The organism is Polyangium sorediatum (genome assembly GCF_029946465.1).
GTDB lineage: Bacteria > Myxococcota_A > Polyangia > Polyangiales > Polyangiaceae > Polyangium > Polyangium fumosum.
Window position 1 is genome coordinate 1 of sequence record NZ_JARZHI010000075.1, and the last position, 51,146, is coordinate 51,146.

The 51,146-nt window shown below is 69.6% G+C and carries 35 protein-coding genes, 1 tRNA gene and 1 pseudogene; 15 read left to right on the forward strand and 22 right to left on the reverse strand.

Features of this window, described 5'->3' with window-relative positions; translation table 11 throughout:
- Positions 1-212 (reverse strand): annotated as a pseudogene (locus tag QHF89_RS42165) (hypothetical protein); the annotation flags it as partial.
- Positions 213-319: 107 nt separating this feature from the next.
- Positions 320-1,285: a hypothetical protein gene (locus tag QHF89_RS42170; protein WP_136972502.1), complete on the reverse strand. Its 966-nt coding sequence runs from the start codon at positions 1,283-1,285 to the stop codon at positions 320-322.
- A gap of 263 nt (positions 1,286-1,548) precedes the next feature.
- On the opposite strand from QHF89_RS42170, the gene QHF89_RS42175 reads away from it, so the two are divergent.
- Together QHF89_RS42175 and QHF89_RS42180 are read left to right on the forward strand one after the other, a co-directional pair.
- On the forward strand, positions 1,549-2,136 hold the full coding sequence (locus tag QHF89_RS42175) for a plastocyanin/azurin family copper-binding protein (protein ID WP_284721644.1): 588 nt from the start codon (positions 1,549-1,551) through the stop codon (positions 2,134-2,136).
- Between the two features lie 4 nt (positions 2,137-2,140).
- Positions 2,141-2,464, forward strand: a complete 324-nt coding sequence (locus tag QHF89_RS42180) for a hypothetical protein (RefSeq protein WP_136972503.1) — start codon at positions 2,141-2,143, stop codon at positions 2,462-2,464.
- Positions 2,465-2,526: 62 nt separating this feature from the next.
- Here QHF89_RS42180 and QHF89_RS42185 read toward each other — a convergent pair whose 3' ends face one another.
- The 4 genes from QHF89_RS42185 to QHF89_RS42200 form a co-directional block, all read right to left on the reverse strand.
- A complete protein-coding gene (locus QHF89_RS42185; RefSeq protein ID WP_284721645.1) occupies positions 2,527-3,678 on the reverse strand; it encodes a Gfo/Idh/MocA family protein in 1,152 nt (383 codons plus the stop codon).
- A gap of 167 nt (positions 3,679-3,845) precedes the next feature.
- Positions 3,846-4,184: a DUF6209 family protein gene (locus QHF89_RS42190; RefSeq protein ID WP_136972505.1), complete on the reverse strand. Its 339-nt coding sequence runs from the start codon at positions 4,182-4,184 to the stop codon at positions 3,846-3,848.
- A 33-nt stretch (positions 4,185-4,217) separates the two neighbouring features.
- Positions 4,218-6,194, reverse strand: coding sequence for a vWA domain-containing protein (locus tag QHF89_RS42195; protein ID WP_136972506.1), 1,977 nt, complete (start codon positions 6,192-6,194; stop codon positions 4,218-4,220).
- Between the two features lie 464 nt (positions 6,195-6,658).
- Positions 6,659-8,092, reverse strand: a complete 1,434-nt coding sequence (locus QHF89_RS42200; protein ID WP_136972507.1) for an MXAN_5187 C-terminal domain-containing protein — start codon at positions 8,090-8,092, stop codon at positions 6,659-6,661.
- 137 nt (positions 8,093-8,229) lie between these two features.
- Between QHF89_RS42200 and QHF89_RS42205 the strand changes: the two genes are divergently transcribed.
- Together QHF89_RS42205 and QHF89_RS42210 are read left to right on the forward strand one after the other, a co-directional pair.
- On the forward strand, positions 8,230-9,312 hold the full coding sequence (locus QHF89_RS42205; protein ID WP_136928653.1) for a histone deacetylase family protein: 1,083 nt from the start codon (positions 8,230-8,232) through the stop codon (positions 9,310-9,312).
- 74 nt (positions 9,313-9,386) lie between these two features.
- Positions 9,387-9,462: transfer RNA gene (locus QHF89_RS42210), tRNA-His, on the forward strand.
- Here the strand turns inward: QHF89_RS42210 and QHF89_RS42215 are convergent.
- The 3 genes from QHF89_RS42215 to QHF89_RS42225 all read right to left on the reverse strand — a co-directional run bounded on the left by QHF89_RS42215 (position 9,455) and on the right by QHF89_RS42225 (position 15,591).
- Positions 9,455-9,964 carry an acyl-CoA thioesterase gene (locus QHF89_RS42215; protein ID WP_136972508.1) on the reverse strand — a complete coding sequence of 170 codons (510 nt, stop codon included), beginning with the start codon at positions 9,962-9,964 and terminating at the stop codon, positions 9,455-9,457. The genes QHF89_RS42210 and QHF89_RS42215 overlap by 8 nt on opposite strands.
- Positions 9,965-9,996: 32 nt before the next feature.
- Positions 9,997-12,666: an ATP-binding protein gene (locus QHF89_RS42220; RefSeq protein ID WP_136972509.1), complete on the reverse strand. Its 2,670-nt coding sequence runs from the start codon at positions 12,664-12,666 to the stop codon at positions 9,997-9,999.
- A 111-nt stretch (positions 12,667-12,777) separates the two neighbouring features.
- Entirely contained in the window at positions 12,778-15,591 is a 2,814-nt protein-coding gene (locus tag QHF89_RS42225) for a cation-translocating P-type ATPase (RefSeq protein ID WP_136972510.1), read from the reverse strand.
- 162 nt (positions 15,592-15,753) lie between these two features.
- Here QHF89_RS42225 and QHF89_RS42230 point away from each other — a divergent pair, with 162 nt between their 5' ends.
- Positions 15,754-16,959 carry a hypothetical protein gene (locus QHF89_RS42230; protein WP_136972511.1) on the forward strand — a complete coding sequence of 402 codons (1,206 nt, stop codon included), beginning with the start codon at positions 15,754-15,756 and terminating at the stop codon, positions 16,957-16,959.
- Positions 16,960-16,962: 3 nt separating this feature from the next.
- Here the strand turns inward: QHF89_RS42230 and QHF89_RS42235 are convergent, their stop codons facing one another.
- Both QHF89_RS42235 and QHF89_RS42240 read right to left on the reverse strand, forming a co-directional pair.
- Positions 16,963-17,358 (reverse strand): VOC family protein, encoded by a 396-nt coding sequence (locus QHF89_RS42235; RefSeq protein WP_136972512.1) that lies wholly within the window; start codon positions 17,356-17,358, stop codon positions 16,963-16,965.
- Between the two features lie 76 nt (positions 17,359-17,434).
- Positions 17,435-18,904, reverse strand: a complete 1,470-nt coding sequence (locus QHF89_RS42240; protein ID WP_136972513.1) for a tetratricopeptide repeat protein — start codon at positions 18,902-18,904, stop codon at positions 17,435-17,437.
- A 170-nt stretch (positions 18,905-19,074) separates the two neighbouring features.
- On the opposite strand from QHF89_RS42240, the gene QHF89_RS42245 reads away from it, so the two are divergent.
- Positions 19,075-20,013 (forward strand): formate/nitrite transporter family protein, encoded by a 939-nt coding sequence (locus QHF89_RS42245; RefSeq protein WP_136972514.1) that lies wholly within the window; start codon positions 19,075-19,077, stop codon positions 20,011-20,013.
- On the opposite strand, the gene QHF89_RS42250 is transcribed toward QHF89_RS42245, so the two are convergent.
- Positions 19,997-20,554: a superoxide dismutase family protein gene (locus QHF89_RS42250; RefSeq protein ID WP_284721646.1), complete on the reverse strand. Its 558-nt coding sequence runs from the start codon at positions 20,552-20,554 to the stop codon at positions 19,997-19,999. The genes QHF89_RS42245 and QHF89_RS42250 overlap by 17 nt on opposite strands.
- A 199-nt stretch (positions 20,555-20,753) precedes the next feature.
- On the opposite strand from QHF89_RS42250, the gene QHF89_RS42255 reads away from it, so the two are divergent.
- Both QHF89_RS42255 and QHF89_RS42260 read left to right on the forward strand, forming a co-directional pair.
- On the forward strand, positions 20,754-22,166 hold the full coding sequence (locus tag QHF89_RS42255; RefSeq protein WP_284721647.1) for a serine/threonine-protein kinase: 1,413 nt from the start codon (positions 20,754-20,756) through the stop codon (positions 22,164-22,166).
- Positions 22,163-23,191, forward strand: coding sequence for a tetratricopeptide repeat protein (locus tag QHF89_RS42260; RefSeq protein ID WP_284721648.1), 1,029 nt, complete (start codon positions 22,163-22,165; stop codon positions 23,189-23,191). The genes QHF89_RS42255 and QHF89_RS42260 overlap by 4 nt, the downstream gene beginning before the upstream one ends.
- 3 nt (positions 23,192-23,194) lie before the next feature.
- On the opposite strand, the gene QHF89_RS42265 is transcribed toward QHF89_RS42260, so the two are convergent.
- Positions 23,195-23,893 carry a hypothetical protein gene (locus tag QHF89_RS42265; RefSeq protein ID WP_136972519.1) on the reverse strand — a complete coding sequence of 233 codons (699 nt, stop codon included), beginning with the start codon at positions 23,891-23,893 and terminating at the stop codon, positions 23,195-23,197.
- A 71-nt stretch (positions 23,894-23,964) separates the two neighbouring features.
- Between QHF89_RS42265 and QHF89_RS42270 the strand changes: the two genes are divergently transcribed.
- Positions 23,965-25,302, forward strand: a complete 1,338-nt coding sequence (locus tag QHF89_RS42270) for a sigma 54-interacting transcriptional regulator (RefSeq protein ID WP_136972520.1) — start codon at positions 23,965-23,967, stop codon at positions 25,300-25,302.
- Positions 25,303-25,715: 413 nt separating this feature from the next.
- Here the strand turns inward: QHF89_RS42270 and QHF89_RS42275 are convergent, their stop codons facing one another.
- Genes QHF89_RS42275 through mscL form a run of 3 tightly spaced genes read right to left on the reverse strand, consistent with a single transcriptional unit; the run spans position 25,716 to position 28,030 of the window.
- Positions 25,716-26,102 carry an NFACT RNA binding domain-containing protein gene (locus QHF89_RS42275; protein ID WP_136928666.1) on the reverse strand — a complete coding sequence of 129 codons (387 nt, stop codon included), beginning with the start codon at positions 26,100-26,102 and terminating at the stop codon, positions 25,716-25,718.
- A 31-nt stretch (positions 26,103-26,133) separates the two neighbouring features.
- Positions 26,134-27,585: a ferritin-like domain-containing protein gene (locus QHF89_RS42280; protein WP_136972521.1), complete on the reverse strand. Its 1,452-nt coding sequence runs from the start codon at positions 27,583-27,585 to the stop codon at positions 26,134-26,136.
- A 46-nt stretch (positions 27,586-27,631) separates the two neighbouring features.
- Positions 27,632-28,030 (reverse strand): large conductance mechanosensitive channel protein MscL, encoded by a 399-nt coding sequence (gene mscL / locus QHF89_RS42285; RefSeq protein WP_284721649.1) that lies wholly within the window; start codon positions 28,028-28,030, stop codon positions 27,632-27,634.
- Positions 28,031-28,198: 168 nt separating this feature from the next.
- Here mscL and QHF89_RS42290 point away from each other — a divergent pair, with 168 nt between their 5' ends.
- From QHF89_RS42290 to QHF89_RS42305, 4 genes are all read left to right on the forward strand, one after another.
- Positions 28,199-29,401, forward strand: coding sequence for a monooxygenase (locus QHF89_RS42290; protein WP_284721650.1), 1,203 nt, complete (start codon positions 28,199-28,201; stop codon positions 29,399-29,401).
- A 78-nt stretch (positions 29,402-29,479) separates the two neighbouring features.
- Positions 29,480-30,034 (forward strand): YtfJ family protein, encoded by a 555-nt coding sequence (locus tag QHF89_RS42295; protein ID WP_136972523.1) that lies wholly within the window; start codon positions 29,480-29,482, stop codon positions 30,032-30,034.
- Between the two features lie 55 nt (positions 30,035-30,089).
- Positions 30,090-31,739, forward strand: coding sequence for a hypothetical protein (locus tag QHF89_RS42300; protein WP_136972524.1), 1,650 nt, complete (start codon positions 30,090-30,092; stop codon positions 31,737-31,739).
- A gap of 34 nt (positions 31,740-31,773) precedes the next feature.
- Entirely contained in the window at positions 31,774-32,997 is a 1,224-nt protein-coding gene (locus QHF89_RS42305) for an ATP-grasp domain-containing protein (protein WP_284721651.1), read from the forward strand.
- Here QHF89_RS42305 and QHF89_RS42310 read toward each other — a convergent pair.
- The 5 genes from QHF89_RS42310 to QHF89_RS42330 form a co-directional block, all read right to left on the reverse strand.
- The gene (locus tag QHF89_RS42310; protein ID WP_136972526.1) at positions 32,956-34,296 is read right to left on the reverse strand and encodes a ferritin family protein; all 1,341 of its coding nucleotides are present in this window, start codon (positions 34,294-34,296) and stop codon (positions 32,956-32,958) included. The genes QHF89_RS42305 and QHF89_RS42310 overlap by 42 nt on opposite strands.
- A 117-nt stretch (positions 34,297-34,413) precedes the next feature.
- Positions 34,414-34,917 (reverse strand): MGMT family protein, encoded by a 504-nt coding sequence (locus tag QHF89_RS42315; protein ID WP_284721652.1) that lies wholly within the window; start codon positions 34,915-34,917, stop codon positions 34,414-34,416.
- Complete coding sequence (locus tag QHF89_RS42320) at positions 34,914-37,400, reverse strand: DUF3536 domain-containing protein (RefSeq protein ID WP_136972527.1); 2,487 nt, start codon at positions 37,398-37,400, stop codon at positions 34,914-34,916. Before QHF89_RS42320 ends, QHF89_RS42315 begins: the two co-directional genes overlap by 4 nt.
- A complete protein-coding gene (gene glgB / locus QHF89_RS50280) occupies positions 37,397-41,152 on the reverse strand; it encodes a 1,4-alpha-glucan branching protein GlgB (RefSeq protein WP_136972528.1) in 3,756 nt (1,251 codons plus the stop codon). The genes QHF89_RS42320 and glgB overlap by 4 nt, the downstream gene beginning before the upstream one ends.
- Positions 41,153-41,202: 50 nt before the next feature.
- Positions 41,203-43,029: a DUF4215 domain-containing protein gene (locus QHF89_RS42330; protein WP_136936228.1), complete on the reverse strand. Its 1,827-nt coding sequence runs from the start codon at positions 43,027-43,029 to the stop codon at positions 41,203-41,205.
- Positions 43,030-43,276: 247 nt separating this feature from the next.
- On the opposite strand from QHF89_RS42330, the gene QHF89_RS42335 reads away from it, so the two are divergent.
- Entirely contained in the window at positions 43,277-44,884 is a 1,608-nt protein-coding gene (locus tag QHF89_RS42335; protein ID WP_136972529.1) for a serine/threonine protein kinase, read from the forward strand.
- 202 nt (positions 44,885-45,086) lie between these two features.
- Positions 45,087-45,944: a heme NO-binding domain-containing protein gene (locus QHF89_RS42340; RefSeq protein ID WP_136972530.1), complete on the forward strand. Its 858-nt coding sequence runs from the start codon at positions 45,087-45,089 to the stop codon at positions 45,942-45,944.
- A 9-nt stretch (positions 45,945-45,953) separates the two neighbouring features.
- Here QHF89_RS42340 and QHF89_RS42345 read toward each other — a convergent pair whose 3' ends face one another.
- Positions 45,954-50,972 (reverse strand): tetratricopeptide repeat protein, encoded by a 5,019-nt coding sequence (locus tag QHF89_RS42345; protein WP_136972533.1) that lies wholly within the window; start codon positions 50,970-50,972, stop codon positions 45,954-45,956.
- Positions 50,973-51,146: the final 174 nt, after the last annotated feature.

Consider the following 51,146-nt stretch of genomic DNA (forward strand, 5'->3'; position numbering starts at 1 on the left):
GGCGCGGCGGCCGGCGCGGTCGTGCCGGCCGCGAGGGCCGTGGCCACGGGCGCCGCGGCGGAGGCGGACGGGGCGGCGGACGCGGACGCGGACGGCCCGCCCTCGGCGCTCGACGTGGTCTCCCCGGGCATCGGCATCGAGCGAGCGCAAGCGCCGAGCCCAAGCGCCCCGAGCCCGAAAAGCCCCATCACGATCCGCCGCCTCTGCACCACCGTTTCTCCTCCAAGAGAGCTAGCAGGGGAACAAGGGGGCCCGCAAGAAAGTCCCGTCTGTTTTTCCTTTCGATACCAATATGTGGTCAAAGGATCCGACGCGCCGTTCAATCGATTCCCGCGGCGATCCGGGCGATGATCGCGCGGTCTTCCTCGAACAAAAATTCGTCCACCTCCTCGATCGACCCCACCTTCGCGGGGGCGACCCCGAGCCGCAGCGCCGCTGCGCGCGCCACGGCGGCGACGATCGGATGCGGCGAGCTCGACAGGCGCAGGAGCTTCGGCGTCACGGCCTGGGCGCCGAGCAAGGCCGCGCAGAGCGCCGCGATCGGCCGCGGATCCGCTGCTCCCGGCACGTCGCCTGCGAGCGCGCGTCCGAGCACGGCCACGGTCTCGGGGCCCGGCGCCCGCAGCAACGCCCGGCGATAATCGCCCGCCGGCAAGTGCAGCCGCGCCGCCCCCCGGCTCGTCGAGCAGAGCTCCTGCGCGTGCCGCAGGAGAAGGCCCACCACGGGCCCGAGCCCGTCCTCGTCGAGCGCGTCCATTCCTTCGAGGTCCGTGGCGAGCGGGCGCGACGCCTCGTCCGTGTAGGCGTCGAGGTTCACCGTCAGCGACTCCAGCCCCACGGCCCCGGGCGCGTGTCCGGCGAGCACGTCGTGCTCGGTCTGCACCGTCACCACGCTCGACACGATCGCGGGCGTACCGCCGCGGAGCGTGTGCTTCACCTCGACCTCGACCTTCCGAACGGCCGACCAGCGCAGGATCCGCGCCTCCGCGCCCGGATCGACGAGCACGCCCCAGGGCACGATGGCCATGTTCACCTCGCGCGCCCCGGAGGGCGCCCGTGGCCTCTGGATCTGCCGCACGAGGCCCACGGCGAACGCCGCACCGCCGGCCACGGCGAGCCCGATCGGGAGCGAGCCCGACGTGAGCGACCAGGCCGCCGTCTCCGGCCCGAGCGCGAGCCCGAGGCTCGAGAGCCCCACCGTGCCGGCGGCCAGCGTGAGCGCCCGGAAGCTCGGACCCGGGACCAGCCACACGTACCGAAAATCCGGGGGAGGTGCGCAGCGCATCACGACACCTGGAAAGGTAAGCCGATCCTCGCCTGGGCGGAAGGGCCGAGCGGATGAACGATGGCATCCGAGGAGGATGGTGCTCCAGGATTCCAGATCCGCCGGGATCTGTATGCACGAAGGATGGTAATCGGAGATTCCAGCCCCGTCGAGGTCGTGCATCGTGAAGACGCGGATACGGAAAGGGTGATAGGGTTGCCGTCCTATGTGGATCCGGCATCCGGGGGGAGCCGGACCACGCGAGAAAGGTCGGTAGCTTGAACATGCGAACAATTGGTATGCTTCTGGTCGTGGGCGCGATGCTGGCTGCGGGCGCGGGTTGTGGTGACGATACCGGCGGCAGCGGCGGCACGGGCGGGACGGCCGGCAGCGGCGGCACCGGCGGTATGGGCGGCACCGGTGGGATGGGCGGCGCCGGTGGAATGGGTGGCATGGGCGGTGCCGGTGGAATGGGTGGCATGGGCGGCGCCGGGGGTATGGGCGGCGCGGGAGGCGGCGGCGGCGCGGGCGGCGGCGGGATGATGGCCGTCAATGGCTGTACGGTGGATATGGCCGAGGATCACACGGCCGATGCGTCCGCGACCGTGAAGAGCATGGGCCTCGCGTACGCGCCGAAGTGCATTCGCGTGAAGGCGGGGGCGGACGTGATCTTCGAGTCGAATTTCACGATCCACCCGCTCGTGGGCGGTACGGTCGAGGGGCTCATGAAGAACGAGGACGCCGCCTCGCCGATCAAGAAGACGACCACCGGAATGGGGGCGAGCTTCAACCTCCCGGACAAGGGCACGTTCGGGTATTACTGTGACACGCACGCCCTCGGAGGGATGACGGGGGCGATCTTCGTCGAGTGATCCCATGCGAACCTTTGCCATGGCCCTCCCGTGCGCCGTGCTTTGCGGCGCTGCGTTCGTGGCCTGCGGGGACGTGGAGGAGGAGAACATTCCCGTCGGGAACAACGCCACGACCTCGTCGAGCAGCAGCACGACGGGGGCCGGTGGTGCCGGCGGAATGGGCGGCGCCGGCACCGGCGGAATGGGCGGCACCGGCGGAATGGGCGGCGCTGGGGGAATGGGCGGCGCCGGCGGAATGGGCGGCGCCGGCGGCGCCGGTGGGATGGGCGGCACCGGCGGCGCCGGTGGGATGGGCGGCGCCGGCGGCGGCGGCTCGATGATGCCCTGATTTCGCCCGCTCGGGTGGGGGCCTCGCGAGGTGGTTTTCGCGAGGCCCACGCCTTTTTCGAGTCAGCCGAGGTCCGCTCCCGGCGTGAGGTCGACCCAAGCCTTGCGCCGGTGCGACGCGTAGAGCGCCTCGACGATCCTTTGCACTTCGACCGCACGCGCGAAGCTCGCCGGCGGCTCGCCCCCGTCACGGACGGCCCGCGTGAATCCCTCGAAAAGCCTCCCGAGCGACACGCGCTGCCCGCCGCTCCCGTCCGTCGGGTCGGCCGCGACGACGTGGCCGTCGATTCTGCACAGGCGCTCCGGAACCGGCACTTCCTGGCCCGTGGGCTGCATGGCGAAATTGCTCTCGGCCGCAACCAGCTTGGCGGAAGCGATGCTCGGGTAGTGCAGAGCGTCGAGCCGCAGACGACCCTTGCTGCCGAACGCGTCGATATGAAAACCTGGGCTGTCGGCCGCAGTCCACGAGGTCGTCAGGGTCCCCATCCCGCCGTTCGCGAACCGGAGCAGGGCATGCGAGGTGTCATCGGTCTCCACCTGCATGGTCTCCCCGCTCGGCAGCTCCCAGGTCTTCAACTGCGTCTGCATCTGCCCGACGACGGATGCAATGGGACCGAACACGTGCCGGAGGGCGTGCAGCATGTGCGACCCCTGGTTGCGCGTGACGCTGACGCCCAGGCCCGCCTTGCCGAACCAGGTATAGGGAAAGCCGGGGAGGATCTTGAGGAAGAACGACATCTGCCAAGCACAATGCACCTGGAAGACCTCACCGATGGTTCCCTCGTCGATCATCTCCTTCATCAGCGAAAGGTGCGGCAGGCCCACGACGCTGCAGGCCGCGGCGCCCACGACGCCCTTCTCGTGTTGCAGCGCGAAGAGCCTCTCGGCCGCCTCCAGCGAGGAGGTGAAGGGGAGCTGGTTGACCACGTGCTTGCCGGCGTGGAGGGCCGCCGTGACGATTTTCTCGCGAAGGATTGGATTCGTGCCCGCGTCGATGACATCGATGTCCGGATCGGCGCACATGCGCTCGAAGTCCCAAAAGGGCCGGGCCACCGCGAGCTGCTTCGCGGCGGCTTCCGCGGTCTCCTGCCGCGACGTGCAGATCGCGGTGACTTCCACGTCACCGAGCAGCCGCCACGCCGGAAGGTGGGCGATCGCGCCCCAATTTGCACTCACGATCCCGACCCGAAGTTTGCCCGGCTTTGTTCCCACCATGCGCGCTGTTCCTCCTGGTTGAATGCTTCGAGGGATGCGAATCGATCCCATCCCCGACGCGGCCGGGAGATACTCGGCCTGCGGGAGGCGGGCCAGAAAACGCGCTGATTTGCAGGAGCGCTCCTCCGCGGATGCGGAGGCGGAGGCGGGGGCGGAAGCGGGACGGTTCAGCCGGCGGCCTTCACGTCGAATCCGTAGTTCTGGCCGTAGCGACTATCCCAGGCCGAGCAGCCCGTGTGATCGGTATTGTGAAACCAGATCTCGATCCGGCTGGTGTTCGCGGGCACGTTCACCTGGCACGCGCCCGAGGACACATCGGCGGCTTGCTCCTGCCCGCTCGGGTGAAATCGGACGTTGGCGCTGATGCTCCACGCCTTCTGCCCATAACGCGTCGCCCTGCAATGACACACCCGCTCCGTCGCGTAGTCGATCTGCAAGGCTTCCCCGGATCGAATGTCGCCGCTCTGCTGATGGGTCCAATCCGCTGAGAATTTCACGGTCGCCATGGTCGCCCTCCTTTCATGCCTACGGCCGCCCGCTCAGGGCTTTGCCTCGGGCTGCTCCACGTATTCCTGGCAGCAGCAGAACTCGGTCGTGGTGGTCGTGCTCGTCTTGCTCCCGCAGATCACCTTCTCCAGGAGGGCCTGGAAGCCGTTCAGCGCGTCCTTCGACGTGAACGCCTTGCCGCCGGTCTCGCTGGCCACACGCGCGAACTCCTCTTCCAGCGCCTTGCGCTGCTTCTCCTTCGCGCCGCTCGTCCCGAGGTACGTGTGGACGCGGACGTCGCCCTTCTTGGCGGCGTCGACGGCACGATTGGCGGCGGCGATATCCTCCTTGTCGATGTCCGCGCCGCCGCCCTCGAAGGCCTCGTCGCCCAGGAAAAAGACCGCGCGCTTGGCGCTGGGCCGCCAGTCGTAATGCGCGACCACGTCCTCGATGGCGCGCGCCCCGTCCTCCTGCGCGCCGCCGCCCTCCACCGTACCCTTCTTTCGACCCCGCAGCGCGGCCTCGTCCGCCTTTGCCGTGGTGGTCAGGTACGTCTTGACCGTGGTGTCGAAGCGGGTGTTCTTGAACGTCCCTTCGATGCCCAGGTACGTGACGCGCAGGTCCGAGGGGCATTTCGTCTTGGCCACCTCGATGGCCGCGGTGACCGCCTCGCTCAGCGCGTTCGCCTCGTCCTTCATCGAGACGCTGGAGTCGATGACCACCACGAGATCGACCGCCGGAATGGACGTACTCTCGTCCGTGGTCGTGGTCCCCGTGGCGAGCTTCGGGAACTCGATCGTCTTGCCGAGGTAGCTCTGCGGGCCTTCGCCGCCGATTCCCGTGAGCTGCGCCGGCAGGGTGGTGTCCGCGGTCAGGCTGCAAATGCCCTTGGCCGGGGTCCCGGTGACGAACGTGAAGCGCTTGTCGTCACCTTCCGGATCGAAATAAAACGTCTGGACGTTGCTCTGGTTGATCGTGCCCACGACGTTGTCGTGGTAATAGAATGCGACGAGCTTGGGCGGGCCGCCGTCGGCCGGGGTCTCGTAGGTGAAGCAGCCCTTGCCCGCGATCGAGCCGTCCGGGTTCTTCACGGTGTAGGTATAGCTGGTCGTCGTCCCAGGCTTCCCGGGGTCCTTGATCACGACCGTGGGAGGGACCGGCTTCGCGGGCGTGGAAGGCTCGGCGGCCTTGGGCGGCTCGACGGCCTTCGGCGGCTCGGCGGCCTTCGGCGGCTCGACCGGCTTGCGCGGGAAGGCGGAGGCGACGTACAGCCCCGAATTGTCGATACGCGGCCCAAAGCTTCCCGGCATCGGATAGAGGTCGTAGCTCAAGCGCAGGGTCTTGCAGCCGGCCGCGTCGAGCCGCACCAGGCCCATCACGGTGTCGATCGAATTGGCCTGGCCGCCGGGGGCGGGCCTGTTGGTTCCCTGAAGAACGCCGTTCGCGAGGCTCAATTGCGCGCTCGGCTGGTTGCCGCCGGCCGTATTCGGCGCGACGCCGCCGTTGTACAGCTTCCAGCCTGCCGGGCTGACGGCGCTGCCGTTTTCGAGCGTGCCGGTGATGGTGACCGTCGTCCTCGCGTAGGTCAGGCCCGCGTAGATGTCGCTCACGCCGATGAGCGTGTTTGCCCCCGCGACGCCGTCCTTGCCCCCGACCTTCGAGCCCTTGTAGCGGGTGAAGTCGAACTCGACCGTGAAATTGTTCCTGGCGCCGGTGAATTGCTTGTTGGCCTGCATGCGGATGGCATTGACGCTGGCCGATGCCATGTTCGCCTGCTCGTTCTTCCCGAACGAGGAGGTGCCGGTGCCGTCCTTGACCGAGCCGTGCGGGGCCACGCCCCCGAGGTTCCAATCGAAGGTGCCGAAGCCGGCGCTGACGCCGAAGCGGACGCCGATCTCGCCGCCCAACCCGTCGGGGATGTAACGCCACTGGTTCCAGTCGCCGGGGCCATTCCACCGGTACCCCGACGGGTCCCAAAACACGAGGTCGAGCGCTTCGGCGGACGTGGCTTGCGTAGGGGATGCTGACATGACGATCCTTTCTCCCATCAGGAATGCGCTCCCTGATGTCTTCGCTTCCGCCTTTACGACGACCCCGGAGCGCCGGATATGGGACCTTGGTCCCATGGCGCCCTGGGCGGTTCACGAGCGCCTTCAGGAGGTTCCCGACAGCCTCCAGGAGGTTCACGACCGGGTCGAGACCATCCACCGACCCTCTCCAGCAGGTCCGCGACCGGTTCGAGGAGGTCCGCGACCGGTTCGAGGAGGTCCGCGACCGGTTCGAGGAGGTCACTCGACCTCCTCCGGGAGGTCCACGACCGCCTCCAGGAGGTCACTCGACCGGGTCGAGACCATCCACCGACCTTCTCCAACCGATCGGCAACCAGGTTGAGGCAGTCCACGACCGCCTCCAGGAGGTCACTCGACCTCCTCCAGAAGGTCCTCCACCCGCTCCAAGAGGTCCCTCGACCGGGTCGAGACCGCCGAACGACCTCTCAGGCCAGCGGCACCGCGAGCAAGACAACCTCCTTGCCCCGCACCTCGACCTTGTACCGCACGGGTTTTCCGTGCTTCTGCGCCATCTGCTTCTCGCTCGCCACGATACGCGCGACGAACGCATCCCGCGTGATGTGATCGACCGGATCCCCGACGCTCTTCTTTGCGCGCATGTAATCGTCGAAGATCCGCTGGTGATAGGCGGCCTCGTCTTCCGCCCCGAGCGCCGTCGCCTCGCCGGAGGCCCGATTCTGCGCGAGCGACTCGTCGACCGCGAGCGCCTCCTCGGGCTCCTTGCCCCGCACCACCATCGCCGCCGGCGGCGCGCCGGTCTCGTCCTCCGGCATGCCGAGGAGCTGGCTCAAAAGGCTGTTCAGCCGCGAGACGAGCCCGCCGAACTCCGGGTGCTCGATCTGGAAGCGCAGGTCCGTCCGCCCGTTCATGATGGCGAGCAGCCCCTCCTCGACCTCCTCGATCGGACGCATGATCGATTGCCCGAGGATATGCCCCGCAATGGCCACGAGCACGATGCCGAGCGCAATGGCCCCGAGGAACGGAAACAAAAGCGTCGTCGCGGCCGGCGCGTTCGCCCGCGCCACCGCCACGAGCAGCGCGCGCTTCCCGTCGCCATACCCGCCGAGCGGGCCCACCTTCACGCCGAAATCGGGCGGCAATGCCGTCACGTCGACGGCCTGCCCGGACGAGAGCGCCGACGCCGCGCCCGCTTCGAGCTGCTTCGTATCGATCGCCGCGGCGAGGTCCGGCGTGCCGCCCTTCGATTGCGCGACGATACGATAGCCGTCCTTGTCCTTGACCTCGAACCAGAGCGTGGCCCCGCTCGTCTGGTTCGCCACGTCCGTCAAGCGCCCGTCGCTCAGCGACGTCCCGAGGACGAGCCCGCCGAGCACCTGCCCGTTTTCGCCCCGGATGGGCGCCCAGGACACGAGCAATTGCTCGTTCCGGGCGGGCGTCACCCATACGTCGGAGCCCGTCCGCCCCTCGGCGAGCCCGGCCCGGAGCGCCGGGTAAATCCCACCCAGGTCATCGCCGCGCAAGAACGGCGAGCCATCCCGGCCGAGCGCCGTGCCCTTCGCATCCACGAGCACGACGAGCGAGGGCCCGAGCCCAGCGATCACGGGCGCCTTGCCGGTGGCGCTCTTGATACCGTTCGCCACGCTCGTGGCGCCGTCGCTCCTGGCCTGGCCCGTGCCTGCGCTGAACGGCTCACGGACCAGCGGATCCGCGGCCTGGGATGCGAGCCACCGCTCGGCCTCCCCCGCCTGGACCCGAAGGACCGCCTCGGCAGCGACGAGCGCTCGGGCCGCGTCAGCCCTGGGCGACCCCGGATTCAAGGAGGCCCGGGTCAAGGCAAACGCGAGGACCCCTACCACCAGCACGACGACCGTAAAAACGGCAATGATTTTTGCGCGCATGAAAGGCCGCCCTCCTTTGGGGGCGACGGGCGGGGGTGCGGGGGCGTAGCTCGGCTTGTCCGAGCGTAGCCCCCGATCGTAGAAAAGGACGTTACCATCCGCCCGGGCGAGTCCTCAACCGTCCCCGCCGGAGTGCCATGATCGCAACGAACCCCGCCTCGCAGATCCTCGTCGTCGGTGACGCGCTCTTCGACGACCACCGCTCGCGCGGCTACCACCCCGAGCGCCCCGAGCGCCTGCACGCGGCGCGCGCGGCGCTCGATCGTTGCGCGGCGGAAGGCCTCGGCGTCGTCTCCGTCGAGACACGGGACGCGACGGAAGAGGAGCTCGCGCGCGTGCACGACGAGGCCTACCTCGCGAGCCTCGCGAACCTCGCCGGCCATCACGCGTCGCTCGATCCGGACACGTACCTCGCGCCCTCGTCCGTCGCGGCGGCGCGGCGCGCGGCGGGCGCCGGCATCACGCTCGTCGACGCGCTGCTCGACCCGTCGAGCCAGAAGCCCGGCGAGGCGCGCGCGCCCGGCCTCGCGCTCCTGCGCCCGCCCGGCCACCACGCGACGCGCAGCCGCGGCATGGGCTTCTGCCTCTTGAACAACGTCGCGGTCGCGGCCGCGAGCGCGCTCGCCAAGGGCCTCGAACGCGTGGCGATCCTCGACTGGGACGTCCATCACGGCAACGGCACGCAGGACATCTTCTGGACCGATCCACGCGTGCTCTACATCTCGCTCCACCAGTACCCGTACTACCCGGGCACGGGCGGGCTGCGCGAGAAGGGCGCGGGCGACGCGGAGGGCTACACGGTGAACGTGCCGCTCTCGCAGGGCGCGGGGGATCGGGTGTACGCGGAGGCGTTCCGGCAGATCGTCGATCCCGTGCTGGAGGCGTTCGCGCCGGAGCTGATCCTCGTGTCGGCGGGGTTCGACGCGCACCAGCGGGATCCGCTGGCGGACATGTGCGTGTCCGATCAGGGCTACGCGACGATGGCGGCGCTGGTCGCGCGCGCGGCGCAGCGCAGCGCCGAGGGCCGGCTCGCGTTTTTCCTGGAGGGGGGCTACGACCTCGCGGCGCTCTCGAGCTCGCTCGCGGAGACGCTGCTCGGCGCCACGCGCGCGGTGACGGCCGAGTCCACGTCGAGCAGCGCGCCGCCCGCCTCCTTCCGGCACACGGGCGAGGTCACGCAAGCCCGGACGACGGCCGCCGAGCGCTGGCGAGGGATCTAAAACGAAGTCGTTGCGCGCTACAGTGAACCGTGTATAGTGCGCGCCTGGTGTTGCCCCTCAGGGGTCGTACCGTGGTGGGTATAGCTCAGTTGGTAGAGCGCTGGTTTGTGGTACCAGTTGTCGCGGGTTCGATCCCCGTTACTCACCCCACGCTTCGTTGTGCATCGCGACGCTTGCGCCGCGCCAAACGCTGAATCCTCCGATCGTTCGCCTCCACGGCGAGCGCCCGATCCTCCTCGGTCTCGCAGACGAGGGACGGGACGGGCGCGGGCTTGAGCGCGCCGTCGACCTCCTGCATCGCCACGAAGGTCACGAACGCGTGGGCGCAGCGCCAACGCTTGCCCGAGGGCGCGTCCTCGCCCTCGACGTCGACGAGGATCTCGACCGACGTGCGGAACGCCGCCGTGACGCGCGCGCGGAGGAGCACGACCTGCCCGACCTGGATGGGCGCCTCGAACGACACGTCGTCGAACTCGGCGGTCACCGCGAGCCTCCCTGCATGGCGCTGCGCGCAGATCGCCGCGCAGAGATCGATCCACGCGAGGATCTGCCCGCCGAACACGTTCCCGAGCGCGTTCGCGTGCGTCGGGAGGACGTACTCGGTCATCGTCGTGATCGAGTCGCTGACGTTACGGGGACCGAACGTTGACATGAAAGCCGGGTAGCACGGAGGCGAGGCTCCCGTCACCCCACCTCGATCTCCGCCTCCGGCGACGGCGGCAGCTCCGACTTGCTCCCGCTCGTCAGTTGGAGCCGCCCGAAGATCGCCTCGGCGCGCGCATCCATCGTGCCCGCCTCCTTCTGCACGTCTTCGTTGCCGGCGAGCTCCGGGTTCTTGCGCAGGAAACGCGCGTAGGTCTTGAACGTCCGCGCGAGCTCCACCTCGTTGCCGCTCTGCTCGAAGATCGCCACGGCGCGGTCGAAGTACTCACGCGCGCTCGTCGTATGCGCGTGCCCCCAGCCGCCGGCCGCCGTGATCTCGCCGAGCGTCCGGAGCGCCGCGGCGAGGTGCACCTTGCTGCGCACGGAGGCGAAGAGGTCCACCGCGCGGCCGATGCAGTCGCGCGCCTTCGCGAGGTCGCCTTGCATCAGGTACGCCTTGCCGAGCGCGCGCAGCGTCTCCGCGAGCTTCAGCCGATCGCCGAGCTCGTCGCACAGGCCCTCGGCGCGCACGAGCACGCCGATCGCCTTCTCCGGCTCGCCGCTCCGGTAGTACGTCGTCCCGATGTTCGTCAGCACGAGCGCGATCTTGTTCCGATCGCCGATCTGCTGCGCGACCTCGAGCGCCTCCTCGAACATCACGAGCGCCTTCTGGAAGTTCCGGCGCTCCTCGGCGATCGTCCCGAGGTTGTTCAGCGTCGTCACCACGCCGACGAGGTCACCGACCTCGCGCCGGATCGTGAGCGACTGCTCGAACGCCTCCAGCGCATCCTTGAACTGACCCGAGTCCTGCAGCGCCAGGCCCACGTTGTTGAGCGAGAGCGCGATCGAGCGCCGGTCGCCGAGCTTCTGCCGCCGCGCGAGGCCGTCGCGGAAGCTCGTCAGGGCCGACGCGTACTCGCCCTTCAGCCACGCGATCTTGCCGAGGTCGTCGATCGTCGAGGCCACGCCGCGCTCGTCGCCCGAGGCTTCGAAGAGCGACATCGCCGTCGCCAGGTGCCGCTCGCCTTCGTCGAGCGAGCCCATGTCGCGGAAGAGCCGGCCGATGCGGTTGTGCGCGGCGCCGCCCTTCTTCTTCATGTCGAGCCGGTACGCGAGCGTCAGCATCCCGCGGAACGCGGCCATCGCGTCGTCGATGTAGCCCATCGACTGGAGCACGTCGCCGTACGCGTGCAGCGCGTCGATCCGCGCGCCGTCGTGCGAGTCGCCGAGCAGCTCGAGGCCCCGCTGGTAGTACTCGCACGACTTGCCGTTCGCGTACCTGCGCCGCGCCACGGCCGCCGCCTCCAGGTACGCGATGCCCGCCTGGATCGACTCGCCCGCTTGCTCGCGGTGGCGCGCCAGCGACGCGATCCGCTCCTCGCTCGTGCGCACGCCCGGCTGGTGCTCCATCCAGTCGGCGATGACGCGGTTCGACAGGCTCTTCGCCTCCGCGCTCGTCCGCGCCGTGATCGCCTCGCGCTCCTCGCTCCGCGCCCAGGCGTACTCCACCGAGCCCGGAAAAATCGTCCCGGCGCGGCGGAGGATCCACCCGTTCTTGTGCAGCCCATCGAGCATCCGCCCGATCCGCGCGACGTCGCCCGTCTCTTCCTCGACCCAGAGGTCGGGCGCTTCGAGGCCCGTGCGCGCGAGCGCCACGAACGCGCCGCTCCAGAACACGGCGCCCATCGCCGCCGCTTGTTCGAGCACGATGCGCTCGTCCTCGTCGAGCGAGGCCACGCGCGCTTGCACCGCGTCCTCGACCGTCGCCGGCAGCCGCGCCGCCGCGAGCCGCTCCGGGTAGAGCACGAGCCGCGCCTCGCCCTCCTCCGTCGTGGCCTCGCCGATCACGCCCTCGGCCGCGTAGATCTCCACCATCTGCGCGAGGAGCCCCGGGTTCCCTCGCGCGAACGCACACGCCGTCTCCACGAGCGGCGCGGGGACCTCGCCGCCGTTCGTGTACACGGCGAGCATCGCGCTCGACACGCGCGCGCTGTCCTCCTCGCCGAGCGGACCGAGCTCCAGCAGCGTGTGCCGGCGCTCGCCCACGCGCGCCCAGTCCTCCTGCCGGTAGACGAGGTCGTCGCGGCCCGTGCAGATCACGAAGATCGGGCCCGTCAGGTATTCGAGCAGGTAGCGAAGCAGCGAGAGCGCGTCCTCGTGCGCCTCGTGCAGGTCTTCGAGCACCAGGATGAGCGGGCCCGTCTGCGCGTCCGCTTCGAGGAACGCCTTCACCACGGCGCGCCGCACGAGCTCGGCCTCGTGCGGGTCGTCGCTCACGGCGCGCGTCAGCGGGCTCTCCTCCTCGGTCAGGCCGAGGAGCTGCCCGAGGAACGTCACGGCGTCGCTCACGCGCCGCGGTTCGAGCACGCCCTCGAGCTTTTGCCGGATCGTCGCGCGCGCCTCGTCCGGATCCATGCCGCGCACGAGGCCAAAGCGCGAGCGGATGAGCCGCGCGAACGGCGAGAACGACACCGAGCCGTCCCGCGCGCTGCCTTCGAACGCGCGGACCTCGTTCGTGCGCGACGCCACGAACTCTTCGACGAGCCGTGTCTTGCCGATGCCTGCGGGTCCGACGATCGTCACGATGCGCGTGTCGCGCCGCTCTTCGACGGCCGTGAGATTGGCGGCGAGGAGGGAAAGCTCTTCGTCCCGGCCCACGAGCGGACACGCGGGCGCGCGTGGCGCACTGACGTTTGGTCTCTCGGTCTCCATCGAGCTCCGCGGGGGTCTGGCGAGGGAGGTTTTTCTCCGACGCGGCGAGGGTATAGCCTTGCCCGCTCCGAGGAAAGCGGCGCCGGCGGCATTTTCGCGTATCCGCCGACCTTACGAGGGGTGAGGCCGGAGCCGCGGGCGGACGACCGGGAAGCTCGGTCCGCCCGGGGTACGTCCGGTCCGTCGCAGGGAGCGCCGCCGTTGCCACCACTTCTCCAGGCCGATGACCGGCAGGACCACGAGGGCGGCGGCCACGGCTTTCGCCCACTCCGCGGCGCCGAGCGGGGCCGCGCCGAAGAGCGTGTGCATGAACGGCAGGTACACGAACCCGAGCTGGAGCAAGAGGAGCGTCCCGATCCCCACGTACACGAGCGGGTTCGAGAAGAGCCCGATCGAAAGGGACGAGCCGTGGAGCGAGCGGCAGTTCAGGAGGTAGAACACCTGGAAGAGGACCATCGTGGTCACGGCCATCGTCTGCGCCTCGCGCAGGGCGAACTCCGGGGACAGGCCATCGCCGAGCTTGTCGTGGTACTCCATCAAGAAGAGCCCCACCGCGCCGGCCGTCATCAGGAGCGCCACGATCACGGTCCGCACGAGCACGAACCGCCCCAGGATCGGCTCGCTCGTGCGACGCGGCGGCCGCTCCATCAGGTTCGGCTCCTTGGCCTCGAACGCGAGCGGCAAGGAGAGCGTCACCGTGGCGACGAGGTTGATCCAGAGGATCTGCACGGGCGCCATCGGCAGGAGCGGCCGCCCGTCGACCAGCGGGAAAAAGAGCACCGCGATGAGGAGCACGAGCGCCTCGCCGATGTTCGTCGGCAGCACGAACGCGAGCGCCTTGATCAGGTTGTCGTAGACGCGCCTCCCTTCCTCCACGGCCGCGCGGATGCTCGCGAAGTTGTCGTCCGTCAGCACGATGTCGGCCGCTTGTTTGGCGACGGCCGTCCCCGTGATGCCCATGGCCACGCCGATGTTCGCTTGCTTCAGCGCCGGCGCGTCGTTCACGCCGTCGCCCGTCATCGCGACGACTTGCCCCGCGGCTTGTAGCGCCTCCACGAGCCTGAGCTTGTGCTCCGGCGCCACGCGCGCGAACACGTTCCGCGCCGACGCCGCCTTCGCGACCTCCGCGGGCGACATCGCCGAGAGCTCGCGGCCCGTCACCACCTCGTCCGCAGCGACGAGCAGGCCGATCTCGAGGCCGATCGCCTTCGCCGTCACCGGGTGATCCCCCGTGATCATCTTGACCGTGATGCCCGCGCGTTGACACGCCTTCACCGCCTCGATCGCCTCCGGCCGCGGCGGATCGATCATCCCCACGAGCCCGAGCAGTTCGAAGCCGCTCGCCACCTCCGCCTCGCCGAGCCCCTCGATCCACGCCTCGGGCTTGCGCGACGCGACCGCGAGCACACGCATCCCGCGCGACGCCATCACCTCCACGTGTTCGAGCACGGCGGATCGATCGAGCGGCTCGCCATCGACGCGCCGAGCCGCGCGGCCGAGCACCACCTCCGGCGCGCCCTTCATCAGGATCTCCTGCGCGCGGGGCGCCGTCACGTGCAGCGTCGCCATGTACTTGTGCTCCGACTCGAACGGGATCGCGTCGCGCCGCGGCGCCTCCTCGTGCAGCAGGTCGCCCTTCATCCCGAGCTTCTGCGCGGCCACGACGAGCGCCGCTTCCGTCGGATCCCCCGTGATCCCGAAGCCCCCGCCCTCGCGCTGCACGAGGCGCGCGTCGTTGCACAACGCCGCGGCCCGGAGGAGCGCGCGCACGTCCTCCGGCGCCGCGCCCACGGCCTTTCCTTCACGCCGCAGCTCGCCTTCCGGCGCATATCCCACGCCCGAGAGCTCGTAGCCCCCCGACGGCGCCCAGATCGCCGCCACCGTCATCTCGCTCCGCGTCAGCGTGCCCGTCTTGTCCGTGCACACGACGCCGGCTTGCCCGAGCGTCTCGACGGCCGGCAGCTTCCGCACCACCGCGCGGCGCGCGGCCATCCGTCGCACGCCGATCGCCAGCGCGATCGTGATGATCGCCGGCAAGCCCTCCGGGATCGCCGCCACGGCCAGCGTGATCCCCGCGAGGATCGCTTCGATGAACGGATACCCGCGCACGAGCGCGACGGCGACCATCAACGCCGCCACGATCGCGATCGCCACCGTCAGCACCTGCGCCACGCGCGCAAGCGAGCGCGTGAGGGGCGTCTCGAGCTCTGCGGCTTCGCGCAGCATCGACGAGATCTTCCCGATCTCCGTCTGCGCGCCCGTCGCCACCACCACGGCTTGCCCCGTGCCCACCGTGATCAACGTGCCGCCGTGGACCATGCTCTTCCGATCGGCCACGGCGGCGTCCTTCGGCACTGGCTCGACGTGCTTGCGCACCGGCACCGACTCCCCCGTCAGCGGCGCCTCGTCAGCCGCGAGGTTTTTCACGCGCAAGAGCCGCATGTCGGCCGCGGCCTTGTCACCGGCTGCGAGGAGCACGACGTCGCCGGGCGCGAGCTCCTCCGCGGGAACGGTGATCTTTCCGCCGTCGCGCATCACCGTCACGAGCTCGGGCACGAGGCTCGCGAGCGCCTCGATTTCCTGCCCTGCGCGGTACTCCTGGATGAACCCGATCAACGTGTTCAGCACGACCACGCCGAGCACCACGGCGCCGTCCGTGATCTTTCCGAGCGCGAAGGCGAGCGCCGCGGACGCGAGGAGCACGTAGATGAGCGGGCTCTTGATTTGCCTGTACAAAAGCAAGAGCGGCCCTTCCCGGGCGGCCCGCGGCAGCACGTTCGGACCGTGCTCGGCGAGCCTGCGCTGGGCCTCCGTGGTGAGCAGGCCGTTCTCGGAGCTCCCGAGGGCTGCGAGCACGACCTCGGCGGGCTCCGCGTGGTACGACGTCTGCTCGATCCGGGCGGGCGCGGGCGTTGCTTGCTTCATGTCCCTCCCTTTCGCCTTCACGGCGCGTGCCGAGTCCTTTCGACGCGCGGGGGCTGCGCTCGGACGAGCCGAGCTGCGCCTCCACCCCGATCGTTTCGTTTCGAACGGGCGGGGGAGCGCTTCCGATGCCCATGACCCGCGGGCCGGGGTAAGCTCCTCGGCGTGAGCGACCAAGGGGAACGGCCGAGCTACGACCCGGCCGAGGTGCGCCGATGCATCACGCTTTGTTTCAGCGCCAAGGATCTACGCGAGCTCGCCGAGGGCCTCGGCGCGACCGGTCTGCCCGGCGAGGGTCGCGGCATCCAGGACGTCGCGCGTGAGGTCGTCCGGCACTTCGAGCGGCAAGGCTCGCTCGATCGACTCGTCGAAGCGCTGAAGCAAGCGCGGCCGCTGATGGAGTGGCCCGCGCCGATCGCCCGCGCCGGAGTTCCGGCCGCCGCGCTCGCCTTCCCGCCTCCGCCGCCGCTCGCGCCGCTCGCGCCCGCTGCCGAGCCCGCGCCCGCTCCCGCTCCCGAGCCCGCGCCCGCTCCCGCTGCCGAGCCCGCTCCCGCTCCCGAGCCCGCTGCCGCTCCCGCTCCCGCAACCGCTCCCGAGGCCGGCTCCGCGCCCGCTCCCACCGTCATCGAACCTCCGCGCGGCCCCGAAGCTCCGCTCCTCCGGGATCCCTACGCTCCGGGCTGGCCCGGCACGGCTCCGCGTGAGCCTGTGCAACCCGTCGACGGCCGCCGCTTCACCTTGCTCTTCGCCATCGCCGCCGTCGTCATCGTCATCGCCTCCGTCGGCGCGTTCCTCGTCGGCCGCGCTGGCTCGAACGCCGGCCCGGCGCCGCTCCTCGCAGGCACGGACGCCATGGCCAAGGGCGAACGACCTCTCCGCGAGAGCGGACCTTCCCGCCTCGCGGCCGACGCCGTCCGCCGCAGCCTCGGCAACCTCGCGCGTGGCTGCGACTTGCCCCTCGCCCCCAGCGAGGAGCCCGGCACCGACCTCTTCAAGAGCGCCTACGAGCAATGCGGCATGCGCCCCATGATCGGCCGTCCGCCCTCGGGCCCCCGCCCCACGCGCCCCGCGGATTCCGCCGGCGGCGCGCCTCCCGCAGGAGGCTCCGACCTCTTCGACACACCGACGCCCGCGCCCGCCCCGACCCGCGCGGCGCCCGCCACGCAGCCTCGCAAAACGCCCGCCACCACGGACAAGCCTGCGCTCCCGGACAATGGCGCGGCCTGCGTCAACCGCTGCTCCGCCACGCAGAAACAATGCAATGGTGGCTGCGGCAGCGAGCCGACCCTGAGCAGCGAGTACGGCCGATGGCAAGCCTGCCAGGCCCAATGCCTCTCGGCCGCCTCGCGCTGCCGACTCGCTTGCCAGTGAGCGCTACGCCTCCGCGCGCTCGCTCGGCGTCACGAATGCGAGCTTGTACCCTTCCGGATCCGTCACCACGAGCTCACGCGTGAACCACGGCTGGTTTCGCGGCCCATCGACGGCGGCGCCGCTGGCCTCGGCCCGCGCGCGCAGGTCGTCGAGCGACACCTCGTCTCCCACGTGGAAGCACAGGATCACCCCGAGCCCGCGTTGCCCTGGCAGCTCGACGCCGGCCGGCATGCCGACGAGGAACACATCGGCGTACCGGGCCCAGCGCAGGTGCACGAACACGCCATCGCGATTCACGCAGGAGAAGCCGAGCGCCTCGTAAAACGCCGTCGCGCGCGCCACGTCCGAGACGAGCAGCCTCACGTGGGAGGGCATGAGGTAGGGTTCGTCGGGGGTCATCCGCTCTCCCTAGCACGGCCGGACGCGCGTCGGGATCACCGGCGCGCGCCCTCGGCCTTGCTGGATGCGGAAAAGCTCAGCGCGTGGGCGCGGCCGTTGCCACGGGCGACGGCTGGAGCACGAAGTTCGCCCCTGCGTGACGCGGGAGGAGCTCCTCCACGAGGACGTACTCCTTCCCGTAGTTCTTCGCGAGCCACACGCTGCAACTCCGCGTGTACTGGTCGAAGTATTGATACTTCGCCGAGTAATTCACGCAAACCTCGAACGACTTCTTCGCCTGTAGCTTCTGGGGCTCGCTCGCCTCGTCGAGCTTTTCATAATAAGCTCTCCGCAGCTCCTCGTACGTGATCGTCGTCCCGAGCACGGGCCCGTTGCCCCTCCACTCCTTCGGGATCGGCGCCGCGCGGAACTCCGCGACAAACTTCCCCCACAACTGCCCCACGCGCGACGCCGAGGCAACGACCCACCGCGGCGGCGGCACGGGCTCGAGCGCGAGCACCTGGGCATACGCCTTCTCCACCTCCTCGATCGCCGGCCGCTTCTTCTTCACCCAATCCACGACCTTCGTGTTGATGTGCTTCATCACCTCGTCACGGCTCGCGGCCCCCTTGTATTCGGGATACCGGATGGCGTCGACCTCGGCCCGCTTTTGCTCGGCGAAGAAAAACAACGCCTCGCCCACGTCCGTCAACGACCGCCCGAGCCGCCGCGTTTGCTCCAGCTCGCTGCCGCCCCCCGCCGCGAGTTGCTTCACGCTGGCCTCGGGATCCTTCCACGCCGCGCGCACGATCTCGTATTCCTTCGCGGCGCCCTTCTTGTCGGCGAGCTTCTCCAGCGAGCGCCCGAGCAGCGTGTGCGCGTGGATCCGCTCCTGCAGGCTCCCCGCCTTGTCCACCGCCGCCTTCCACTTCCCGAGCCATGCGCGCGCGTCGGCCCATTTCTCTTCGCGGACCAGAAAATCCGCGACTGCCACGGCGAGCTGCGCCGACGTCTCCGGCTGCTTCGCGCCGTAATTCTTCACGAACAGCTCGACGTCCTCGACCGCCGCTTTCTGATCCTTCAGCCCGGCCCGCAGCGCCACCGCGTCCATCAGCGCCGCCGGCGCCTGCTCCATTTGCGGAAACTTGCGCGCGACCGACTCGTAATAACTTGCAGCCTCCGCGTATTCGCCGATCGACTCCAGATTCGCGGCGAGAAGAAGCGCCGCGGCCTTGCCGTATTCCGTGTATTCGAGCCGATTCTTCGGGTCGAGGATCATCTTCCGCACGACGATCGCCTTGTCTCGCTTGTGCGCCGCCTCGAACGCCGCCGCGGCCCTCACCAGCGCCTGCCCGGCCGCTGCGCACCCCGGCTCGTTCTTCTCGCAAAGGGGCTTGCCGCTCTCCTCCCACGTCTTCAGGAATGCCTCCGCCTCGGCCGCCGGATCCGGCGCCGCTGCGCCTCCTGCGTCCGGCGCCGGCGCCGGCGCTGTCTCGGCCCACGCGGCCCCCGTGACGAGCAACGACACCCCCAGAATCACGCGCGAACTCCACCGCTTCGGGTTCATGTGCACCTCGATGGCTGGTTTGTTGTATCACACCCGCGGACCCGATCGGTTCCTTGGGTCCTCGGACCGCAGATAGACGGAGCGACACGCCGTTTCTTGGTGGGGTTCCCGCGATCCTCCGGCGAGGGGCTTCCCAAGGGCGCCGCGCGCGGGTGATGATGGCCCCGTTCATGGACTACGTCGCTCCGTCGAAGGTCGTCTCCACCATGCTCGACGCGGGCGCGGCCAAGGCCGCGGCGTCGCTCCGGGACCTCGTGATCCGCGGCTTCCTCGCGGGCGCGCTCCTCGGCTTCGCCACGAGCCTCGCCATCACCACGACCGTCCAGACCACCCTCCCGGTCGCCGGCGCGGTCATCTTTCCCGTCGGCTTCGTGATGATCGTCCTGCTCGGCCTCGAGCTCGTCACGGGCAACTTCGCGCTCCTGCCCATGGCGATGCTCGACAAGCGCGCCACCTTCTGGCAGCTCGTCCGCAACTTCGGCGTCGTATTCTTCGCGAACCTCGCGGGCAGCCTCTTTTATGCGTGGCTCCTCTCGATCTCGCTCACGATGATGGGCAGCGTCCCGCCCGACGCCGTCGCGAACAAGATCGTCGCCATCGCCCACGCCAAGACCCAGTTCCCGCAGTATGGCCTCGCCGGCCTCGTGGGCGTGTTCGTCCGCAGCATCCTCTGCAACTGGATGGTTTGTCTCGGCGTCGTCATGGCCATGACGTCCACGGCGACCGTCGGCAAGATCGTCGCCGCCTGGCTACCGATTCTCGTGTTTTTCGCGCACGGCTACGAGCACTCCGTCGTGAACATGTTCGTCATTCCGGCCGGCATGTTGCTCGGCGCGAAGGTGACGTTCGCCGACTGGTGGCTCAAGAACCAGCTCCCCGTCACGGCCGGCAATTTCGTGGGCGGCTGCCTCTTCACGGGCATGGCGCTTTATTTCACGCACAAGCCCAAGCCCGAGGCCGCCGCGCCAAACCCCGCGCCCCCGGAGATCGCCGCGCCCCTCCCGGCCCCGGCGCCCTCGCTCATCCTCGTCCCCGATCCCCCCGTGCTGGAGCTGCTCGCGAGCGAGCCCGACCCCGCGGAGGGCTCCGAGGCTACGGATTCCGCTTGATCACGCCACAGCCAACCCGAGCGCCTGCATTGCCGGTGGGCTGCGTGGTGAAATCGTCCGGGTCCGCGTGCACCATGAATGCGTGGTTCAACACGTCCGTCGGCGACGCCTCCTCTCCGAGGGTCCAGAGATCCGTTCGAAACGAAAGCGACGCCTTCCCCATCGCGTCCGCCGTCACGTTGCCGATGTCGCCCCGATGAAACGGCGGCGTCCCCCACTTCCCGTGCGCCTCGTTCGTCGGGTTCCAGTGCCCCATTGCGTTGTCTCCGTTCATGCCACAATCAGGCATCTCGTGAATATGCACCGCGTGGACCCCGGGCGTGAGACCATTCAACTGGAGCGTCAGCTCGACCTGCCCATTCTCCGCGGTGAACACGGCCAGCCCCATCACGTTCTGGCCCGCCGAGGGCATAATTTCCGCGGTGGCCCTCTTCCTCTCCTTGACGCCCTGATGCGCCCCGTCGACGTCGTCGCTGCACCCGGAGAGCAGCCCCAGGACACACGCGCCCAAGACCACGAAAGGATGGCCTTTCTTCGTCACGTACCCCTCCCCTGCCATGGGTCCTCCAAGCATCCTGCCTGGAAATCTCGCGCATCATGGCGCGTCCTCGGGGCACGGCAAGCGTGGTTTCGTGGGCCCGATCGCTCCTCGAAGGTGTAGCCAAGGAACGCCCGGGAACGGTACCATCCGGCCCCGTATGCGAATGTGTCCGGAGTGCCGTGCGAGCTACGAGGACGACGTGCCCGTATGCCCGGCGCACGACGCGGCGCTCGTATCGCCCGATGTTTTCCCGACGGACGACACGCTCGGGCCCGGCACGAGGGTCGGCGAGTACCGCATCGACCGCAAGATCGGCGGCGGGACGTTCGGCGACGTCTATGCGGGCGAGCACCCGCTCATCGGCAAGAAGGTCGCCGTCAAGGTCCTGAACCGGCGCTTTGCCTCGGATCCGGAGACCGTCTCCCGGTTCATTGCCGAGGCGCGCGCGGTGAACAAGATCCGCCACCGCAACATCATCGACATTTTTTCATTCAACACGCTCCCCGGCGGCCGGCATTATTTCGTGATGGAGTACGTCGAGGGCCAGACCCTCGCCGCGCTCCTCCAGCAGAAGCACCGCTTGCCCCTCCCGACGGCCCTTCAGATCGCCCAGGGCGTCGCCTCCGCGCTCGACGCCGCGCACGAGGCGGGCATCACGCACCGCGACCTCAAGCCCGAAAACGTCTTCCTCGCCGCCGAGCGCGACGGCTCCCATTTCCCCAAATTGCTCGATTTCGGCATCGCGAAGCTCATGGACGACGACGTCGCCCACAAGACCGGCTCCGGCGTCCTGCTCGGCACGCCGCTCTACATGTCCCCCGAGCAGGCGCGCGGCAAGAAGGTCGACCCCCGGTCCGACATCTATTCGCTCGGCGTGATGATCCACGAAATGCTCACGGGCTCCGTGCCGTTCGCCGGCGACTCCGCGATGGACGTCGTCCTCAAGCACGACACCGAGCCGCCTCCCGCCATGGCGAGCGTTTGTCCCGACCTCCCCCCGGCGCTCGACGCGCCCGTCCTCGCGATGCTCGAAAAACGCCCGCGCAATCGCCCCGCGTCGGCGGGCGAGGCCGTCGCCGCCCTCGTCGCGCAGGCGGCCCCGCTCGGGCTCGCGCCTCCTCTGCCCTTCCCGTCGAGCCTCACGAGCGCCCGCGGCCCGCTCGAAAGCGGAGGACTTCGCGCCACCACGCAGCTCGGCCGCGCAGCCCCCGCCGAGACGCCCCACGCGCGCGCCGAACCTTCGTCCACCGAGCGCATGTCCGCCCTCGATTCGTCGAGCGTGCATCGAAAGAATGGCCCGTCCGCCCGGTGGCTCTTCGCCCTGCTCGGAATCGCCGCCCTCGGCGGGGCGGCCTCGTTCCTTTTGCGCTCACGCGCCCCGAGCGACGTGCCTTTCGGGTCCGGCGCGAGCTCCGGTCTGCAAGACGAATCCCCCGAGCCCGAGCGAATCCCGAGCCCCCCGCCGTCCGCCGCGCCGCCGGAAATCATCCCCGCGCCCGCCCCGACGACCTCGGCCTCGGCGGCCCCGCCGCCACGCTCGGCCAAACCCGTGAAGATCAAGATGCCGTCGAAATCGCCGAACCTCGATCCGATCCTCGGGGAGCGCGAATGAAGCGCTGGGCCCTTGCCCTCTTGCTCTCGCTCGGCGTGACGACCTCCGCCGCCCCGGCGCGCGCGCAATCGCCCGAAGGCGCGTCCATCGCGGTCGCCGAGGCGCTCTTCCAGCAGGGCCGCGCGCTCCTCGACCAGGGCCGTTATGCCGAGGCTTGCCTCAAGCTCGCCGAGAGCCAGCGCCTCGACCCGAAGCTCGGCACGCTGCTGAACCTCGCCGTTTGCCACGAAAAAGAAGGAAAGACCGCGACGGCCTGGGCCGAATACACCTCCGCCGCCTCGCTCGCGCGCGGCAAGGGGCAAAAGGACCGCGAGCAATTCGCGCGCGACCACGTGGCCGAGCTCAAGAAGAAGCTCGCCTACGTCGTCCTCCGCATGGAAACGCCGCCCGCCGGCCTTGGAATGAAGCTCGACGACAAACCCATCGACGTCGCCGCGCTGAACGTCCCCTTGCCCATCGATCCGGGCAACCACACCGTCGCGGCCATGGCACCGGGCAAACGGTCCTGGACGGGCGAGATCCTCGTGCCCGCGCAGCCGGGCGAGATTCCCGTCGTGATCCCGGCCCTCGAAGACGCTCCGGCGCCGCCGCCCGCGGAAACCCCTCCTCCACCGCCGCCCGAACCCTCGCCCCCCCTCGCGCAGACGAAGCCACCGCCCCCGGAGCCCCGCACCCCCGCGCCGACGGGCCCGAGCGCCTCCACGGTCCTCCTGGTCACGGGGTTCGGTATCGGCGGCGCGGCCTTGCTCGTCGGGGCCGTGACGGGGATCCTCACGCTGGTCGAGGCGAGCGAGATCCTGCCGAATTGCAACGGCTCGCAGTGTCCGGGGCAAGCCGACGCGCTCGCCACGGCGAATACCCTGGCGAACGTCTCGAACATCGGGTTTGGCGTAGCCGTCCTCGGCCTCGGCGTGGGGATCGCCGGCATCGCCCTCGCGCCGAAACACGAGAAGGCTCCCCCGCGCGCCGTCTCCGTCATGCCGCTCGTCGGCCCTTTTGCGATCGGGCTCCGCGGCACGTTCTGACGTTCACAGGCATCCGTTCGACGTGCAGTCACACGAACCGCCGCAGGTCTGCTCGATCTCGACGGCGGTGTCGCACGTGGCCGAGCATCGGTTGTCGCCACAAACCACGGTCGCGCCCGCGCAGCTCTGGCCCTTGCAGACGAGGCTGCACTCGCCGTCGGGGCCGCATTTCACTGTCAAGTTTTGACAACCCCCTTCCTCGCAGACGATCTCGCAGGGCGAGCCGCCCATGCATCCCACGAGGATGTCGTTGCATTGGTCCTTGCACTCGAGCCGGACGGGCGCTGCTCTCGTATCGAGGGTCAAGGTGAAGGTCCCGGCATCCATGTCGGACTGCATGCACTCGTTCGGCGCGTCGCAGATCCTCGTGCACACGTTCCCAGCGCAGGAATCACATTCGGCGCTCGGACAGACCCCGCTCATGGCCGACCATCCGCATTCGTTGCAGGTCCCGGGCTGGTTCATCGGCGCGACGCAGACCGCGTCCTCCTTGCACCCCCCCATCATCCGGCTGCAGCTCGTATTGCAGGCCGTCCCCGCCGCATTGCAGGCATAAGGGCCACACGCCGCCTCGTCACACGCCTCGCCGGGTTCGTCCGTTGCTTCGAGCCCCGCGATCCCGGCGACGAACTGACAGCCGAAGGCCACGAGGCCCGAGGTCGCCAGAAGCAGGGCGATCCGCGCTGCTTTCCCTGTTTGCATGATTGCACCCTCCCTCCGAGGATACCACGGGATGCCCACGCGGGGCCTTCGCCGTGGTAGGCTCCGCGGCCATGTCGGCGAAAAGCACGTTGCCCCTTCATTCCCGGGCCAAGGAGCTGCGCCTCGACGGCTTCTCGCTCACCATCATCGAGGGCCCCGGCGCCGGCGCCTCGTTCCGCGCCGAGATGCGCGAGGTCTCCGTCGGAACGGCCCAGGGAAACGACCTCGTGCTCCCCGATCCCACCGTCTCGCGCCACCATTTCAGCCTCTCGGCGACACCCGAGGGGTATCTCTTGAAGGACCTCGGCTCGTCGAACGGGACGTGGGTCTCGGGCATGCGTGTCCTCGCGGGGTACGTCGAGCCCGGCGCCCGCGTGCGCGTCGGCCGGACGACGCTCCTCGTCGATCAGGTAAACGAGGACATCTGTGAGGCGCTGAGCCCCGAGGACGGCTTCGGCCCGCTGCTCGGCCAAAGCTCGGCCATGCGCCGCATTTTCGCGGCCTTGCCCCGCGTCGCGCACTCCGACAGCACGGTGCTCCTCGAAGGCGAGACGGGCACGGGAAAAGGCGTCCTCGCGGCGGCCATTCACGAGGCGAGCCCGCGCGCCGCGGGGCCGTTCGTCGTCCTCGATTGCGCGGCCATTGCGCCGACGCTCATCGAGAGCGAGCTCTTCGGCCACGTCAAGGGCTCGTTCACGGGCGCGCAGGCCGACCGCGCGGGCGCGTTCGAGCAGGCGAAGGGCGGCACCATTTTCATCGACGAAATCGGCGAGCTGCCTCTCGACATGCAGCCGAAGCTGCTCCGCGCCCTGGAGGAGCGCAGCGTCAAGCGCGTCGGCGGTAACCAGCGCGTCAAGCTCGACGTCCGCGTGATTGCCGCGACGAACCGCGACCTGCGCACGGAGGTCAACCGCAACGCGTTCCGCGCCGACCTGTTCTACCGGCTCAACGTGGTGCGCATCCACGTCCCGCCGCTGCGCGAGCGCACCGGCGACGTCGAGCGCCTCGCGCGCCATTTCCACGCCGAGCTCGTCCCCGACAAACCCATGCCGGACGACCTCCTGGAGTCGCTCCGCCGTCAATCGTGGCCCGGCAACGTGCGCGAGCTGCGCGCCGCGATCGAGCGCGCCGTCCTCTTCAACGACCCGGCGATCCTTGCGCTTGGAAACGACGTCGAGCTGGCCCCGGGGGACAAGGATCGGGACGACGACATCGACCTCGAGGTCCCCTTCCGGGTGTGCAAGCAAAAGGCCTCGGATCAATGGGAACGACGGTACGTGCGGGCGCTCTTGCGGGCGACACACGACAACATTTCCGAGGCCTCGCGCCGGGTGAAGATGGACCGGAGCCATTTGCGGTCGTTGCTCCGGAAATACGGGTTTCGCGGGGCGGATGAGGGCGGCGCGTGACCCCGTAGACGCCTTCCCGGACCTCGCGCACGCCCTTTCGAACCCCGCGCACGCCTTCCCGGACCTCGCGCACGCCTTTTCGAACCCCGCGCACGGCTTCTCGAACCCCGCGCACGGCTTCTCGAACCCCGCGCACGGCTTCTCGAACCCCGCGCACGGCTTCATCGAACCCCGCGTACGGCTTCTCAGACCCCGCGTACGGCTTCTCGAACCCCGCGTACGGCTTCTCGAACCCCGCGCACGGCTTCTCGAACCCCGCGCACGGCTTCTCAGACCCCGCGCACGGCTTCTCAGACCCCGCGCACGCCTTCCCGGACCCCGCGCACGCCTTCCCGGACCCCGCGCACGCCCTTATTGACCGTGTCGACGCCTTGCTCGACCGCGAGCTGAGGACGACCGCCCCCGCCTCCCCCTCAATCGGTCGCGCCCGCGGGCGCCGCGGGCTTCACCTTGACGCTCTTCCAGCGCCCCAATTCCACGAGCCCCGCGGGGGCGCCGCGCGGCTTCGAGACCTCGGAGGCGCGGCAGAAATGCACCTCGACCTTCGGCGCGCCCCGCGCTTTCGAGTACCAGGCGGCCGCCGCGGCAGCGACCTCCACGACCGAACGAGGGACCTCGACGCGATCGGGGTTCCGCACGACGACGTGGCTCCCCGGCGTCCCCCCCGCGACGTGCAGCCACACGTCGTGCGGCTTGGCGACGTCGAACGTCAGGTAGTCGTTGTCCTCGGCGCCGCGGCCGATGAGGACCTCGAAGCCCTCCACGGTCACCGTACGGTACGGTCGTCCCTTGCTTGCCACGCGCGGAGTCTGCCTCGCGCCCGGCCGAATCTCAAGAACAGGCGACGAGCCCGAGCTGACGAAAGCACGGCGCCACGACCTCCCGCAGCGCCTCGCGCCGAAGCGTGCCGAGCGTCCGCGCCCCGAGCACGCCGAATTCCTCGTTTTCCACGGGCCCGGCCGCGGGATCCTTTTCGTGTTTCGCTCGGGCCCGCTCGAACGCCCGCACGGCGGCCTCGCGCGCCTCGGCGCCGAACGCGTCGAGCGCCCATTGCAAGGTCTTCCACGCGAGCGCCGCGTGCCGCGCCTCGTCCTCCGCGATCTGCGCGAGCACGGCCCGCAGGCCCTCGTCTTTCACGAAACGCGCCACCTCTTGCCCCTCGGCCGCGCCGAGCGTCTCGCCCACGCAGCCCTCCACCACGAGCGACTCCACGAACGAAACGACGTCCGTCGCGAGCCACGCCGTCGCCTCTGGGAGTTTGTCTGGGCCGGTGAGCCGCCCACCGATCCGGGAGGCGATGGCGTATTCGATCCGCGCGTGCTCCACCTCGTCGCGCGCGGCGGTTTGCGCCTCGGCGAGCAGGTCCGCGGGCGCGCCGAGCGCGAGGAGCTGGAGCGAGAAACGCGCGAAGCTCGCGATCGAGGCGTGCTCCATGGCGGCGATCGCTGCGTGATGCGCCGCGATCGCCTCGCGCACCCCTGCATCGAGATTCTCCGTATCGAACACGAGCGGCGCGCGCCAGTCGGCGCGAGCGCGTGGCCTCGCGGCGCGGGCCTCGCCTTCCACGACGAGAGGCCGGCCGATCACGCAGGACATCGACGCGCATTGCCAGGTCGGCTTCGCGCCCTTCGCGCCGATCGCCACGCAGGATCCTCCGGGCCGCGGCGAGCTGCCGCAATCCGCGTCGCTCTTGCAGGTGTCCTCCTTGGTCCGGCAAGCGAGCGTGACCTGCTCGAAACAACCATTGTGATACGCCGACAACCCACAGGTGCTCCCCCCGCAATCGGCGTCCGTGCTGCAGGACGCTTCCCCGCAAACGGAGTTTCGCGCGCGCAAAGCGCCCGTGCCCTTGCAGATGCAGGCCTTCCCGGCGCCGCATTCGTCGTCGGTCTCGCACGCGTACGTGCAGCCGCAATACGTGCCGACCTGCCCCACCCCGCTCGTACACTTCCCGTGCGGATGCTCCGTGCAATCGGCGTCCGTCTTGCAGGACTGGCGCATCTCCGTGCCCGCGCAGGCGGGGATGTCGATCGTCGCGTCGCACGTCACGCGGCTCGCGCGGTGGACGTTCCCGTTTTTCTCGGCCACCCAGCCGACACGCTTCGGCCTTTCCGGCTCGGGTTCGCCCTCGGGCGAAGGCTCGGCCGTCGCGCTCGAAGGCGTCGTGGGGATGGCGACGACGGCGCCTTCCCCGGCGCCGGACGAGGCGGGAGGAGAGGCCGAGCACGCGGCTCCGCCGATCGCGACGAGGAGGGAGAGGCGTAAACTTCGGTAACGATCCACGCGGCGAGCGTACCACAGCTCCGCGCGATGATGTCGCGGTTCGTGCCTACGAGACGCGCGAGGGGGTCTTCGCGACCAGCGCGTCGCGGATCTGCGCGAGGAGATCGTGGTCCGTCTCCGCGGGCGGCAGAGGTGCGGCGGGCCGCGGCCGCCTCGCCGCGTTGAGCGCCTTCACGAACAGGAAAAGCGCGAATCCCACGATCACGAAATTGACCACCGCGGTCAGGAACTTCCCGTACTCGATCACGCCATGGCCGAGCCGGAACGAGAGCTCGTCGAAGTTGGGTTTGCCGAAGATCGCAGCGATCAGGTTCATCAGGATGCCGTTCGTGAAGGTCGTGACGACGGCATTGAACGCGGCGCCGAGCACGACGGCGACCGCGAGATCGATCACGTTGCCCCGGGATACGAAGTCCTTGAATTCTTTGATGATCGCGTGTGCCATGGCAGGCCTCCCTCCCGAGCAAGCTGTGCACGGGCCGTGCCACGAAATGTCGGCCCGCCGGCTTCTGGAACGCGCCGTGCAGCGGCCGCGCCAGACCATGCAGGTCGCCCCCGACCCGTCAAGGAGGGCTCGATGACGCGGACACAGTGGATTCTGGCTACGATTTCAATGTTTTCGCTGGTCGCGTGCAGCAGCAAGGAGGACGACGCGAGCGCCCCGCTCCGGATCCCCACGTATCACGAGGATGTGGCGCCCATCCTCGCCGAGCATTGCCTGAGTTGCCACGACGAGGGCGGCATTGCCCCGTTTTCCCTCGTCGATTACGAGGACGCGCGCCGGACCGCCGAGGCGATCCGCATCTCCACGACGTCGCGCAGCATGCCCCCGTTCGTCCTCGACAACAGCGGCGAATGCAACACGTACGTCGAGGGCCGCTGGCTCACGGACGCGCAGATCAAGACGATCGAGGCGTGGGCCCGCGCCGGCGCGCCCGAAGGAGAGCCGCCGAAGGGCACGGCCCCCGCGCCGCGGGCCCTCGCAGAGCTCGATCGTGTCGACATGACGATCGACATGAAGGACACGTACACCCCGGACGCCGCGAAATTCGACGATTACCGGTGCTTCGTGCTCGATCCCGGGCTCGCGGAGGACGTGTTCATCACCGGCTTCCACGTGCGCCCGGGGGCCGCCTCGATGCTGCATCACCTCACGCTCTTCTCCATCGACACAAAGGAATCGGAGGCCACGGCCGAGGCGCTCGACGCGGCCGAGCCCGGGTTCGGGTATTCGTGCATCGATGACATCCACGTGCCCGACGCGCGCTGGCTCGTCGGCGCGGGCCCCGGCAGCGGCGCGCTCCGCTTCCCCGAGGGCACGGGGCTCCGCATGCGCGCCGGGCGGAAGACGATCCTGCAGATCCATTACAATCAAGAAAATGGGCGCCACGCCGATCGCACCCGGATCGACCTCATGGTCGCCCGGAATGTGCCGAAAGAGGCCACCGTGCAGCGCATCGCGGCCACGAACCTCCTCTTGCCGCCGAAGCAAGCGAGCGTCGATCAGACCGCGGTCCAGCCCGTGTCCATCGATCTCACCTTGTGGGGGCTCTGGCCGCACATGCACAAGCTCGGGACGGGGATGCACGTCTCTGCGACGCACGACGGGGAGGAGAAATGCCTGGCCCGCGTGAACAACTGGGATTTCCACTGGCAGGGGTTCGCCCATTACACGAAGCCCATCGACCTCTCGTCGGGCGACTCGATGCGCATCACGTGCACGTACGACACGCGCCGGCGCGACACGACGACGACCTGGGGCCAGGGCACGAACGACGAGATGTGCATCGCCTTTTTCTACCTGACGGCAAATTGATGTCCGGGGCGAACGCCGTTCGTGGCCGATCGTGGAGAGCTTGACAGCCTCCGAAAAAAGCGGTTTGTTTGGTGGGCAATGATTTCTGCCCGACGAACCCTGCTCGCCTTCGGAATCACCCTTCTCGCGGCGACGGCGCTCCCGAGCGCGCCCGCCCTGGCCGTGCTGTCGGAGCAGGCGGTCGCCCCGAACGCGCGGGTCGAGGACGCCGACGGGAAGGCGGTCGAGATCAAATCGCTGAAGGGCAAGCCGATCGTCATCGTCTACGACGACCGGACGTCGGCGCCGAAAAGCGAGGCGTTCCGGCGCGACCTCGTCAAGCTCCTGAAATCGGGCCCGTACACGTCGAAGGTGTCGCTCTTGATCGTCGCGGATGTGAGCCCCTACGATTTCTGGCCGGCGCGCGGCACGGTCAAGGACGCCGTCCGCGACGAGACGAAGAAGCAGGGGACGACGGTCTATTGCGATTGGACCGGCGGGATGCGCTCGGCGTACAAGCTGAAGAACGAAATCACGAGCGTGGTGATGGTGGGCAAGGACGGGCGCGTGATGTTCGCCAAGGAAGGCGTGCCCGCGGGCGCCGACCAGAAGCGGCTCGTCGACGCGCTGAAGGCCGAGGTCGAGGGGAGCTGATCCGGCGCATTCGCGGGATGGCCTGGGCGGTTCGGTCGCGGTAGAGTGCGCCGCGATGTCCACCGCCGTCACGGCGCCCCGGCCCTGGCTGCTCGGTCCGTGGCCCGATCTCCTGCTCGGATGCGGGATCGGGTATGGGCTGCTCGTCCTCGCCCTCGCGGCGTCGGGCGCGCCGATGGGCTCGCTCGAAGGGTGGCTGCCGCTCGTCGTGCTCGTGACCGGGATCCCGCATTACGGGGCGACGTTGCTCCGGGTCTATGGGACGGAATCGGCACGCAAGCGGTATTTTCTCTATGCATTCCCCCTCGGATTCCTGGTCTGGGCGGCGTTCGCGGGGTCGCTCGCCGCGCCGAGGCTCGGGACGTGGCTGATCACGCTCTATCTCACGTGGAGCCCGTGGCATTACACGGCGCAGAATTTCGGGCTCGTGATGATGTTCCTGCGCCGCGGCGGGATCACGCCGAGCCCGGCGCTCCGGCGGCTCGTCTGGACGTCGTTCGTCCTCTCGTTCGTGCTGGTCTTCGTGAACATCCACGGCTCGACCTCCGCGGGCGGGGCCGATCCCCTGCAAGCCGCGAGCGCGGCCTACCGATTCGCGCCGCTCGGGATTCCCGCGCGGTTTGCCCTGGGGGCGCTGGCCGTCGCGGGAATTTCGTATGTCGTGGTGACGGGCGTCGCGCTCCGGAAGCTCACGCAGATGGCCGAAATTGCGCGGCTCGTGCCGGCGGTCGCGCTCGTCGTGAGCCAGGCGGCGTGGTTCGTCCTGCCCGTGCTGCTCGGCTTCTTGCGACCGGCGCTTTATGGTCCGGGAGGCGCGACGGCGCTCGCGTTCATCTGGGTCGCGATCGCGCATAGCGTGCAATATCTCTGGATCTCGTTCCATTACGCGCGCGCCTCCGGGAGCGTGGCCAAGGCGGCGCCGGCGAGGCTCTCGTATCTCGGGACAACTGTACTCGCGGGCGCGGCGATCTGGGTGTTCCCCGCCCTCGTCTGCGCGCCGGGGGCGCTCGGGATCCTGCCGTTCGAATCGGGGCTCGGGCTGCTCGTGGCGGCCGCGGTGAATGTGCATCACTTCATCCTCGACGGCGCAATCTGGAAGCTCCGGGACGGTTCGGTTGGCAATGTGCTCGTTGGGCAAACGACCGCGACGCCGCAGACGGCGCCGGCAGCGAAGGGCCTCGGGGCGTGGGGGATGCGGGCGGCGCTCCTCGCGGCGGGGCTCGTGGCGGCGGGCGCGTGGGCGGGCGCGGCCTGGGAGAAAGAAATGGGAATCCGGCGCGGGGCCGCGGCCGGGGATCTCGCGCGGGTCGAGGTCGCGGCGCGGAGGCTCGTGATGCTCGGGCGGGACGGCCCGCGGATTCACGTGGCGATCGGAAAGTTGCGCGAGGCGCGCGGGGAGAAGGAAGCGGCGCACGCGGCCTACGAGGCGGCGCTCGCGCTCGATCCCGAGGACGCGACGGCGCTTGATCGGATCGCCGAGTCGTGGATCACGCGCGGGGATTTCCAGCGGGCGCTCGACGCGCGGTACCGAGCGGCACGGAACGCGCCGGATCGCCCGGCCCTCCGGCGGCGGTACGAGGAGCTCCTCTCGCGATTGCAGGCGCCTCCCGAGGGGGGAGACACGGAGGTTATCGTGGTCGGCGGAGCGACCGCCCCAGCAGACGACGCCGACGCTGCCACGCAGTCGTCACGAACGACGCCTTGAAGACCGGGACGAACGGAGTATGGTGGCGCCCGCCATGCGATTCGCCGTCCTCGTCACGCCTTTCTTCAACGAGAGCGCCATCCGATTCATCGCCGCCTTGCTCGACGTGCCGGCTCTCCGGCTCGCGGTCGTGAGCCAGGACGTCGAGGAGAACCTGCCGGCGGAGCTGCTCGGCCGACTCGTGAAGCATTTTCGCGTGAGCAACGTGCAGGACACGGCGGAGCTCGTGGCGGCGACGAGGTGGCTGCACGCGAACGTCGCGCCCGTCGACCGGCTGCTCGGCGTGAGCGAGTTCGTGCAGGTCGCGGTGGCCGAGGCGCGTGATGTGCTGGGCCTGCCGGGGCCGGGCGCGGAGGTGATCCGGAACTTCCGGGACAAACCGCGCATGAAAGACGTGCTGCGCGCGGCGGGATTGCCGTGCGCGCGCCATCGCCTCGCCACGAACGAGGCCGAGGCGCGGCGCTTCGCGGACGAGGTGGGGTTTCCGCTGGTCGCGAAGCCGCCGGCCGGCGTGGGCTCGGCGAGCACGTTCATCGTGAAGGACACGGCCGAGTTCGAGCGCGTGCTCGCGCTCTCCTCGCCTACCCCTGCGTCCCCCGTGCTGCTCGAAGAGTTCGTGGGCGGGGCCGAGCATACGTTCGACGCGGTGGTGATCGGGGGAAAGCCGATCTGGCACTCGATTTCGCGGTATCTGCCGAATCCGATCGAAGTCGTGGAGAATCCGTGGATCCAGTGGTGCGTGCTCCTGCCGCGGGACATCAGCGGGCCGGAGTTCGCTGCGATCCGGGAGCTCGGGTTCCGGGCACTCTCGGTGCTCGGACTCGAGACGGGCATTTGCCACATGGAATGGTTCCGGCAAGACGACGGGAGGATCGTGCTCTCCGAGGTCGCGGCGCGGCCGGGCGGCGCGCAGCTCATGAACCTGAACGCGCGCGCCCACGATTTCGACATGTACGGGCAAGTCGCGCGGCTCATCGCATTCGATACGTTCGAGGCGCCGCGCGAGCGCAAATACGCGACGGGCGCGGCGTTCCTGCGCGGGCAGGCGCCGGGCGTGGTGCGTGAGGTGTGGGGGGTCGAGGAGGCCGAGCAAGCGTTCGGCGGGATGATCACGGACGTGAAATGGCCCAAGGTCGGCGAGCCGCGCTCGGCGAGCTACGAGGGCGAAGGGTATGTGCTGGTCCGGCACCCGGAGACGGAAGGCGTCGCGGAGGCGTTACGCCAGATTGTCGAGTCCGTGCGCGTCATCTCGCACTGACCGGCCAGCGCGCGGCGCGCGGAGGAGCGTACGCGCAGCCGGCAGGACGACGTCGGCCATGGCGCGGCGCATGACGTCGCGTTTTTCCGCGGCGGAGAGGCAGCCGTGGGCCGCGAGTTTGTTCGGGTCCGCGCCGAGGGCGACGAGGTCCTCGGGCTCGGGGCAAATGGCCATGGTGAATGCCTTTTCGAGGGTGCGGGCGACCTCGGGCCCGCCCGCGTCGAGCGCCCACGCGAGCGTACGCCATGCGAGTTCCGCGTGGGTGGCCTCGTCCTCGGCGATCGAAACGAGCGCGGCTTTCACCGCGGGATCGGTCGCGCGCAGGGCCTCTTCGCCCGCGACGAGCGCGGAAAGCGTCTCGTTGACGGCGCCTTCGAGGGCGGTGGCGAGCGCGACGTCGGCGAGGGTCCGCCCAATCGCGAGCGCGGGCATGGGCAACGCGCCCGGCCCCACGGGCGCGCCCGCGTAGGCGCTGGCGAGGCCAAAGCATAGTTTGGCATGCCGTACCTCGTCGGCCAGGGCCTCTTGCGCGGCGGAGACGAGCGAGGCCGGAGCCCCGACGCCGAGGAGCTCGAGGACGAACCGCGCGAACGAGGCGACGGAGGCGTGCTCGTAGAGGGCGGCGCGCGTGAAATGGTCGGCGAGGGCACGCCGCGTGGCGGGGTCGAGGTTCGAAAGATGGGGCGACTCGGCCAAACCTTGCCCGGCTTGCAGGAGCCAATCGACGCGGGCCGCGGGCTCCGCGGTGCGCGCTTCGCCGTCGACGATGAAGGGGCGGCCTTCGCAGGACTCGAAGATGATGGCGACGTGATAGCAGCATTGCGCGCTGATCGCGAGGTCCTGGCAGCCGGCGCCGGGGACGTCATAGCAGCAGGTTCCGGAGCCTATGCATTCGTCGGTGCCGTGGACCTGCTTCATGAGCTCCTTCTGAACGTCGGCGAGGGGTGGACAATTTCCGCCGACGGAGCCTTCGAGGCAAAGGAAACGATATTCGGCATTCGGGGGCGGCGGGTTCTCACAGGGGAGCGCACCGCCCGCGCCCGTCCCGCCAACGCCGACGCTGGAGCTGACGACGGTGTGGCCCATCATGCCACCGACACCGACCGTGCCGCTCGTGCCGCCCGTGCCACCCGTGGCGCCCGCGCCGCCCGTGCCGCCCGTGCCCGCATCAATGACCACGTTGCCGCCGCACGCCGCCGCCGAGACGGCGAGGGCCGCGCCCGCGGTGAGCCCCGCGGCGCGCAGAATTCGCGTGAAAAGCGCAAGCGAAAGAGGGGAATCGTTCTTCGCGTGGGTCATGGTGTGCCAGCCTCGATGCATGAAAAGTCGTGGTGGCGCGGAGGCCACGTCGGATACAGACGCAACGAATGCATCCAGGCGTCGAAGGATGGCAAGATTCGGACCGAAAGCGAGGGTTCAGGCGCGGGCGCGTTTGCGAGGCGCAGCGGTAGGCTTCTTCGCGCCGAGGCCCGCCCAGCCGAAACGTTCGAGCGAGACATTTCCGCGCGCATCGAAGGTGACGCCCTCGGATTCGAGGAGTGCGCGTTGGAGGGCGCCGCTGATGGGATCTTTAATCGTGACGGCGGCGCGATTGCGAGGGCGGCTACCGAGGACACGCTGCCACGGGACGCGGCTGCTCCCGTCGGGGTCCTTCAGCGCAGCGAGCGCGAATCCAACGTGGCGCGCCGAGCGCGGGTGTCCGCCGAGGGCGGCGACCACGCCATAGGTGGTGACGCGGCCGCGCGGGATGCGACGGACGACGCGGTAGAAGTCTTCCCACCAGGAGACGGGCTCCACGGCGTCGGCAGGCTCGGCGCGCGAGATGCGGGCCCGCGCTTTCGCGGGCGGTTTTGCAGGCGGTTTTGCAGCCTTCTTCGCCGGCTTCTTTTTCGATTTCAAAGGCGTCCGGCGTGTGCTCACGGGATTTCCTCGATTTCTTCCCCGCGCAAGGAGCGGAGGCGCGGGAGCGCGGCGCCGTCGGGCAGGCGGACGCGGAGCCGCTCGGCGAGGCTCTGGAACGCGAGGCACATCGAATGCGCCGCGGCGTCGCCCTCGTCGGCGCGGGTGCGCATCTCGGGGTAGATCGTATGTGCGAGTCGGTAAAACACGTTTTGTGTTTTCCAGAGGTCGACGGGGAACCCGGCGCGGTGGGCGAATTCGACGGCCATGTCGAGATCCGCGAGGAGGAGCGGATCCGTGGGCCGCTCGCGAAGGCGCTCGGCGAGCGCGGAGAGGCTCTGGCCGAGCGTGAAGGTCACGGCCGCACGATCGACATGAAGGTCTTGTTCTTTGGCCTGCGCGAGGAGGCGCCGCATCGAAAGGACGTCGGGCGGGACGCGCTCCGCGGCGCGCAAGAGGTCGGCGCCGAGGACGAGCTCGCCCGCGACGAGCAAGGAGCGCGGCGTGGGGCTGCGCAAAGGCGCGAGGCGGCGGAGGAGCGGCGCATATCGCTCGAAGAGGGTCCGCTGGGCCGCCTCGACCTCGGCGAGCGTGGGCGCGAGGAGGCGCTCGACGATGCGGCGCTGATCATCCCGAAAAACCGCGTCGAGCGAGTCGATCGTGCGGTCGCACCGGCGATAGAAGAGGCGCATCGTGCCCTCCATGTCGCCCGATTCGAAGGTGCGGACGAGCTCGGCGCGGCGCTCGATGAGGTCATCGCCCTCGGGGTCCCGCAAAACGCCGCCCGCGACGCGGTGATCGCCGAGGTGAAGGACGCTGAAGTCGTGGGACTCCGAGGCGAGCGTGAGGCGGCTCGTGACGCGGGTGCGCCCGAGGAGGAGCTTCGCGCCATTGCGTTCGTGGGTTTCGAGGCCCTCGACGTGGACGTCGTAACAATAGGTGCTCGGGGGGCCGTCCTGGACGAGGCTCGTCGCGAAATGGGCGGTGACGGCCGGGAGATCGACGCGCGCCCGGGTGACGAAGCGATCCCACACGCGGCGGCCGTCGCCCATCTCGGGCAGGTTGCTGCGGGCCTTTTCGAGGTGTTCGAGGAACGGGCCTTCGAGGCTTCGGCCGAAGAGCGCTTCGCCGAGCTCGACGACGCGGCCGGCATACTGGAGGCATTGCACGGTCTCGATGCCCGAGAGGTCGTCGAAGAACCAGCCGCAGCTCGTGTACATGAGCATTGCATTGCGCTGGAGCTCGAGGAGCGAGAGGGCCTCGCTCTGCTCCTCGGCCGAGAGGGCGCGCGTCGCGTGCGCCGCGAAAAAGCGGGCGAGGGTGCTCGGTGTGCGATCGAGGACGACCTCGATGTAGGCGTCCCGCGCGGCCCAGGGGTCGTGGAAGAGGCGCTCGGCCGCGCGCTCGAAGGGGCCCGCGACCTCGTCGCGGAGGGCGTCGAGGGCATGGCGGAGGGGCTTGCGCCAGGACTGGTTCCATCCGTGCGGCGAGCCGGAACGGCAGCCGCAATCGGCGCGCCATCGCTCGACGCCGTGGGCGCAGCTCCAGGAGGTGCGCTCCAGGATCTCGGCCTCGTGCGTCGGGGGGTGGCGTTCGAGGAACTCGCCATAATTAGTCAATTTGGCCAAACCATGCGCCTCGATGTGGCCGAGGGCCCAGGCGAGGGCCATCTCGCCGTATCGATGGTGGTGGCCGTAGGTCTCGCCGTCGGTGGCGATGTGGACCATCTGCGGGAAGGTGCGCTTGCTGTCGAACGCGGAGGCGAGCCGGCCGGCGAAATGCTCGCCATTGGCGAGGAGGCGCTCGAACGCGACGGCCTGGGAGACGGGACCGTCGTAAAAGAAGACGGCGATCGAGCGGCCCGAGGGGAGCTCGACGCGGTAGGCCATCGAGGGGTCGATGCGGCTGCCGCGGACGTCGATCCATTCCTTGCCGCCGATGCGTCGGACGCGCGCGGCCTGGCGAGGCGCGAGGAGCGTGAACGTAATGCCCTCGGCCGCGAGGACCTCCAGGGTCTCGGTGTCGACGGCCGTCTCGGGGAGCCACATGCCCTCGGGTTTGCGGCGGAACCGCGCGACGAAATCGGCAATGCCCCAGCGGACCTGCGTGACCTTGTCGCGCAGGTTCGCGAGCGGCATGATGAGGTGGTTGTAGGCCTGGGCCATGGCCGAGCCGTGCCCGCCGAAGCGGCGCGCGCTCGCCTCGTCCGCCGCGAGGATCGCCCGGTAGGTCTCCTTCGCGTGGTGCTCCATCCACCCGAGGAGCGTGGGGCCGAAATTGAAGCTGATGCGCGAATAGTTGTTGACGATGCGCGTGATGCGGTCCTCCCCGTCGAGGACCCGCGCCGCGGCGTTTGGCGCGTAACACTCGGCGGTGATACGCGCGTTCCAGTCGTGCCAGGGCGCGGCCGAGTCCTGCTGCTCGATGGCTTCGAGCCAGGGGTTTTCCCGCGGGGGCTGATAAAAATGGCCGTGGACGCAGACGTACCGTTCGGGAGACTTCATCGAGCCCTCACGTAAAGCGCAACCTCGGACGGGCCGAGGGGGACGCGGACGACGCCCGTCGACGTGATTTCCTCGGGGGCGTGGGTCTCGCCCTTTCCGCCGAAGCGGGCCTCGGACGAGGCGAGCGAGCGGCGGAAGGTGCCCGCGGGCACGGGCAAGCTGACGGTGACGGGGTGGTCGCCGAAATGGTACATCACGAAGACCTCGGAATCACGGTTCCAGCGCCGCACGTAGAGGAGGCGCTCGTCCTCGAAGGCGACGGCCTGCCGCCCGCCCTCCGCAGCAAAGGCGCCGATGTCGCGCCGCGCCCGGAGGAGCTCTTTGTACCACGCAAGGAGCTTTGCGTGATCCCCGGTGGTGCGGAGCTTGAAATCGAGCTTGGCGCGGCGGAACGTGGCCTCGTCCTGCGGATCGAACGGCTCTTCCGCATAGCCGAGCCGGGCCATCTCCTTCGCGCGGCCCTTCCTGACATTCTCGACGAGCGTGGGGTCGCCGTGGCTCGTGAAATACGGGAAGGGCGCGGTTTCGCCGTATTCCTCGCCCATGAAAAGCAGGGGCAGGAAGGGCGAGAGCAGGACGACGGCGGCCGCGAGCTTCTGTTGTTCGAAGGAGACCCGCGCGGAGATGCGCTCGCCGCGCGGGCGATTTCCCGCCTGGTCGTGATTCTGGACAAAGGTGACGAGGCGCCGCGGGTCGATGCTCGCAGCCGGGCGGCCGCGGCGGCGCTGGCGATATCTGGAGTATTCGCCGGTAAAGGCAAAATTCTCGCGGAAGGTCTTGGCGAGCTGCTCGACGAGGCCGAAGTCCTGGAGGTAGCCGACGCGCTCGCTGGAGAGGAGCGCGAAAAGGGCATGATGGACGTCGTCGTTCCAGACGCCGTCGAGGCCGTGGCCGCCCTGGAACGTGGGCGTGACGAGGCGCGGGTCGTTGTCGTCGCTCTCGGCGATGAGGTGGACCAGGCGGCCGAGCTCGGAGGCGCGGCGATGGACGGCCTCGCCGAGCTCTTCGAGGAACGAGAGCGGGGCGTTGTCGACGATCGCATTGACGGCGTCGAGGCGGAGCGCGTCGATGCCCATCTGCGTGACGAAATGGAGCGCGCTCTCGATGAAGAACCTGCGGACCTCGTCCGAATGCGCTCCGTCGAAATTGAGGGCGTCGCCCCAGCGCGTGTGGTAATAGGAGGCGAAATACGGGCCAAAATCGGCGAGGTACGTGCCCTCGGGGCCGAGGTGGTTGTAGACGACGTCGAGGACGACGGCGATGCCCTCCGAATGGCAAGCGTCGACGAAGCGGCGCAGGCCCTCGGGGCCGCCGTAGGAGGCCTGGACGGCGAAGGGATACGCGCCGTCGTAGCCCCAGTTGCGCGCGCCGGGGAACGCTGCGACGGGCATGAGCTCGACGGCCGTGATGCCGAGCTCGCGGAGGTACGAGAGGCGCGAAATGGCGGCGTCGAAGGTGCCCTCGGGGGTGAAGGTGCCGACGTGGAGCTCGTAGATGACGTATTCGTCGAGCGGGCGGCCGGTCCAGCCAGGGGTATGGTCGGAGAAACTCTTCACGACCTCGCTCGGGCCGTGGACGCCCTCGGGCTGGAGGCGCGAGGCCGGATCGGGGCGGAGCTTGCCGCCGCCGAGGTCGTAATGGTACCGCGCGCCGGGGGCGACGCCGTCCACGAGGGCTTGGTGATAGCCGTTCGCCTCGGGTTCGAGCGGGATGCGGCGCTCGACGTTGCCCTGGAGGACGAGCTCGACCTTGTCGACGTTCGGGGCCCAGACGCGGAAGCGGGCGCGGTCCTCGCCGAGGTGGACGGCGCCGAGCGGGCGCTCGGAGACGGCGAGTCCCTCATGCACGAAAAAGACGGCGCCGAGGGGCGGGAGGGTGATCTCGACGGAGTTTTTCCGGCTATGCCATTCGATGTTCTCCGCGACGACGTCGCCGCCGCCGCCCATGCCGCTGCCGCCGAACTCCAGGGCGTCGCTGGAGACGAGCTCTTTCCAGCGACCGCCGCGGGGAAGGCCGACCCGATATCGCTGGCGCGGCATGGGCGTGAAGTTCAGGGCGACGAGGACGAGGGCGTCGGTGGAGCGGGCGCGGCGGTAGAAGACGACAACGCTGTGGTCGGCGTCGTTGCAATCGATCCACTGAAACCCATCGGGGCTCGTGTCGAGTTCGTGCAGGGCGGGATACTCCCGGTAGAGGCGGTTCATCGCCTGGACGAAGCGCTTCATGCCGGCGTGGTAGGGCCCTTCGTCGAGCAGGTGCCAGTCGAGGCTCGATTCGTGGTTCCACTCGCGCTTCTGGGCGATCTCGCCGCCCATGAAGAGCAACTTTTTCCCCGGCTGGGCCCACATGTACGCGAAGAGCAGGCGGAGATTGGCGAACTTTTGCCATTCATCGCCGGGCATCTTGCCGATCAACGAGCCCTTGCCGTGGACGACCTCGTCGTGCGAGAGCGGCAAGACGAAGCTCTCGCTGAACGCGTACATCATGCGAAACGTGAGCTGGTTGTGAACGAACTTGCGATAGACCGGGTCGCTCGACATGTACTTGAGCGTGTCGTTCATCCAGCCCATGTCCCATTTGTAGCCAAACCCGAGGCCGCCGACGTACGCAGGGCGGGAGACCATGGGCCAGGAGGTGGACTCCTCGGCGATGGTCTGGACCTCCGGGAAGGCGCGGGAGATCGATTCGTTGAGGCGGCGGAGGAAATCGATCGCCTCGAGGTTCTCACGGCCGCCATAGCGGTTCGGGATCCACTCGCCGTGCTTGCGGGAGTAATCGAGGTAGAGCATCGAGGCGACGGCGTCGACGCGCAGGCTGTCGGCGCGATACCGATCGAGCCAGAAATGCGCGTTCGAGAGGAGGAAGCTCATCACCTCGTTGCGGCCATAATTGAAAATGAGGCTCTTCCAGTCGGGGTGATAGCCCTTGCGCGGGTCGGCGTGCTCGAAGAGGTACGTGCCGTCGAAATACCCGAGGCCGTGCTCGTCGGAGGGGAAATGCGAGGGGACCCAGTCGAGGATGACGCCAAGGCCCGCGTCGTGGAAGGCATTCACGAGGTGGAGGAAATCGTCGGGGCCGCCGAAACGCGAGGTCGGCGCGTAAAACCCGGTGATCTGGTAGCCCCACGAGCCGCCGAACGGGTGCTCCATGACGGGCAAGAGCTCGACGTGGGTGAAGCCCATGCGCGCCACATACTCGGGGAGCTCGTCCGCGAGCTCGCGGTAGGTGAGCGGGCGATTTCCATCCTCGACGACGCGGCGGAAGGAGCCGAGGTGAACCTCGTAGATCGAAACGGGTTTGTCGTGGCTCGTTCGCTTCTGGCGAGGCTTCTGCGGCGCCTTGTCGAGCGACGCGAGGTCCCACACGACGGACGCGGTCTGCGGCGGGATCTCGTGCCGGAAGCCAAACGGATCGGCCTTCTCGACGACGTACCCATGGAAGCGGGAGGCGATGAAATACTTGTAGACGGTGCCATTCCCGACGCCCGGGACGAACCCCTCCCAGATGCCGGAGCCGCCGCGGCGCGCGAGGGGGTGGGCCTCGCGGTCCCAGCCATTGAAATCTCCAACGACGGAGACACGCTCGGCGTCCGGGGCCCATACGCCGAAGCAAGTGCCCTGGACGCCGTCCACGGTCATCGGGTGCGCGCCGAGCTTCTCGTAGAGGCGCGTGTGCGTGCCCTCGGCGAAGAGGTAAATGTCCTCCTCGGTGAGGCGAGTAACGTCATGACGAACCGCGGTCCCGAGCTCCATGAGGAAATCGGTTAGTCGAAACCGCGGGAGGTGGGAAGAGGGGAATCGCCCTATTTCGCGATGACGCGGCCGGTCGCGAACTTGAAGAACGACGAGTACGTCGCGGCGTTGAGGCACGTATTGACGTCGACGGTCTGGTTGTTCATGTCGCGGCAGCCGCTCACCGCCTTCGTCATGCCGTTTACCGTGAGCGTGTAGGGGCCGCCCGCGCCGGCGACCGGCACGCTCAGATCAGCCTGATCGGGCTGCGTGGGCGTGATGACCATGACGATGCCGAAGACGGTGCATCCACCGACGATGACGTCGAGCAAGGAGTTCTGCGCGGTATATCCCTGGCCGCACGCGATGGAGCCGCCAGCGATGAGATCGGCAGGGACCGGGATCTGGTCGAGCGAAGCCGCGCTGACGTTGCCGCAGAGCTTGCCAGCGCCGTTGTCGTTCGGTTGCCCATTGCTCGCATAACTCTGGAGCGCCGGATCGAGGTTCTCCGCGGCGAGGTGGCCCGGCGTGTTGCCGGTCGACGCGAGGGGCGTGCTCACGGCGCCGACGGACATCGTGAGCCGCGCATTGCTCATCCGGAGCGCCCCAGGCGCGCCCGCGAAATTGACGCCGATCGAGAGCTTGCCCGGGCCCGCCGTGAGCGTCTTGGCGCTGATGAAGCCCGTGAGCTTGTCGAGCGGGTTGCGGTTCGCGTCGACGGAGAGCGGGTCGACCGTATACCACCAATCGAGATCGGCCGTGCCATTGTACATGGCGCCCATCGGAATGACAGGTTTGCCCTGGAGGACGCCGAGCTCGATCGACGGGTCGGACGTGCCGCTGAGGTCGTTCAGACCGAGCGTCTTGAACATGATGCTGATCGAGCCGTTGAGGACGCCGTCGTCGAGCGAGGTCTGGAGCTGGCCCTGCGCGGCGCTGGAGATGGCGCTGCCGAGGCGGTTCGCCGTGCAGAAGACGGCGTCGGTGCCGAACTGCATCTTGAGCCAGGTCGCGCGCTGGATCTGCTCGAACTGGCACGCGGAGTCGCAGCCGTCGAGGTTCTTCGTGTTGCTGTCGTCGCATTGCTCGCCGGTCTCGCGGACGCCATTGCCGCAGACCGACGCCGCAGGGGGGAGCGTGCAATTGGCCTGGCAGCCGTCGCCGTCCACGACGTTGCCGTCGTCGCACTCTTCCCCGGCATCCACGACGCCGTCGCCGCAGACGATGGAGGTGCAGGCACCATTCACGCAGACGGAATCCATCGCGCAGACCTGGCCGTCGCCGAGGGGATTGCCGCAGGTATGCGTGGCGTCGTCGCAGACGGAGCCGACGCACGGATCGATGCCCGAGCAGTCGCGCGTCGGGTCGCCGGTGACGCAGCTAAATTTGCACGAATCACAGCCGTCGCCGTTCTCGATGTTGCCGTCGTCGCACTCCTCGCTCGGGCTGGCGAAGCCGTCGCCGCAGGTGTCGTCGACGCAGACGCCCGCATTGCAGACCTTGCCCGCGCCGCAGTCGGAGCCGTCGGGCGCGTTCGTCCCCGGCTCGCAGGCGTGTTTGTCGCCGCAGGTCTCGGCGCCGTTGCAAGGATCGCCGTCGTCGCATTTCGCGTCGCCGGTGGCAGGGCTCGCGTTGTTGCAACTGAAGGAGCAGTCGTTTTCACAACCATCGCCGACGACGGTATTGCCATCGTCGCACGCCTCGGTGCCCTCGACGACGCCGTTGCCGCACGCGGGCTCGCCGCCGCCGGCTCCGCCCATGCCGCCCGACCCGCCCGACCCGCCCGTGCCCATCGGCGTGTTCGAGCCTTCGTCCCCACCACAGCCTGCAACAAGTCCCATCAAAGCGAGCCCCGCGAGCGTCATCACCGCCGCGAGCCCCCGCGAATTCGATTGCATCCGCACGTCACACCTCCAAGCGTTTCATCCCGCGCCAAGCAAGCCGGTTGGGACGTATCCTAGCCGCATCCGTCCACGAATGGTTGGATTCTCGTGGCATCTCCCGTAGGCTCGTTCGTTTTTCGGTTGTGGCAGGAGCTTTGTGGTCCCTCCGTCCCGCGACAGCACGTGGGAAGCACGGAGACCACCTCACACGAAGGCGCCGCTTGACCAGGCCGCCCGGAAACGGTCATATCGGAGCGCGGGCATGGAGGATCGGGAGCTCTGGGAGCGGCGCGTCGGGACCACGCTGCGCGACACGTGGCGGCTCGAGAGCCTCATCGGCGTCGGCGGGATGGCCGCCGTGTACGTCGGCGTGCAGCAGATCGGCCGGCGCGACGCGGTGAAGATCCTCCACCCGGAGGTGGCGCGGCAGAAGGATCTGCGGGCGCGCTTCGAGCAGGAAGCGCGTGTCCTGTCGAGCTTCCGTCACCCAGGCGCGGTCGAGGTCCTGTTCATGGGCACGACCCACGACGGGCTGCCGTTCATCGTGATGGAGCTGCTCGAAGGCGAGTCGCTCGCCGCGCGCTTCAAGCGGCTCGGCACGATTCCCGTCGAGGAGATCCTCACGTACGTCGACGAAGTGCTCTCGGTGCTCGGCGCCGCGCACGCCCAGAACATCGTCCACCGCGACATCAAGCTCGACAACGTGTTCGTCCTGAACACCGGGCACGTGAAGGTGCTCGACTTCGGCATCGCGCGGCTCCGGAACTCGCAACACGCGGTGCAGACGAAGATCGGCTCGATGCTCGGGACGTTGCCGTACATGCCGCCCGAGCAGATCCGCGGCGTCGAGATCGACGGGCGCGCCGACATCTTCGCGCTCGGCTCGACGATGTTCCGGCTGCTCGCGAAGCGGCGCATCCACGAGGGGACCACCGAGGCCGAGATCCTCGTGAAGATGTCGACCGAGCCCGCGCCGCCGCTCGCGACGCTGGTGAAGGACGTGTCCCCGTCGGTGTGCATGGTCGTCGATCGTGCGCTCGCGTTCCGCACCGATCGGCGTTACCCGGACGCCGCGACGATGCAGCGCGACGTGCGCGCGCTGCTGCGCGGAGAGCCGCCGCCGTACGCGCTGGAGAAGCTCGCCGCCGGGGAGCTGCCGACCGCGCTGATCACGACGCCCGCGGCCGCGCCGGCAAACATCGATCTCACCGAAGCGCCGACGGTGCCGCCGCCCCCGATGGGCGCAGGGGAGTCGGCGACGGCAGCGGGCATCGGCATCGTGATGCCAGGCATGATCTCCGCGCCGACGGTCGTCGCTGCGGTGACGACGGTCTCGCCGCCGAGCAGCCCGACCGGGACAGGGCCACGATCCACGACGACCGCGCAGGCGAACGCGTCGATCATGTACGGGCCGACAGTGATGGCGAGCGTGGCGAGCCTGGGTTTGTCGGAGCCGACGCCGGCACCGGCGGCGCAAGCGCCCGAAGCGACGAACCCGTCTCGTGCGTCGCTTCCTTCGGCGCCTGCGCAAGCCTCGCTGCGCGCGTCGGAGCCGACGCCCGCGCCCGTGTCGGCCGCGCACACGCCGCCGCCGATGGCGAAGAGCCTGATCACGACAGCCGCCACAGGGCCCTCGGAGCCGCGGAAGATCCCGCTCATCCCGGCGTTGATCGCGGCGCTCGTGTGCCTGATCCTCCTGTTCGTCGGCATCGCGGTGTTCCGCGGGCACGACGAGCCGTCGACCGATTCCGGGGCCGGCGCGAGCTCGGCGAAGGCGAACGCCGGGTCGGGCGCGCCGACGACGGGCACCGAGTCGTCGAAAAAGAGCAAAAAGCGAGACTGGGACAAGGTCGACTGGAACAAAAAGTAGCTCGCCCGTGCATTGCAAAGTCGCAATCCATCCGTTGCAGAAATGGGCGTGTACACGTGGGCGTACGTCCCACCGAGCGGCTGGCGGAGAGGCCGGGATCCAGAAGAACGCTACGTCGAAGGTTCGAGACGGTTCGGGCGCTGATCTTGCATACTTGACCTATTCACGCCTCGCGCGACCGTAACGCGCGAGGCAGGGGGCCGTGGTGCTGGGCGTCATTCTCCTCGGGTTCCAAAACTACGTACGCGAACGGCTCGGCGAGGAGCTCTGGAGGACGATCCGGAACGAAGCCGGCGTCGCCGAACGGGTCTACCTGCCCTCCCAGTCGTACCCGGGCGAAGAGCTGTCCGCGCTCGCGACGAGCATGTCGCGCATGACGGGCATGTCGCCCGCCCTCGTGCTGGAGAGCTTCGGCGACACGCTCGCGTCCGATCTCCTGAAGGTCTACGGCAACCTCATCGATCCGCGCTGGCGGGTGCTCGATGTGATCGTGCACAGCGAGGAGCTCATCGAGCGGATGGCGCAACGAAGCGGCGACGTCACGCCCCAATCGCCGGTGACCGCGCGCTGGGGGCGCGACGGTGAAGTGGTGCTGGTGTACCAGTCGCACCTGAAGGGCTGCGCGCTGATCAAGGGCATCGTGCGAGGGCTCGGCGCGAACCTGGAGCAGCCAGTGATCCTCGACGAAGGTCGGTGCATGCTCGCAGGCGCGACCGCATGCGAGATGGCCGTTCGGCTCGAACGAACGACGCAGCTCACGGAGCGCGCACAAGGTCTCGCGCGAAGGCTGACGCCGCCAGCGATGAGTCGATCGGCGCTCAAGGCCGCGTTGTTCGGCGATCGTTCGGACATGCCGTCGGTGCCGCCGCCGCCCGCGTCCTCGTCGAAGCAAGAAGTCCTGTCGGCGTGGAGGACCGAGACGAAGACGAGCCCGCCGGCGAGCAGCGTGGCGCCCGCGCGGATCTCGTCGCTGCCCGCCGCGCCGAGCCTCCCGAGCACGCCGAGCACGCCGCCGCCGAGTTCCGACGGCGACACGTCGGACCCCTGGCGTCGGCGCTGATCAAGAGCGTTACGCGTTCGTCCAGACGGTGCCCACGCGGCGCCGCTCCGCATACGAGGGCGCGCCGAGCGCGAAGCGGAGGAGGTCGCCCGTGACCGGATGCAGCACGACGATGCGAGGATCCTCGGCCGCGCGCGCGACGTCCCGATCGATACGGCAGAGATGATCGATCGCGGCAACGAGGTCGCCGGAGAGCAGATACCCGAGGCGATTTTCGCTGCGACGAACCCCGGCGGCGAGGTGGCGGATGTCGTAGCCGGGCGCAGCCGAGGGGTGGATCTCTTCGAGGAGCTTGCGTTGCCTGCGGCCGATGGCGCGCTGCACGTGGACGCTGAAGGCCTGGGCAGCCTGCTCGCGCACGGGGCCGATGTCACGCGCGCCGAAGGCAGGATCGACGGTGCGCATCGCGGCGATGAGGAGGGCGTCGCACGACTCGAGGGCGAGCTCGTCGAGCCAGGTGGGGCCGAGCGCGATCCGCACGAAGAGGCGGCCGAGCGCGAAGGCTTGCTCGGGCTCGGGCAGCTCGGCAAACGCGACGGGACCGACGATGGCCGGCGGATCCCCGGGATACACGCGCGGCATGCCCTGCCAGGTCTGTGAGAGGTAGAGCTCGAAGCCCTCGACGCCGAGGCTCTTGGCGATGCGATCGGCGAGGCGGTACGTGAAGCTGTTGTCCCGCGAGCCGATGCGATCACGCGAGGAGATGCCGAGGCTCGACAGCTCGAAGCGCAGGGCCTTGTGCGCGATGGGCGCGATGGCCGCGGCGGCGAGGAGCATGGGGCTCTGCGCCTCGGGGACGAGGAGGCGGTGGAGCTCGGGGCCCGCGAAGACGCCGGGGGGCAGCGCCTCGGGCGGCATGCGGCGCGCGCGGAGGCGCGTGATGCGATCGGGTTTGACGTCGCCGAGGCAAGCACGCGCCTCCTCGACGGTGAGGCGCTCCTCGGCACGGCCATCCTTGGCGAGCGCAGATTCGAGCGCGGCGAGCGCGGCGGAGAGCTCGCCGGTCTTCGCGAGGGCGTCGATGTCGGTCGCGAGGACGTCGCGGAGGACCTGGACGGCATCGGCGTTGCGGTTGGCAGCGTCGAGGCCACGGCCGAGCGCGGCGCGGGCCTCGGGCCCAGCGCTGGGGAGCGCGACGGCCTGCTGGAGGTGCACGACGCCGTCGCGCGGGCGCACGAGGACGGTGACTTCGAGCAAGCCGATCGTCGTGAGCCAGCGCGGCTCGATGGGCAGGCGGCGCGCAGAGGCGATCTCGAGGACCTGGCCGATCGCCGTGACGTACTGGGCCGCGCCGTCGGGCGTCTCGACGCGGTAAAGGCGCGCGAGGGCGCCCCAGGGGCGCATGTCGGTCGGGCCGTGCGCGATGGCGTCGCAGAGCGCACGGACGATGCCGGCACGATCGCCGGCCTCGCGCTGCGCTTCGGCGAGGCGGAGGCAAACGTCGACGCGGGTGCGTGCGTCGGGCGAGGCGTCCGCGAGGCGCGTGAGCGCATGCACGGCGAGCGCGTGATCCCCGCGCTTGGCAGCGATCTGGTAAAGGCGGTCGAGCGCGAAGGCGTGCGAGGGCTCCGTTGTGAGCACGGCCTGGACGCACTGCTCGGCGCGCGGAAGGTCGGCGAGCGGGCCTTCATAAAGGATCGCGAGCTCGAAGTACGCGGCGGTGCGCGCCTCGGGGACGGCCGCGATCGCGACGATGCGCAGCCAGGCGTCGCGGGCCTCGGCCGGGAGGCGCTGCGCGGTGTAGAGGCGCGCGGTGAGCATGAGCGCGGGGACGTCGTCCGGCGTCTCGGCGAGGACACGGCGCATGGCCGCGACGCCGATGCTCGCATCGGGCGAAGCGCCGCCGGCCTCGTGATGGCGAAGGACGGCGCGGCCGATCTCGGTGCCGAGCAGGACGATCTGCGCGGACGACGTGGCGCGTTCGAGCGCAGCGCCGAGGCGATCGGCGAGGCGCGCAGGATCGGGCGCGAGTCCACGGGCGAGCGCGCGCGCGGCAGCCTCGCAGTCGGGGTCTTCGCGGAGCGCGTTCTCGTAGAGCTCGAGGGCCTCGCCCATGAGGCCGGGCTCCTCGGCGGTGAGCTGTGCGGCGCGGACGAGGTGTCCGGCGCGGCGAGGGGCGCCCTCGACGATCCGTGCAAGCGCGCGGTTCGCCGTGATGAGCGCCGAGCGATCGCCGAGCTCGCCGGCGAGCCGATCGAGGCCACGCGCGGCGAGCAAGCTGTCGGGGAAGAGCGCGAGGGTATCACGGTAGCCGGCGAGCGAGGCGCGGGCGAGCGAGGCGTCGCCGCCGCGGGCCTTGGCCTCGACGAGGATCGCCTCTTCGAGCTGGAAGAAGCCGCGCGCAAAAGGATCACGCGCGAGCGATTTGCGCGCGGTGATCGACGCGAGGAGGAGCGCGCCCGCGGGGCCCGTGGAGGTCGGCGAGATGGCGCCTTCGACGAGGCGACCGGCGATGCGGATGATCGCGTCGTGGACGCTGCTGTCGGCCGGGCGCTCGGCGACGACGCGGCCGAGCGCGTCGAGGACCACCTCGCTCGGGATGCGCTCCTCCAGCGTGACGAGGTGCGCGAGCGCGCCCGTACGGGCGACGACCGATCGCGTGGCGGCCGCCTGCCCGCGGAGAACGTCGGCGAGAGCGACGGCCTGCGCGCTCCTGTGCAGGTGCTCGAGCATGCGCAACGCCGGGACGTGATCGGGCACGACGGTGGTGAGCCCTTCGAGCAGCCCCACGGCCTCGCGGCGATCCTTGCGGCAGAGCACGTCGGCGAAGGCGATGCGAATCGCGTGGTCGACGGACGCCGGCGGGTGACGCGCGAGCCAGCCGGCATAAAGCGCAGCGAGCTCGTCGGTCGCGCGGCGCCGCACGAGGATGCGTTCCATCGCCTCGACGACGGCCGGATCGAAGGCGCCCTCCGCGGCGGACGAGAGCGCGTCGGCGGCCGCGAGGGTCGCGAGTGCGGCTTGGTCTTCGCCGAGCAAGAGCTCCTCGACCTCGGCGGCCTGGAACAGGAAGCTCGCACGCGCGATCGGCCCGGAGGCGCCGTCGGCGAGCTTCTTCAGCGAGGTGACGAGGCGGCGATGATCGCCCGTGGCGCGAAGCAGGCGCATGATCTCGAGGCCGGGCATCGGGTGATCGGGGCGCAGCCGCGCGGCCTCCTCGTAGGCCTTCACGGCCTCCTGTGGGCGCTTGAGGCGCAGCTCATCGAAACGCGCGACCTCGATCCACAGCCCGAACGACCCTGCGGGATCGTTGCGGATGAGCCCGAGGAGCGCTTGTTTCGCCTCCTCGTGCCGGCCCGCGCGGGTGAGCAGGCGGAAGCGCGCGCGCAGCGCGTCCGGGTCGGTCGCCTTCACGGCGAGCGCCCGATCCACGAGCTCGATCGCGCGATCCCGATCGCCCATGCGCTCGCCGACCACGTCCGCGGCACGGAGCAGGAGCCTGCGCTTGAGCGCGGAATCCTCGGTCAGCTCGGACTCGGCGACGAGCGCCTGTCCGAGCCTGCGGTAATCGCTGGCGCGCTGCGCGTTTCGTTGCATCGCGAGGATCGCGGTGCGCCGCACGGGATCGAGCGCGAGGATCTGATCGAGCACCTCCATCGCGCGTTCGGGCTGCCCGAGCTCGTCCTCCCAAATGCTCACGAGCTTTTCGAGCAGCGCGATCTTGCGAGGCGCCTCGGCCTGGGCCTGCGCGGCCTGCGTGTAGAGGTCGATGCGCGCGCGCACGGCCGCGTCGGGCTCGCGCGCGGGCTTTTCCAGAAGCGCGGTGAGCGCGTCGAAGACCGCGGCGTCGCCGGGGTTCATGGTCCACGCGGCCTTCAGGTAGGCGATGGCGTCCTCGCGCTTGCGCAGGTGCCGCTCGCAGATGTCGGCCGCGCGCATGAGCGACGCGACGCGCTGGTGCGCGGGCCGCTCGGCGTTGCCCTCCGCAGCCCATACCTCGACGCGGCGCTCGTGCCGGCCGAGGCGCTGGAGCGCGCGGTCGAGCCGCTCCCGCGTCGACTCGTCCACGGGATCGTGCAGGAGCGCCTGCTCGGCGTGAACGGCCGCGTTCTCCGCTTGCCCGAGCGCGTCGTAGATCTCCGACAGCCGCACGTGCGCGTGCGCGTTCGCCTCCTGCCCGGTCAGCATGGCGAGCTCGCGCTTGCGCGTGATCGAAGCCTGCTCGAGCGCCCCTTCTTGCTCCTGCAGCCGGCTCAGCTCGACGAGGATCCGACGCGCAGTCGGCGTCCCCGCGGGCGCACGCGAGGTAGCCCGCCCGAGGAGCGAGATCGCCTCGTGCGGATCCCGCGATCGCTCACACTGGATTCTGGCCGCCGTGTAAAGCAGCCGCGAAGCGCGATCGTCGTCGAGCTCATGCTCGGCCTCGGCGGAGAGCGAGTCGCAGAACGCGCGTGGCTCGTCGTGGCGGACGTGGTGCCGCGAGAGCGCCGCGCGGACCGGCCCCGGCGCGGGCTCGAAGTTGACGGCGCGTTCGAGGGCCGCGGTCGCGAGCGCCGGTTGCTGGAGCATGTCGTCGAGGACCGCCGCGCGCTCGACGTGGAGCCACGCGGCGAGCCGCGCATCCCCGTCGGGCTTGCCCGCCTCGGGGGCGTACGCGTCGGCCATGCGTTCGAGGTGCTTGGCGAGCGACTCCGCGAGATCACGCCCCTTCGCGCGCTCGAGCTCACGACGCAGCACCGCCTCCAGGCCACGCAGCGCGTGCGGATGCGCGGGCACGAGCTCGAGGGCCTTTCCGTAGGCGGCGCGCGCCTCGGGCCAGCGCCCGAGATCGGCCGTGGCGCGCGCGCGCTCGACGAGCAGATCCGCGCGCTCGGCGTCGCTCTCCGCGACCACGAGCTCGTCGTCGATGACCGAGATCCGCTCCAGCCGATCCTCGGGCTCGAACAGGTGCCGGAGCCGCGACAACGCCGGGCCGAGCGCGCGCGTGATCGAACGCGCGGCCGCGAACGAGCGCCGCGCCGCGATCCGATCGTGCTCGACGCGCTCCTCGACGAGACCCCGCTCGACGAGGGAGCGCGCTGCGGCCACGGGATCAGCGCTCTTGATGCGATCGGCGCGACGCGTGAGCTCGACGCCGAGCGTGAACGGCTCATTCGAAACAGCAGCGGCCGGCTCGGCGGGCGCGGTGGCGGGCTCGGCGGGCGCGGCGGGCGCGGCGGCGGGCGCGGTAGGCGCAGCGGGGGCAGCCGCAGGCGCAGCGGC

Excerpts from the sequence above, each read along its gene's own strand:
- QHF89_RS42170 (WP_136972502.1), bottom strand. The coding sequence starts at position 1,285 with ATGCGCTGCGCACCTCCCCCGGATTTTCGGTACGTGTGGCTGGTCCCG.
- QHF89_RS42175 (WP_284721644.1), top strand. The coding sequence starts at position 1,549 with ATGCGAACAATTGGTATGCTTCTGGTCGTGGGCGCGATGCTGGCTGCG.
- QHF89_RS42180 (WP_136972503.1), top strand. The coding sequence starts at position 2,141 with ATGCGAACCTTTGCCATGGCCCTCCCGTGCGCCGTGCTTTGCGGCGCT.
- QHF89_RS42185 (WP_284721645.1), bottom strand. The coding sequence starts at position 3,678 with ATGGTGGGAACAAAGCCGGGCAAACTTCGGGTCGGGATCGTGAGTGCA.
- QHF89_RS42190 (WP_136972505.1), bottom strand. The coding sequence starts at position 4,184 with ATGGCGACCGTGAAATTCTCAGCGGATTGGACCCATCAGCAGAGCGGC.
- QHF89_RS42195 (WP_136972506.1), bottom strand. The coding sequence starts at position 6,194 with ATGTCAGCATCCCCTACGCAAGCCACGTCCGCCGAAGCGCTCGACCTC.
- QHF89_RS42200 (WP_136972507.1), bottom strand. The coding sequence starts at position 8,092 with ATGCGCGCAAAAATCATTGCCGTTTTTACGGTCGTCGTGCTGGTGGTA.
- QHF89_RS42205 (WP_136928653.1), top strand. The coding sequence starts at position 8,230 with ATGATCGCAACGAACCCCGCCTCGCAGATCCTCGTCGTCGGTGACGCG.
- QHF89_RS42215 (WP_136972508.1), bottom strand. The coding sequence starts at position 9,964 with ATGTCAACGTTCGGTCCCCGTAACGTCAGCGACTCGATCACGACGATG.
- QHF89_RS42220 (WP_136972509.1), bottom strand. The coding sequence starts at position 12,666 with ATGGAGACCGAGAGACCAAACGTCAGTGCGCCACGCGCGCCCGCGTGT.
- QHF89_RS42225 (WP_136972510.1), bottom strand. The coding sequence starts at position 15,591 with ATGAAGCAAGCAACGCCCGCGCCCGCCCGGATCGAGCAGACGTCGTAC.
- QHF89_RS42235 (WP_136972512.1), bottom strand. The coding sequence starts at position 17,358 with ATGACCCCCGACGAACCCTACCTCATGCCCTCCCACGTGAGGCTGCTC.
- QHF89_RS42240 (WP_136972513.1), bottom strand. The coding sequence starts at position 18,904 with ATGAACCCGAAGCGGTGGAGTTCGCGCGTGATTCTGGGGGTGTCGTTG.
- QHF89_RS42245 (WP_136972514.1), top strand. The coding sequence starts at position 19,075 with ATGGACTACGTCGCTCCGTCGAAGGTCGTCTCCACCATGCTCGACGCG.
- QHF89_RS42260 (WP_284721648.1), top strand. The coding sequence starts at position 22,163 with ATGAAGCGCTGGGCCCTTGCCCTCTTGCTCTCGCTCGGCGTGACGACC.
- QHF89_RS42265 (WP_136972519.1), bottom strand. The coding sequence starts at position 23,893 with ATGCAAACAGGGAAAGCAGCGCGGATCGCCCTGCTTCTGGCGACCTCG.
- QHF89_RS42270 (WP_136972520.1), top strand. The coding sequence starts at position 23,965 with ATGTCGGCGAAAAGCACGTTGCCCCTTCATTCCCGGGCCAAGGAGCTG.
- mscL (WP_284721649.1), bottom strand. The coding sequence starts at position 28,030 with ATGGCACACGCGATCATCAAAGAATTCAAGGACTTCGTATCCCGGGGC.
- QHF89_RS42290 (WP_284721650.1), top strand. The coding sequence starts at position 28,199 with ATGTTTTCGCTGGTCGCGTGCAGCAGCAAGGAGGACGACGCGAGCGCC.
- QHF89_RS42295 (WP_136972523.1), top strand. The coding sequence starts at position 29,480 with ATGATTTCTGCCCGACGAACCCTGCTCGCCTTCGGAATCACCCTTCTC.
- QHF89_RS42300 (WP_136972524.1), top strand. The coding sequence starts at position 30,090 with ATGTCCACCGCCGTCACGGCGCCCCGGCCCTGGCTGCTCGGTCCGTGG.
- QHF89_RS42305 (WP_284721651.1), top strand. The coding sequence starts at position 31,774 with ATGCGATTCGCCGTCCTCGTCACGCCTTTCTTCAACGAGAGCGCCATC.
- QHF89_RS42310 (WP_136972526.1), bottom strand. The coding sequence starts at position 34,296 with ATGACCCACGCGAAGAACGATTCCCCTCTTTCGCTTGCGCTTTTCACG.
- QHF89_RS42320 (WP_136972527.1), bottom strand. The coding sequence starts at position 37,400 with ATGAAGTCTCCCGAACGGTACGTCTGCGTCCACGGCCATTTTTATCAG.
- glgB (WP_136972528.1), bottom strand. The coding sequence starts at position 41,152 with ATGGAGCTCGGGACCGCGGTTCGTCATGACGTTACTCGCCTCACCGAG.
- QHF89_RS42330 (WP_136936228.1), bottom strand. The coding sequence starts at position 43,029 with ATGCAATCGAATTCGCGGGGGCTCGCGGCGGTGATGACGCTCGCGGGG.
- QHF89_RS42335 (WP_136972529.1), top strand. The coding sequence starts at position 43,277 with ATGGAGGATCGGGAGCTCTGGGAGCGGCGCGTCGGGACCACGCTGCGC.